The organism is Microbacterium marinilacus (assembly GCF_019753765.1).
GTDB classification, from domain to species: Bacteria; Actinomycetota; Actinomycetes; order Actinomycetales; family Microbacteriaceae; genus Microbacterium; species Microbacterium marinilacus.
Genome location: NZ_JAIJZW010000008.1, coordinates 57,672 through 115,342 on the forward strand (window position 1 = coordinate 57,672; position 57,671 = coordinate 115,342).

Annotated in this window: 50 protein-coding genes and 2 tRNA genes (1 of these 52 only partly in view); 38 read left to right on the top strand and 14 right to left on the bottom strand. The window is 72.2% G+C overall.

Features of this window, described 5'->3' with window-relative positions:
- Window positions 1-104: 104 nt before the first annotated feature.
- Window positions 105-1,601, top strand: a complete 1,497-nt coding sequence (locus tag K5S26_RS13460) for a peptidoglycan DD-metalloendopeptidase family protein (protein WP_308122977.1) — start codon at window positions 105-107, stop codon at window positions 1,599-1,601.
- Between the two features lie 98 nt (window positions 1,602-1,699).
- Here K5S26_RS13460 and K5S26_RS13465 read toward each other — a convergent pair whose 3' ends face one another.
- Window positions 1,700-2,236 (bottom strand): inorganic diphosphatase, encoded by a 537-nt coding sequence (locus K5S26_RS13465; protein WP_221859053.1) that lies wholly within the window; start codon window positions 2,234-2,236, stop codon window positions 1,700-1,702.
- Between the two features lie 143 nt (window positions 2,237-2,379).
- Between K5S26_RS13465 and tilS the strand changes: the two genes are divergently transcribed.
- The 12 genes from tilS to lysS all read left to right on the top strand — a co-directional run bounded on the left by tilS (window position 2,380) and on the right by lysS (window position 13,964).
- Window positions 2,380-3,363 carry a tRNA lysidine(34) synthetase TilS gene (gene tilS / locus K5S26_RS13470; RefSeq protein WP_221859055.1) on the top strand — a complete coding sequence of 328 codons (984 nt, stop codon included), beginning with the start codon at window positions 2,380-2,382 and terminating at the stop codon, window positions 3,361-3,363.
- Between the two features lie 9 nt (window positions 3,364-3,372).
- Entirely contained in the window at window positions 3,373-3,924 is a 552-nt protein-coding gene (hpt, locus tag K5S26_RS13475) for a hypoxanthine phosphoribosyltransferase (protein WP_221859057.1), read from the top strand.
- A 275-nt stretch (window positions 3,925-4,199) separates the two neighbouring features.
- Window positions 4,200-6,203, top strand: a complete 2,004-nt coding sequence (gene ftsH, locus K5S26_RS13480; RefSeq protein ID WP_221859059.1) for an ATP-dependent zinc metalloprotease FtsH — start codon at window positions 4,200-4,202, stop codon at window positions 6,201-6,203.
- Window positions 6,204-6,223: 20 nt separating this feature from the next.
- Window positions 6,224-6,814: a GTP cyclohydrolase I gene (folE, locus tag K5S26_RS13485; protein ID WP_221859061.1), complete on the top strand. Its 591-nt coding sequence runs from the start codon at window positions 6,224-6,226 to the stop codon at window positions 6,812-6,814.
- On the top strand, window positions 6,811-7,641 hold the full coding sequence (gene folP / locus K5S26_RS13490) for a dihydropteroate synthase (RefSeq protein ID WP_221859063.1): 831 nt from the start codon (window positions 6,811-6,813) through the stop codon (window positions 7,639-7,641). Before folE ends, folP begins: the two co-directional genes overlap by 4 nt.
- Window positions 7,638-8,039, top strand: coding sequence for a dihydroneopterin aldolase (gene folB, locus K5S26_RS13495; protein WP_221859064.1), 402 nt, complete (start codon window positions 7,638-7,640; stop codon window positions 8,037-8,039). Before folP ends, folB begins: the two co-directional genes overlap by 4 nt.
- The gene (gene folK, locus K5S26_RS13500) at window positions 8,029-8,571 is read left to right on the top strand and encodes a 2-amino-4-hydroxy-6-hydroxymethyldihydropteridine diphosphokinase (protein ID WP_221859066.1); all 543 of its coding nucleotides are present in this window, start codon (window positions 8,029-8,031) and stop codon (window positions 8,569-8,571) included. Before folB ends, folK begins: the two co-directional genes overlap by 11 nt.
- Complete coding sequence (locus K5S26_RS13505; protein WP_221859068.1) at window positions 8,568-9,071, top strand: DUF3180 domain-containing protein; 504 nt, start codon at window positions 8,568-8,570, stop codon at window positions 9,069-9,071. Before folK ends, K5S26_RS13505 begins: the two co-directional genes overlap by 4 nt.
- A gap of 331 nt (window positions 9,072-9,402) precedes the next feature.
- Entirely contained in the window at window positions 9,403-9,900 is a 498-nt protein-coding gene (locus K5S26_RS19210) for a PH domain-containing protein (protein ID WP_372454411.1), read from the top strand.
- Entirely contained in the window at window positions 9,897-11,681 is a 1,785-nt protein-coding gene (locus K5S26_RS13515; protein WP_308122979.1) for a PH domain-containing protein, read from the top strand. The genes K5S26_RS19210 and K5S26_RS13515 overlap by 4 nt, the downstream gene beginning before the upstream one ends.
- Window positions 11,678-12,379: a DUF2520 domain-containing protein gene (locus K5S26_RS13520; RefSeq protein WP_221859070.1), complete on the top strand. Its 702-nt coding sequence runs from the start codon at window positions 11,678-11,680 to the stop codon at window positions 12,377-12,379. Before K5S26_RS13515 ends, K5S26_RS13520 begins: the two co-directional genes overlap by 4 nt.
- 64 nt (window positions 12,380-12,443) lie before the next feature.
- The gene (gene lysS, locus K5S26_RS13525) at window positions 12,444-13,964 is read left to right on the top strand and encodes a lysine--tRNA ligase (RefSeq protein ID WP_221859072.1); all 1,521 of its coding nucleotides are present in this window, start codon (window positions 12,444-12,446) and stop codon (window positions 13,962-13,964) included.
- Window positions 13,965-13,974: 10 nt separating this feature from the next.
- On the opposite strand, the gene K5S26_RS13530 is transcribed toward lysS, so the two are convergent.
- Window positions 13,975-15,195 (bottom strand): DUF4192 family protein, encoded by a 1,221-nt coding sequence (locus tag K5S26_RS13530; RefSeq protein ID WP_221859074.1) that lies wholly within the window; start codon window positions 15,193-15,195, stop codon window positions 13,975-13,977.
- A gap of 156 nt (window positions 15,196-15,351) precedes the next feature.
- Here K5S26_RS13530 and K5S26_RS13535 point away from each other — a divergent pair, with 156 nt between their 5' ends.
- Window positions 15,352-15,546: an olfactory receptor gene (locus K5S26_RS13535; protein WP_221859076.1), complete on the top strand. Its 195-nt coding sequence runs from the start codon at window positions 15,352-15,354 to the stop codon at window positions 15,544-15,546.
- Window positions 15,547-15,633: 87 nt separating this feature from the next.
- The gene (gene cls / locus K5S26_RS13540) at window positions 15,634-17,094 is read left to right on the top strand and encodes a cardiolipin synthase (protein WP_221859078.1); all 1,461 of its coding nucleotides are present in this window, start codon (window positions 15,634-15,636) and stop codon (window positions 17,092-17,094) included.
- A 15-nt stretch (window positions 17,095-17,109) separates the two neighbouring features.
- Here cls and K5S26_RS13545 read toward each other — a convergent pair whose 3' ends face one another.
- On the bottom strand, window positions 17,110-18,153 hold the full coding sequence (locus K5S26_RS13545; RefSeq protein WP_221859080.1) for a diacylglycerol/lipid kinase family protein: 1,044 nt from the start codon (window positions 18,151-18,153) through the stop codon (window positions 17,110-17,112).
- A gap of 172 nt (window positions 18,154-18,325) precedes the next feature.
- Here K5S26_RS13545 and K5S26_RS13550 point away from each other — a divergent pair, with 172 nt between their 5' ends.
- A complete protein-coding gene (locus tag K5S26_RS13550) occupies window positions 18,326-22,123 on the top strand; it encodes a lamin tail domain-containing protein (RefSeq protein WP_221859082.1) in 3,798 nt (1,265 codons plus the stop codon).
- 73 nt (window positions 22,124-22,196) lie between these two features.
- On the opposite strand, the gene K5S26_RS13555 is transcribed toward K5S26_RS13550, so the two are convergent.
- Window positions 22,197-22,763: a GNAT family N-acetyltransferase gene (locus tag K5S26_RS13555; RefSeq protein ID WP_221859084.1), complete on the bottom strand. Its 567-nt coding sequence runs from the start codon at window positions 22,761-22,763 to the stop codon at window positions 22,197-22,199.
- Between the two features lie 131 nt (window positions 22,764-22,894).
- On the opposite strand from K5S26_RS13555, the gene K5S26_RS13560 reads away from it, so the two are divergent.
- Window positions 22,895-23,461 carry a hypothetical protein gene (locus K5S26_RS13560; protein ID WP_221859086.1) on the top strand — a complete coding sequence of 189 codons (567 nt, stop codon included), beginning with the start codon at window positions 22,895-22,897 and terminating at the stop codon, window positions 23,459-23,461.
- Between the two features lie 28 nt (window positions 23,462-23,489).
- Here the strand turns inward: K5S26_RS13560 and K5S26_RS13565 are convergent, their stop codons facing one another.
- Entirely contained in the window at window positions 23,490-23,915 is a 426-nt protein-coding gene (locus K5S26_RS13565; protein ID WP_221859088.1) for a type II toxin-antitoxin system VapC family toxin, read from the bottom strand.
- Window positions 23,912-24,175 (bottom strand): type II toxin-antitoxin system Phd/YefM family antitoxin, encoded by a 264-nt coding sequence (locus tag K5S26_RS13570; protein ID WP_221859090.1) that lies wholly within the window; start codon window positions 24,173-24,175, stop codon window positions 23,912-23,914. Before K5S26_RS13570 ends, K5S26_RS13565 begins: the two co-directional genes overlap by 4 nt.
- A 61-nt stretch (window positions 24,176-24,236) precedes the next feature.
- On the opposite strand from K5S26_RS13570, the gene serS reads away from it, so the two are divergent.
- The 3 genes from serS (at window position 24,237) to K5S26_RS13585 (ending at window position 28,165) form a co-directional block, all read left to right on the top strand.
- A complete protein-coding gene (gene serS, locus K5S26_RS13575; protein WP_221859092.1) occupies window positions 24,237-25,535 on the top strand; it encodes a serine--tRNA ligase in 1,299 nt (432 codons plus the stop codon).
- Entirely contained in the window at window positions 25,532-26,383 is an 852-nt protein-coding gene (locus K5S26_RS13580; RefSeq protein ID WP_308122981.1) for an HAD family hydrolase, read from the top strand. The genes serS and K5S26_RS13580 overlap by 4 nt, the downstream gene beginning before the upstream one ends.
- Before the next feature lie 69 nt (window positions 26,384-26,452).
- Window positions 26,453-28,165 (top strand): PucR family transcriptional regulator, encoded by a 1,713-nt coding sequence (locus K5S26_RS13585; protein WP_221859094.1) that lies wholly within the window; start codon window positions 26,453-26,455, stop codon window positions 28,163-28,165.
- Here K5S26_RS13585 and K5S26_RS13590 read toward each other — a convergent pair whose 3' ends face one another.
- Window positions 28,166-28,669 (bottom strand): Lrp/AsnC family transcriptional regulator, encoded by a 504-nt coding sequence (locus tag K5S26_RS13590; RefSeq protein WP_221859096.1) that lies wholly within the window; start codon window positions 28,667-28,669, stop codon window positions 28,166-28,168.
- Window positions 28,670-28,878: 209 nt separating this feature from the next.
- Between K5S26_RS13590 and K5S26_RS13595 the strand changes: the two genes are divergently transcribed.
- Together K5S26_RS13595 and K5S26_RS19215 are read left to right on the top strand one after the other, a co-directional pair.
- Complete coding sequence (locus K5S26_RS13595; RefSeq protein ID WP_221859098.1) at window positions 28,879-29,934, top strand: Glu/Leu/Phe/Val dehydrogenase dimerization domain-containing protein; 1,056 nt, start codon at window positions 28,879-28,881, stop codon at window positions 29,932-29,934.
- Window positions 29,927-31,651, top strand: a complete 1,725-nt coding sequence (locus tag K5S26_RS19215) for an alpha-keto acid decarboxylase family protein (RefSeq protein ID WP_221859100.1) — start codon at window positions 29,927-29,929, stop codon at window positions 31,649-31,651. Before K5S26_RS13595 ends, K5S26_RS19215 begins: the two co-directional genes overlap by 8 nt.
- A 132-nt stretch (window positions 31,652-31,783) precedes the next feature.
- On the opposite strand, the gene menC is transcribed toward K5S26_RS19215, so the two are convergent.
- Complete coding sequence (menC, locus tag K5S26_RS13605) at window positions 31,784-32,914, bottom strand: o-succinylbenzoate synthase (protein WP_221859102.1); 1,131 nt, start codon at window positions 32,912-32,914, stop codon at window positions 31,784-31,786.
- A complete protein-coding gene (locus K5S26_RS13610; RefSeq protein ID WP_221859103.1) occupies window positions 32,911-33,783 on the bottom strand; it encodes a hypothetical protein in 873 nt (290 codons plus the stop codon). The genes menC and K5S26_RS13610 overlap by 4 nt, the downstream gene beginning before the upstream one ends.
- Window positions 33,784-33,900: 117 nt before the next feature.
- On the opposite strand from K5S26_RS13610, the gene K5S26_RS13615 reads away from it, so the two are divergent.
- The 12 genes from K5S26_RS13615 (at window position 33,901) to K5S26_RS13670 (ending at window position 47,978) form a co-directional block, all read left to right on the top strand.
- Window positions 33,901-35,343 (top strand): serine hydrolase domain-containing protein, encoded by a 1,443-nt coding sequence (locus K5S26_RS13615; RefSeq protein ID WP_221859105.1) that lies wholly within the window; start codon window positions 33,901-33,903, stop codon window positions 35,341-35,343.
- A gap of 70 nt (window positions 35,344-35,413) precedes the next feature.
- Window positions 35,414-37,006, top strand: a complete 1,593-nt coding sequence (locus K5S26_RS13620; RefSeq protein WP_221859107.1) for an ABC transporter substrate-binding protein — start codon at window positions 35,414-35,416, stop codon at window positions 37,004-37,006.
- 86 nt (window positions 37,007-37,092) lie between these two features.
- Window positions 37,093-38,115 (top strand): ABC transporter permease, encoded by a 1,023-nt coding sequence (locus tag K5S26_RS13625; RefSeq protein WP_221859109.1) that lies wholly within the window; start codon window positions 37,093-37,095, stop codon window positions 38,113-38,115.
- Window positions 38,115-40,100, top strand: coding sequence for a dipeptide/oligopeptide/nickel ABC transporter permease/ATP-binding protein (locus K5S26_RS13630; protein ID WP_221859111.1), 1,986 nt, complete (start codon window positions 38,115-38,117; stop codon window positions 40,098-40,100). The genes K5S26_RS13625 and K5S26_RS13630 overlap by 1 nt, the downstream gene beginning before the upstream one ends.
- Window positions 40,097-40,852 carry an ABC transporter ATP-binding protein gene (locus K5S26_RS13635; RefSeq protein WP_221859113.1) on the top strand — a complete coding sequence of 252 codons (756 nt, stop codon included), beginning with the start codon at window positions 40,097-40,099 and terminating at the stop codon, window positions 40,850-40,852. The genes K5S26_RS13630 and K5S26_RS13635 overlap by 4 nt, the downstream gene beginning before the upstream one ends.
- 58 nt (window positions 40,853-40,910) lie before the next feature.
- Window positions 40,911-42,350, top strand: a complete 1,440-nt coding sequence (locus K5S26_RS13640) for a serine hydrolase domain-containing protein (protein ID WP_221859115.1) — start codon at window positions 40,911-40,913, stop codon at window positions 42,348-42,350.
- Window positions 42,347-43,828, top strand: a complete 1,482-nt coding sequence (locus tag K5S26_RS13645) for an amidohydrolase family protein (RefSeq protein WP_221859117.1) — start codon at window positions 42,347-42,349, stop codon at window positions 43,826-43,828. The genes K5S26_RS13640 and K5S26_RS13645 overlap by 4 nt, the downstream gene beginning before the upstream one ends.
- On the top strand, window positions 43,825-45,000 hold the full coding sequence (locus K5S26_RS13650; RefSeq protein WP_221859119.1) for a M20 family metallopeptidase: 1,176 nt from the start codon (window positions 43,825-43,827) through the stop codon (window positions 44,998-45,000). Before K5S26_RS13645 ends, K5S26_RS13650 begins: the two co-directional genes overlap by 4 nt.
- A gap of 90 nt (window positions 45,001-45,090) precedes the next feature.
- Window positions 45,091-45,175: transfer RNA gene (locus K5S26_RS13655), tRNA-Ser, on the top strand.
- Between the two features lie 48 nt (window positions 45,176-45,223).
- A complete protein-coding gene (locus K5S26_RS13660; protein WP_221859121.1) occupies window positions 45,224-46,501 on the top strand; it encodes an LCP family protein in 1,278 nt (425 codons plus the stop codon).
- A gap of 43 nt (window positions 46,502-46,544) precedes the next feature.
- On the top strand, window positions 46,545-47,807 hold the full coding sequence (locus tag K5S26_RS13665; protein ID WP_221859123.1) for an LCP family protein: 1,263 nt from the start codon (window positions 46,545-46,547) through the stop codon (window positions 47,805-47,807).
- 79 nt (window positions 47,808-47,886) lie between these two features.
- Window positions 47,887-47,978: transfer RNA gene (locus K5S26_RS13670), tRNA-Ser, on the top strand.
- Between the two features lie 119 nt (window positions 47,979-48,097).
- Here the strand turns inward: K5S26_RS13670 and K5S26_RS13675 are convergent.
- Both K5S26_RS13675 and K5S26_RS13680 read right to left on the bottom strand, forming a co-directional pair.
- The gene (locus tag K5S26_RS13675) at window positions 48,098-48,373 is read right to left on the bottom strand and encodes a hypothetical protein (RefSeq protein ID WP_246604021.1); all 276 of its coding nucleotides are present in this window, start codon (window positions 48,371-48,373) and stop codon (window positions 48,098-48,100) included.
- Window positions 48,374-48,465: 92 nt separating this feature from the next.
- A complete protein-coding gene (locus K5S26_RS13680) occupies window positions 48,466-48,924 on the bottom strand; it encodes a hypothetical protein (RefSeq protein ID WP_221859125.1) in 459 nt (152 codons plus the stop codon).
- Between the two features lie 252 nt (window positions 48,925-49,176).
- Between K5S26_RS13680 and K5S26_RS13685 the strand changes: the two genes are divergently transcribed.
- Complete coding sequence (locus K5S26_RS13685; RefSeq protein ID WP_221859126.1) at window positions 49,177-51,201, top strand: DUF6541 family protein; 2,025 nt, start codon at window positions 49,177-49,179, stop codon at window positions 51,199-51,201.
- Between the two features lie 15 nt (window positions 51,202-51,216).
- Here K5S26_RS13685 and K5S26_RS13690 read toward each other — a convergent pair whose 3' ends face one another.
- Window positions 51,217-52,590: a cryptochrome/photolyase family protein gene (locus K5S26_RS13690; protein ID WP_221859128.1), complete on the bottom strand. Its 1,374-nt coding sequence runs from the start codon at window positions 52,588-52,590 to the stop codon at window positions 51,217-51,219.
- Between the two features lie 177 nt (window positions 52,591-52,767).
- On the opposite strand from K5S26_RS13690, the gene K5S26_RS13695 reads away from it, so the two are divergent.
- Complete coding sequence (locus K5S26_RS13695) at window positions 52,768-53,334, top strand: NADPH-dependent FMN reductase (protein ID WP_221859130.1); 567 nt, start codon at window positions 52,768-52,770, stop codon at window positions 53,332-53,334.
- 100 nt (window positions 53,335-53,434) lie between these two features.
- On the opposite strand, the gene K5S26_RS13700 is transcribed toward K5S26_RS13695, so the two are convergent.
- Window positions 53,435-54,448 carry a hypothetical protein gene (locus tag K5S26_RS13700; RefSeq protein WP_221859133.1) on the bottom strand — a complete coding sequence of 338 codons (1,014 nt, stop codon included), beginning with the start codon at window positions 54,446-54,448 and terminating at the stop codon, window positions 53,435-53,437.
- Window positions 54,438-54,938 carry an RNA polymerase sigma factor gene (locus K5S26_RS19220; protein ID WP_221859135.1) on the bottom strand — a complete coding sequence of 167 codons (501 nt, stop codon included), beginning with the start codon at window positions 54,936-54,938 and terminating at the stop codon, window positions 54,438-54,440. Before K5S26_RS19220 ends, K5S26_RS13700 begins: the two co-directional genes overlap by 11 nt.
- A gap of 204 nt (window positions 54,939-55,142) precedes the next feature.
- On the opposite strand from K5S26_RS19220, the gene K5S26_RS13710 reads away from it, so the two are divergent.
- The gene (locus K5S26_RS13710) at window positions 55,143-56,306 is read left to right on the top strand and encodes a zinc-binding dehydrogenase (protein WP_221859136.1); all 1,164 of its coding nucleotides are present in this window, start codon (window positions 55,143-55,145) and stop codon (window positions 56,304-56,306) included.
- Between the two features lie 48 nt (window positions 56,307-56,354).
- Window positions 56,355-57,671: the 5' portion of a CoA-acylating methylmalonate-semialdehyde dehydrogenase gene (locus tag K5S26_RS13715; protein WP_221859139.1), read on the top strand. It continues 177 nt past the right edge of the window; 1,317 of the gene's 1,494 nt are visible here — the first part of the coding sequence; it begins with the start codon at window positions 56,355-56,357; its stop codon lies beyond the right edge, outside the window.

A 57,671-nucleotide genomic window follows, 5' to 3' on the forward strand; every position in this document is an offset into this window, starting at 1 on the left:
AACCTCGGCGGACGTCGGCACGATGCCCACGCACCCCCCGGTCCCGTCCGATCGGGTGCGAACCTGCGCCGACGGATGGTGTAGATGTGGCGAATGTTGTTATTGTGGCCGATGTGAAACAGGCGGTGACCAGCCCGATGGACACCTCGATGTCTGCAGCGGAGGAGTGCGATTGCGCGCCCACCGCTGCTGAGCGACGCCGCCTCTGGAACCCGATCACGCGCCGCAGCGCCCTCGCCATCGCGGGTGCCGGTGCTCTCGCGCTCGGCATCGGCCTCTCCAACGGCAGCCCCGCGTTCGCCCTCACCTACAACCCCGACGACTACCCGACGTGGGAAGACGTCGAGCGGGCGCGCGGCGATGAGGCGAGCAAGCAGTCGGAGATCCAGCGCCTCGAAGACATGATCGCGCAGCTCAAGCGGCGCGTGGAGGAGACCACCGCCGCGGCGCAGCAGGCCGCCGACGAGTACTACGTCGCGCAGCAGGCGTTCTACGAGGCTGCCTATCGCGCGGACGAGCTGCAGTCGCAGGCCGACGCGCAGGCCGAGATCGCCGACACCGCCGCCACGAACGCGGCCCGGGTCGCGTCGCAGCTGTCGCGCACCGGCGGCGAGAACACGTCGCTGGACGTGCTGTTCGCCGGATCCGCCGCCAACGCCGACGAGCTGCTGACCAAGCTCGGGCAGATGGACAAGCTGCTCGCCGGCAGCGAGACGATCTACGCCGAAGCCGTCGCCGCCCGCGACTCGGCCCAGAAGCTGACGGATCAGGCGCAGGTCGCCCGCGAGGAGCGCGACCGTCTGCAGAAGATCGCCGAAGAGAAGATGATCGTCGCGCAGAACGCGCAGATCGCCGCCGAGCAGGCTCTCGCCGACGAGCAGGAGCACATGGTCACGCTCGAGGGCCAGCTCGCCGCCCTGCGCGACACGACCAGCAAGACGGTCGCGGAGTACGAAGAGGGCGTCGCCGCGAAGCAGGCCTACGAGGAAGAGCAGCGCCGGCTCGAAGAGGAGCGTCGCCGCAAGGCCGCCGAAGAGGCGGCACGCAAGGCCAAAGAGGCCGCCGAGAAGGCTGCACAGGAGGCAGCAGAGGCGGCGAAGAACAACAACAGCGGTGGCGGAGGGGGCTCATCGGCCCCGGCACCCGCGGCACCGGCCCCCGACGGCGGCGAGATCAAGAACAGCGGATGGGCCCGCCCGAGCGACGGCTGGCGCACGTCCGGCTACGGCGCCCGACCCAAGATGTGCGGCCCGAGCTACTGCGGCTCGACGTTCCACGCCGGCATCGACCTCGCCGCCGGCTGCGGCGCGCCGATCTACGCCGCCGCGACCGGCACCGTGGTCTACGCCGGGTACAACGGCGGCTACGGCAACTACATCCGCCTCGATCACGGCAACGGCGTGGGCACCGGATACGGTCACATCGTCAACGGCGGCATCCTCGTCGGCTATGGCCAGCACGTGAACGCCGGCGACGTGATCGCGTACGAGGGCAACACCGGCAACTCCTTCGGCTGCCACGTGCACTTCGAGGTCTACCTCGGTGGAGCGACCACCGACCCCGGCCCGTGGATGACGGCCCGCGGCATCAACACGTACTGACCCGACGTGCTCTCTTCGTCGGGACTGCCTCTTCGGTCGCGGACATGCGAAGGGGCCCGGACCGACGATGTCGGATCCGGGCCCCTTCGCTGTGACGGTCAGGCGCGGGTGTTCGGCGCCTCGCCCGCTCCCTGCGTCTTGGTCTGCGCGTCGTGCTCGTCGAAGCGCTCGTAGGCCTCGCTCACCAGGCGCTCGGCCTCGGCCGCATCGCCCCACTGGTCGACCTTGACCCACTTGTTGGGCTCGAGGTCCTTGTAGTGCTCGAAGAAGTGCTCGATCTCCTTCTTCGTGTACTCCTGCAGGTCGCCGATGTCCTGGATGTGGTCCCAACGCGGGTCCTTGGCGAGCACGGCGATGACCTTGTCGTCGCCGCCGGCCTCGTCCTTCATCTTCAGCACGGCGACCGGGCGCACCTTCACGCCGACGCCCGGGTAGACCGTGTGGTCCATGACGACCAGCACGTCGAGCGGGTCGCCGTCCTCACCCAGCGTGTTCTCGAAGAACCCGTAGTCGGTCGGGTAGCCGAAGGTCGTGTACAGCACACGGTCGAGGTACACGCGCCCCGTGCCGTGGTCGACCTCGTACTTCACGCGGCTGCCGCGCGGGATCTCGATGACTGCGTCGTACGCGCCCATTGACGATTGCTCCTTGGAAAGTCGGTGGGATGAACCGGGACAAGCCTAGACGCCACTCCTGCTGACATCCGGCCCGGGCCGCCGTGCCGCTCGGCGGCGGGCCCGATGCCGTCCGGCTCGTCCCGCCCGGATAGGGTCGTGCCGTGCTCGATCCCGCCGTCGCCGCCACCCGTCTCGCCGTCCGTTCGTCGCTCGCCGCCGTGCCCGACGGCTCCGTCGTGCTCGTCGCCCTGTCGGGCGGCGCCGACTCGCTCGCGCTCGCCGCGTCCGCGGCCCACGAGGCGCGCGCCCGGGGCATCCGCCTCGCCAGCGTCACGGTCGACCACGGCCTGCAGGACGGATCGGAGGCGGTCGCCCGGCGAGCCGCAGAGCAGGCCGCGGCGCTCGGGATCGACCCCCTCGTCGTGCGCGTCGAGGTCGGCGACGCGGGCGGGCCGGAGGCCGCCGCCCGCGAGGCGCGCTACGGCGTGCTGCGCGACGCGGCCTCCGACGCCGGCGCAGCGGCGGTGCTGCTCGGGCACACGCTCGACGACCAGGCCGAGACGGTGCTGCTGGGGCTGGCGCGGGGCGCCGGTGCCACCAGCCTGGCGGGCATGGCCCCGGCCCGCGACGACGAGAGCGGGGTGAGGTGGCTGCGTCCGCTGCTCGCGCTCCGCCGCTCCGTCACCCGCGAGGCATGCGCGGCGCAGGCTCTCGACCCGTGGGAGGACCCGCACAACGCCGATGAGCGGTTCTCGCGCGTGCGCGTGCGCGAGCGGGTGCTGCCCGTGCTCGAGGCCGAGCTCGGCCCCGGGATCGCCGAGGCGCTGGCCCGCACCGCCGAGCAGCTGCGGGAGGACGCAGAGGCGTTCGCCGAGATGATCGACGAGACGATCGAGGACATCGTCGAGCACGCCGAGGCGGGCATCGCCGTGTCGGTCCCCGCGCTGGCGGCGAACCCGCCGGCGCTCCGCCACCGGATCATCCGGCACGTCGTCGGCAGCGAGTTCGGCGTGGCGCTCAGCCGCACCCAGACGCTGGAGGTTGCCCGGCTGGTCACCGACTGGAGCGGCCAGGGGCCGATCGACCTGCCCGGCTGCGAGGCCGCGCGCCGCGGCGCACGGGTCGTGTTCACCGCCCGCGCCTAGAATCGCAGGATGCGCGCGGCAGACATCCCGAACGACCTCAGCTCCGTCCTCGTCACCGAGGAGCAGATCGACGAGAAGCTCGCAGAGCTCGCCATCCGGGTCGAGGAGGACTACGCAGGCAAGAAGCTGCTGCTGGTCGGCGTGCTCAAGGGCGCCGTCATGGTGATGGCCGACTTCGCGCGCCATCTGAAGCGCGACATCGCGATGGACTGGATGGCCGTGTCGAGCTACGGCAGCTCCACCAAGTCGAGCGGCGTGGTGCAGATCCGGAAGGACCTCGACACCGACCTCGGCGGATGGCACGTGCTGATCGTCGAGGACATCATCGACTCGGGCCTCACCCTCAGCTGGCTGCTCGACAACTTCGCGTCGCGCGGGGCCGAGTCGATCGAGGTGCTCGCGCTGCTGCGCAAGCCCGACGCGGCGAAGGTCGAGATCGACTGCCGCTACCTGGGCTTCGACATCCCGAACGAGTTCGTCGTCGGCTACGGCCTCGACTACGCGGAGCGCTACCGCAACCTGCGCGACGTCGCGATCCTCGCCCCGCACGTCTACGAGTGACGCCCGCGAGTGCCGTTCGGCACTCGCGCATCTTCGGTGAGTGCCATATCGCACTCGCCGGGAGGCGCCGAGTGCCATATGGCGCTCGCGGTTCGGAGGTACGCCCTGGGCGAAGCCCAGACTGCGCATAGGCGTCGAGGGGTAGCCTGACCGAAAGTCCCTTCCTCGAGAGGGGCCTTCCGGATCGCCGCGATGGATCAGCGGCCCGGGCAGCTGATCCGCAGTCGCTGGGCGACCGCGTGCACGACAGGAGGGGCAGGGGGAGACCCCGGACCATGGACTTCAAGAAGCTCACCCGCAACCCGCTGATCTACGTGCTGCTCATCGGCGTTCTCCTGATCGCCGGCTTCTCGCTGATCTCCAGCCTGACGGGCACCAAGCAGGTCACCACCCAGGAGGGCCTCGAGCTGCTCAAGGGCGGCACCGTCGAGAAGGTGCTGATCACCGACGGCGACCAGCGGGTCGACCTCCAGCTGTCCGAGGCGCACGACGGCGCCGAGGCGGTGCAGTTCTACTACGTGGACGCGCGTGCCGACGAGGTCGTCGCGGCCGTCGAGGACGCCGCGCCCGCCGACGGCTACGACGACGCGGTGCCGCGCGCCACGATCTGGGACAGCATGCTGTCGCTGCTGATCCCGATGCTGCTGCTCGGCCTGCTGTTCTGGTTCCTGCTGTCGAGCGCCCAGGGCGGCGGCGGCAAGGTGATGCAGTTCGGCAAGTCGCGCGCCAAGCTCGCCAACAAGGAGCACCCGGACGTCACGTTCGTCGACGTGGCGGGCGCGGATGAGGCGCTCGAGGAGCTGCAGGAGATCAAGGACTTCCTGAAGGAGCCGGCCAAGTTCCAGGCGCTCGGCGCCCGCATCCCCAAGGGCGTGCTGCTGTACGGCCCTCCCGGAACCGGAAAGACGCTGCTCGCGCGCGCCGTCGCGGGCGAGGCCGGCGTGCCGTTCTACTCGATCTCGGGCTCGGACTTCGTCGAGATGTTCGTCGGCGTCGGCGCGAGCCGCGTCCGCGACCTGTTCAACCAGGCGAAGGAGAACTCGCCGGCGATCATCTTCATCGACGAGATCGACGCCGTCGGCCGCCACCGCGGCGCCGGCATGGGCGGCGGTCACGACGAGCGCGAGCAGACGCTGAACCAGATGCTCGTCGAGATGGACGGCTTCGACCCCAAGGCCAACGTCATCGTCATCGCGGCGACCAACCGCCCCGACATCCTCGACCCGGCGCTGCTGCGCCCCGGTCGCTTCGACCGTCAGATCGGCGTCGACGCTCCCGACCTGCAGGGACGCCGCCGCATCCTCGAGGTGCACGGCCGCGGCAAGCCGCTCGCCGACAGCGTCGACCTCGACGTCGTGGCCCGCAAGACGCCCGGCTTCACGGGCGCCGACCTCGCCAACGTGCTCAACGAGGCGGCCCTCCTGACCGCGCGGTCGAACGCGCAGCTGATCGACAACCGCGCGCTGGACGAGGCGATCGACCGCGTGATCGCCGGCCCGCAGCGCCGCACCCGCGTGATGAACGACAAGGAGAAGCTCATCACCGCGTACCACGAGGGCGGTCACGCGCTCGCGGCGGCGGCGATGAACCACACCGACCCCGTCACGAAGATCACGATCCTTCCCCGCGGCAAGGCGCTCGGCTACACGATGGTGCTGCCCCTCGAGGACAAGTACTCGGTCACGCGCAACGAGCTGCAGGACCAGCTCGCGTACGCGATGGGCGGCCGCGTCGCCGAGGAGATCGTGTTCCACGACCCCACCACGGGGGCGTCGAACGACATCGAGAAGGCCACGGGCATCGCCCGCAAGATGGTCACCGAGTACGGCATGACCACGGAGGTCGGCCCGGTCAAGCTCGCCGCCGGCAGCGGCGAGGTCTTCATGGGCCGCGACATGGGCCACGGCCGCGACTACTCCGAGCGCATCGCCGAGCGCATCGACGGCCAGGTGCGCGCGCTGATCGAGCAGGCCCACAACGAGGCCTACGAGGTCATCAACGCCAACCGCGAGGTGCTCGACCGGCTGGCGCTCGCGCTCCTGGAGCAGGAGACGCTCGACCACACCCAGCTCGAGGACATCTTCCGGGACGTCAAGAAGCTGCCGCCTCGCGCGCAGTGGCTGTCGAGCTCCGAGCGTCCGGTGTCGCCGCTGCCGCCCGTGCAGATCCCGCGTCGCCCCGAGCACACCGGGGTGGCCGCGTCGGCTGCCGCGGAGCAGCCCGGCAAGGCGCCGGTGACCCGCCCCGCCACGGGGCAGGCGCGTCCGGCCACGGCCTGAGCTCCCCCTAGGATGAGCGAATGCCTGTCGACAGGGAGCGCATCGCCGCGCTGACGCGAGAGCTGCTGATCGCGATCGGGGAGGACCCGGATCGCCCCGGCCTCAAGCAGACGCCGCAGCGCGTCGCCGACGCCAGCGCCGAGCTCTTCGCAGGCGTCGGGCTGGACGCCGCCGAGCCCCTCTCGCACACCATCAGCGTCGCCCAGGGCCCCGCCCCCGACACGCTGCCGTCGGGCGCGGTCATCCTGCGCGACATCCGCTTCCGCTCGACCTGCGAGCACCACCTGCTGCCGTTCGCCGGCCACGCGCACATCGCGTACCTGCCGGGCGAGCAGGTCGTCGGACTGGGCGCGCTGCCGAAGGTGGTCGAGATCCTGGCGTCGCGACCGCAGGTGCAGGAGCGGCTCGGCGAGCAGATCGCCGACACGATCGACGACTCGCTCGACGCGCGCGGCGTTCTCGTCGTCCTCGACGCCGCGCACCAGTGCGTGACGATGCGGGGGTCGCGCCAGGTGGACAGCTCCACCGTCACGGTCGCGGCGCGCGGCGAGCTGGCCGATCCGGTGCAGCGCGCCGAGGTGATCGCCCTGATCGGTCAGGGGCACGCGTGACGCGGATCTGGGGCATCGTCAACGTCACGCCCGACTCGTTCAGCGACGGCGGGCGGTACCTGGCGGCGGACGACGCGATCGCCCACGGCAGGCTCCTGCGCGAGCAGGGCGCCCACGTGCTGGATGTGGGCGGTGAGTCGACGCGGCCCGGGTCGGAGCCCGTGGGAGCGGACGAGGAGAAGCGCCGCGTCCTGCCGGTGATCGAGGCGCTCGCCGGCGACGGCGCGACCGTGAGCGTCGACACGTACCGGGCTGAGACCGCCCGCGCCGCGCTGGCCGCAGGCGCCGCCATCGTGAACGACGTGTCCGGCGGCCTCGCCGACCCCGAGATCCTCGCGGTCACCGCCGCGGGCGGCGCGGTCATCGCGCTCGGGCACTGGCGCGGCCCCTCTTCGGACATGTACGCACGGGCCGAGTACGGCTCGATCGGCGCCGACGTCGCCGCGGAGCTGCAGGCTCGGGTGGACGCCGCGCTCGCCGCGGGCATCGGGCGCGACCGGATCGTCCTCGACCCCGGCATCGGCTTCGCCAAGGCGGGCGAGCAGAACTGGGCGCTGCTGCGGCAGCTCGACGAGATCGTGGCGCTGGGCCTGCCGATCCTGATCGGCACGTCGCGCAAGAGGTTCCTCGCATCTGCGCTGGGCGAGGACGCCTCGAACGAGCGGAAGGATCTGGCCACCGCGGTCACGAGCGCACTGGCGGCGCGGCGCGGGCTTCACGCCGTGCGCGTGCACGACGTCGCGGCGACGCGCGATGCCATCGCGGTGGCGGAGGCATGGGAGGGCCGGGGCGCCGGCGCATCGAGCGACCAGGACGGGACGACGTGAACTTCGCGGACATGATCGAGCTGACGGGCCTGCGCGCGTTCGGACGCCACGGGGTCTTCGACTTCGAGCGCGAGAACGGTCAGGAGTTCGTCGTCGACCTCCGGCTGGGCGTGTCGACGACGCGGGCCGCCGAGACCGACGACGTGGCCGACACCGTGCACTACGGAGAGCTCGCCGAGAAGGTGGTCGGCATCGTCGGCGGAGAGCCGGTCAACCTCATCGAGACGCTCGCGCACCGCATCGCCGACGCGGTGATGGGGGACGAGCGCATCGACTTCCTCATCGTCACGGTGCACAAGCCGCAGGCGCCCATCGAGGCGCAGTTCCAGGACGTGTCGGTCACGGTGCACGCCTCCCGGGACGTCGCCTCCGCGAGGGAGCGCGCCGATGTCGCGTGATCTGACGAGGCCGCTCGGGGACCCGCCCGCGCGCGCACCGCGCGCCACCGTCACGGCCGTCGTCGCGCTGGGGGCGAACCTCGGCGACCGGCACGAGACGATCTCCGCCGCCGTCGACGAGCTGCGACGGCTTCCGCTGGTGGACGACGTCGTGGCGTCGACGCCGATCGAGTCGGTCGCGCTCACGCTCGACGGACCCGACGAGTCAGAGCCCGCCTACCTGAACGCCGTGGCGCTCGTGCGGACGCGTCTGGCCCCCTCGGTGCTCCTCGGCATGCTGCACGCGATCGAGGCCCGGCACGGCCGCGTGCGGGCGCCGCAGGACGTGCGCTGGGGCGCGCGCACGCTCGATCTCGACCTGATCGCCTACGGCGATGTGACCTCGGACGAGGCGGGCCTGACCCTGCCGCATCCGCGAGCCGCCGAGCGGGACTTCGTGCTGGCACCCTGGCTGGAGGTCGACGCGGACGCCGTGCTGCCCGGACGAGGGCGCGTCGCGGACCTGCTGCGAGACCTGGGGAGCGGGTCGTGAAGCGCACGTCCGCGCTGTCGCTCGTCGTCGCGGCCCTTCTGGGCGGCGGCTTCGGATTCCTGATCGACCACGCGCTGACGATGTCCGGCCGCGCGACCTTCACCCCCGCGGTGGGCCTGCCGATCCTGCTCGTGCTGCTGGGCGCGCTCTGCGTGGCCCTCGCGTGGCCGGTCCGGCGTTCGCAGCGCAGCGCGACGGCGCCCCGCGTCGATCCGTTCCGTGCGGTGAGGATCGCGATCCTCGCCAAGGCCTCCAGCATCGTCGGCGCGGCGTCGGGAGGCGCGGCCGCGGGCATGCTGCTGTACGTCTCGACGCGGCCCGTGGCCCCGGCGCTAGGCTCGGTGACGACGATCGTCGCGGCCGTCGCCGCGGGAGCCGTCCTGGTGGTGGCGGCCCTGGTCGCCGAGCATTTCTGCAGCCTGCCTCCTGACGACGGTGCAAAGGATCACGATGAGCGACAACCAGACGACGCCGGCCCCGGAGCCGCGACCGGGCACTGAGCACCCGGCCCCGCCCGTTCCGCCGGCGCCGCCCGCACCCGCAGCGCCGCCGGCCCCGGCAGCGCCGCCCGCATCGGCAGCGCCGCCCGCATCGGCAGAGCCCCCTGTGCCCGCGACGACGGAGGGAGCCGCCCCGACGCGCGCCAGCCAGCGTCTCGCGGCCGCAGCGCGGGAGGGCGCTCCGCCCCCGACACCACCGGTCGCCGAGCCCGGCCAGCGCCCCGCGCCGGTGGCGCCCGACGGTACCGGTCAGCGCCCCGCGCCGGCGGCGCTCGACGGTACCGGTCAGCGTCTCGCGCCGGCGGCGCTCGACGAGGGCACTTACACGGCGGTGCGCGAGCCCCGCGCGGCGGGCAGGCTCGCCCTCGACGGCGCCTGGCACCAGATCTCGCCGAAGTACGTCGTGTCCCAGACGGTGCAGAACCTCATCTTCGTCGCCGTGCTCGTCGCGATCGGCGTCTTCGTGACCATGGTGTCGTCGCAGAACTGGCACTGGCTGGGCCTCGGCGTCGCTTTCGTCGCGACCATCGCGGCCCAGATCGTGCTGCCTCGCCAGGCGCGGGCGCTCGGCTACATGCTGCGCGACGACGACATCGTGTTCCGCAAGGGCATCCTGTGGCAGCGGATGATCGCCGTGCCGTACGGCCGTATGCAGCTGATCGACATCACGCACGGGCCGATGGATCGTGCCTTCGGGATCGCCAAGCTGAAGATGGTGACCGCGGCGGCCACGACGGGCGTCGAGATCCCGGGGCTCAGCCGCACGGCCTCCGAGGCGCTGCGCGACACGCTCATCGAGGTCGCCGAGACGCGACGGACCGGACTGTGACCGACGAGCAGCCGGTGGCACCGGCGGCTCCCGGAGCTGTGGAGGCGCCCACGCTGCCGCAGGGCGGCTCGTCGTCGCTCGCCGACGGCGGCTGGCACCGGCTCCACCCGCTGACGCCGCTGTTCCAGGGCGGCCTGGTGCTGATCATCGTCGCCGGCATCATCCTGTCGAACTTCCGCGACCGGGCCGTGGTCTGGCTGGTGTCGATCTTCGCCCCCGGAGAGGTCGAGAGCGAGGCCGTCGAGTACGGCGAGGTCGACTTCGTCGACTTCCTGGCTGCCAACAACCTGATCCTGCAGGGGCTCGGCATCCTGCTCGTCGCGGTGCTGGCGCTGATGGCGATCTTCTGGGTCGTGTGGCGCTTCCACCAGTTCCGCATCACCGGCGACGACGTGGAGGTGCGCAAGGGCATCGTCTTCCGGACGCACCGCCGCGCCCCGCTCGACCGGGTGCAGGGCGTCAACCTGACGCGCCCGTTCCCGGCGCGGCTGATCGGCATGGCGAAGCTCGAGGTGGTGGGGGCGGGCACCGACGCCAATGTCGCCCTCGAATACCTCGGCACGCAGCGGGCCGAGCAGGTGCGCGCCGACATCCTGCGGCTCGCCTCGGGCGCGCGCGCGTCGCGGCAGGCGGCGCGCGACGGCTCCGCGGGCGCACCGGCCACCGCCCGCGGCGGGCTGGTGGGCACTCTGAACGAGGGCGTGACGGAGATGATCGGCGGCGTCGATCGCGCGGACGTCGCCGCCGAGAGCGTCGTCAAGATCCCCGCCGGTCGGCTCATCGCCGCGCACGCCATGCATGGCGTGCTGTGGGTGCTGTTCTTCGGCGTCCTGTGGTTCTGCAGCGTCATGCTGCCGCTCATCCTCACCGGCGAGGCCGGCATCGGGCCCGGCGGCGCGCTCATCGGGGTCGGCATCGGCCTCATCACCGGCATCCCGATGCTCTTCGCCGCGGTGGCGATCGTCTGGACGCAGATCTCCAAGTCGCTCCGGTACGCCATCGCCCCGACGCCCGACGGCGTTCGGATCACGTTCGGTCTCTTCACCACGGTCACCGAGACGCTGCCGCCCGGGCGGATCTTCGGCGTCGAGGTGTCGCAGTCGCTGCTGTGGCGACCGTTCGGGTGGTGGACCGTCAAGATCAACCGGATGACGGGCAAGAGCGCCGCCCAGGCGCAGTCGGGTCAGGCGCAGCAGTTCAACACGGTGCTGCCGGTCGGCACTCGCGCCGACGTCGAGCGGGTGCTCGGCCTGATCCTGCCCGGCCTGCCGGTCTCGGACATGCCGCTGATCTGGGAGCACGGCGTGCTCGGCCCGGTGGCGGACGGGGCAGGGGCGGACCCCTACCGCACGATCCCGCGCCGTGCCTGGTGGCGTCGACCGGTGTCGTGGCGCCGCCACGGCTTCGCCGTCACCGGCTACGGCCTGCTGCTGCGTCGCGGCCGTATCTGGCGGAAGCTGGCGGTGTTCCCGCTCGCTCGCGTGCAGGGCGTCTCGGTCGCGCAGGGCCCGATCGACCGCCTGCAGCGCGTGGCGTGGGGGCAGGTGCACACGGTGCAGGGCCCGATCTCGGGCCAGATCGTCGGTCTCGAGCGCGACGACGCCCTCGACCTGCTGCGCAGCGTCAGCCGGGGCGCGGTCGCCGCTGTGGCGGTGGACCAGAGCCATCGCTGGCTGCAGCATCTGCCCGTGCCGGGGCAGGCCGTGCCAGCGCAGGCGGTCCCGGCGCAGAATGTGCCGGCGGGGATCGCGGAGGGCCGCCCCGGGGGGTCCCCGGTATGAGGCGCGACGGGCGGCTCGGCGTCGGCGTCATCGGCGCCGGTCGCGTCGGTCCGGTGATCGGTGCCGCGCTCGCCGGTGCAGGCCACGCGCTGACGGGGATCACCAGCGGATCGGACGACGAGCGCGTCGAGGCGATCCTCCCCGGTGTGCCCGTCCTCGACGCCCTCGAGGTGGTGCGCCGCAGCGAGCTGGTGGTCATCGCCGTGCCCCGTGATGAGCTGCCGGGGCTGGTGGCGGGGCTCGCCGAGCTCGGGGCGTGGCAGGTGGGCCAGCTGGTGCTGCACACGGATGCCGCGCACGGCATCGATGTGCTGCATCCGGCCGCGGAGCGGGGCGCGATCCCGCTTGCGGTGCACCCTGCCATCGCGTTCACGGGGACGAGCATGGACCTGCGTCAGCTCGCGGCGTCGTACGCGGCCGTGACCGCGCCGACCGCGGTGCTGCCGATCGCTCAGGCCCTGGCGGTCGAGCTCGGCTGCGAGCCCGTCGTGGTCGCCGAGGAGGACCGGGCGGCGTACGCGGAGGCGATCGAGACCGCCTCCGAGTTCTCGCGACAGATCGTGCATCAGGCGACGGGCATTCTGCGGGGCATCGGGATCGACAACCCCGGGGGCTACCTGTCGGCCCTCGTCCGCTCGACGGTGGACCACGCGCTCGCCGAGGCGTCGCCCACCGTCGTGCTGCCGCCCGACGACTGAAGCGTGGCGCCGGGCGACCGCGGGCGCAGAAGAGCGACGGGCGGGGAACCCTAGACTTGTGGTCATGTCTGCCACGCCCGTCGAGCCTGCATCCGAGCCCACCGAAGAGGACATCTTCGAGCAGAAGGCCGTGCGGCTCGCCAAGCGCGAGCGTCTGATCACGGAGCGCGAGAGCGCCGCCGGCGGGGCCTACCCGGTCTCCGTTCCCGTCACGCACACGATCCCCGCGCTGCGCGCGCAGTACGGCGACCTCGAGGCGGGGGCCGAGACCGGCGAGGAAGCGGCGGTCGCGGGCCGGATCGTGTTCAGCCGCAACACCGGCAAGCTCTGCTTCGCCACGCTGCAGGCCGGCGACGGATCCCGCATCCAGGCGATGGTGTCGCTGGCGAACGTCGGCGACGACTCCCTGCAGCGCTGGAAGGAGCTCGTCGACCTCGGGGATCACGTCGCCATCTCCGGCGAGATCATCTCGAGCCGGCGCGGCGAGCTGTCGATCATGGTGTCGGCATGGGAGATCGCGGCCAAGGCGATCCTGCCGCTGCCCAACATGTACACCGAGCTCAACGAGGAGAGCCGGGTGCGCAGCCGGTTCCTCGACCTCATCGTGCGCGACACGGCCCGCACGACCGTCCGCGCCCGGGCCACGGTGAACGCGAGCCTGCGATCGACCTTCACCGCCCATGAGTTCGTCGAGGTCGAGACGCCGATGCTGCAGGTGCAGCCGGGTGGCGCCTCCGCCCGGCCGTTCATCACGCACTCGAACGCGTTCGACACCGACCTGTACATGCGCATCGCGCCGGAGCTCTATCTGAAGCGCGCCGTGGTCGGCGGCATCGACCGGGTGTTCGAGATCAACCGGAACTTCCGCAACGAGGGCGCCGACTCGACCCACAGCCCCGAGTTCGCGATGCTCGAGGCCTATCAGGCGTACAGCGACTACAACGGCATCGCCGACCTGACCCAGGAGCTCATCCAGAACGCAGCGATCGCCGTCGCCGGATCCACGACCGTGACCTGGGCCGACGGCACCGAGTTCGACCTGGGCGGCGACTGGGACCGCGTCTCGATGTACCCGTCGCTGTCGGAGGCCGCGGGCGTCGACGTGACGCCCGACACGGGTCTCGACGAGCTGGTGCGCCTCGCCGAGGCGAACGGCGTGGACATCCCCGCCCACGCGACGCACGGCAAGCTCGTCGAGGAGCTGTGGGAGCACTTCGTCAAGCAGCACCTCACGCGCCCGACGTTCGTCATGGACTTCCCCGTCGACACCAGCCCTCTGGTGCGCGAGCACCGCTCGGTCTCGGGCGTCGTCGAGAAGTGGGACCTGTACGTGCGCGGCTTCGAGCTGGCGACCGGGTACTCCGAGCTGGTCGATCCCGTGATCCAGCGGGAGCGCTTCGTCGAGCAGGCCAAGCTCGCCGACCGCGGCGACGACGAGGCGATGCGCATCGACGAGGAGTTCCTGCGCGCGCTCGAGCACGGGATGCCGCCGACGGGCGGCATGGGAATGGGCATCGACCGTCTGCTCATGGCCATCACGGGTCTCGGGATCCGCGAGACGATCCTCTTCCCGCTGGTGAAGTAGCCGCACCCCCTCACCTGCCCCGCCGCCGAGCCTGCCGCCGGTCGGCCCGACGGCGCTCGGCGCAGCTGCGCGGACCCGGAACCGGTGCCGGGCGGTCGTAGACCCAGGCGGGCAGGTGCACGGCGGAGACCATCGTCGCGACGATGTGCGCCAGCCCGTGATGCGGATCGATCTCGCGCGCGAGGCCGACGAAGTGCGCCGCGTGCGTCGACCTCCCGAGCGCCCACGACAGCCAGGCGGCCGCGGCGAGCGGACCCGCCCGCCGCGCGCGCGGCGCGACCGACGCCGCGCGCATCGCGAGCGCGAGCGCGCGTCGCAGGCGATCGCCGTCGGGCGCAGGTCCCTCGCCCGCCAGACGGAACGGGCCGACGGGGTCGCTCCGCTCGCCGCGGGCCCAGGCGAGCTGCCAGGCGTGGACCGTCCGCCCCTCGTCGATCCCGCCGCACCACTGGGTGAGGGCGATGTCGCGGGTGAGGGGACGATCGAGCAGGCCGACGAGGACCGCCAGATCGTGCGGGGTGAGAGCCGCCGCGTCCTCTCCGAGCCACTCCTCGATCGCCTCGGGGAAGTCGGGCTCGTCCGGGACGATGAGGATCCGCGTGAGCGCCCGCGCGACCTGCTCGCGTTCGGCGAGGTCACTCGGCGGCAGCTCGCAGCCGTCCGACTGATCGGCGAGCAGGCGCTCGTCCGGCGAGTGCGGCCACGGCACGTCGTCCGGCCGGATGCGATCGAGCGACTGCCCGGCGTAGGGCCCGTCGGGCTCGAGGTAGGAGCCCCATCCGTCCCCGGCCACGCACAGCGCCTCCACCGTGGCCAGGGCGCACTCGTCGAGGCGACGCAGCACCTCGCCGACCAGCTCGGCACGGGCGATCCTGCCGCGCTCGCCGCGGTACGGATCGTCGGTGTAGACCACGACGGCCGCGCGGGTGATGTGCTCGACGAGGCACAGCCGGCCGACCGTGGTGGCCGCGAACTCCGACAGCTCGGTGCCCGACATCGCCTCCGGGGGCAGGTCGATGCGCATGGCGCCCAGGGTGCGGCGCTCGGCGAACGGCACGAGCACGATGCTGTCGCGCGGGGTGAACCCGGCGATGTGAGGGAGCATCGAGAGGAACTCGGCGGAGTCGGCCGCGCGGACCACGGTCGGGGCCGGGGGCACGGCAGCCCGGGCGCCGGGCGTCTGCGGCGAGGGCGGCTGCGGAGAGGACGAAGGGGGGGTCTGAACGGTCATGGAGAAGAGCGTCGCCGTCGGCGCGCGCTCACGGACCGGATGCGCCCAGCTGGGGATGGGATTCGCGAGGATCCGGCGCTGTGGACGAGGCCCGAGTGGCCGGAGGGCGCATCCGCCCGGGGCTCGCACACAGGAGCGGGGCCGTACGATGGGCGTGTGGACAGCTACTGGGCAGCCGTGGTCTGGTCGATCCTGCCGACCATCGTGATCTGCGTGGTGTTCTGGTTCATCCTGCGCAGCATCCTGCGCTTCGACCGCACCGAGCGCCGGGCCTACGCGCGCATCGAGGCCGAGGAGCGCGCGAAGCGCGGCCTGCCGCCGCGAGACGCCGCCGCGCCGACCGCCGACTAGCAGGCCACCCGCGATCCGAGCCCCACGCGGCGGTCGCGTCGGAGGCACCGGATACGCTGGTGCGAGGCGGGGGAGAGGCGGTGCACAGTGGAGGTCATCCTCGGCACCTCGTGGTGGCTCATCGGCACCACCGTCGTCGACACGATCATCCGCATCGTCGCGATCGTGATCGTCCCCCGCAACCGCCGCCCCACGGCCGGGATGGCCTGGCTGCTGGCCATCTTCTTCCTGCCCGTGCCGGGGCTGCTCCTGTTCCTGCTGATCGGCAACCCGCGGCTGCCCCGTGACCGCCGGCGCCGCCAGGACGAGATCAACCAGTACATCCGCGAGGCCAGGCAGTACCTCGAGCGCGGCAGCCTGCGGCCCAACGAGCCGGCCTGGTTCACGTCGCTCGTCAACATGAACCGCGAGCTCGGCGCCATGCCCCTCACGGGGGACAACGGCGCGCGCCTCATCCGCGACTACGACGAGGGCCTGGCCGAGATGGCCGCGGCGATCCGCTCGGCGCGCGAGCACGTGCACGTGGAGTTCTACATCCTGAAGTCGGACGACTCGACCGACGACTTCTTCCGCGCCCTCGAGGAGGCGTGCGCGAGGGGCATCGCGGTGCGCGTGCTGCTGGACCACTGGGCGAACCTCGTCAAACCGTTCCACAAGCGCACGCTCAAGCGGCTCGACGCCATGGGGGCCGAGTGGCGCCTCGCCCTGCCGATCCAGCCCCTGCGCGGCAAGTGGCAGCGGCCCGACCTGCGCAACCACCGCAAGATCCTCGTCGTCGACGGCGACGTCGCCTTCCTCGGCTCGCAGAACATCACGGACGCCAGCTACAACCTCAGGGCGAACATCCGGCGCGGGCTGCAGTGGGTCGACCTGATGGTGCGACTCGACGGTCCCATCGTCTCCAGCGTCAACGCGGTCTTCCTGTCCGACTGGGTCAGCGAGGCGAGCGAGGTGCCGCCGGGCATCGACCTCAAGGAGATGGAGGCCGGCAGCGGCGACCTCGACTGCCAGGTCGTGCCCTCCGGGCCCGGGTTCGAGCTCGAGAACAACCTGCGCCTCTTCCTCGGCCTGCTCTACGGCGCGCAGCGGAAGATCATCATGATCAGCCCGTACTTCGTGCCCGATGAGGCGCTGCTGCTGGCCATCACGGCCGCGACGTCCCGGGGGCTGCAGGTCGAGCTGTTCGTGTCGGAGGTCGGCGACCAGGCCATGGTCTACCACGCGCAGCGCAGCTACTACGAGGCGCTGCTGCGGGCCGGCGTGAAGATCTGGCTGTATCCGAAGCCGTACATCCTGCACACCAAGGGCCTCACGATCGACGACGAGGTCGCCGTCATCGGGTCGAGCAACATGGACATGCGCTCGTTCGGTCTCAACATGGAGATCTCGCTGCTCGTGCGCGGCGAGGAGTTCGTGCAGCAGATGCGCGGGCTCGAGGCCGGGTATCGCGAGGTGAGCCGCGAGCTGACGCTCGAGGAGTGGCAGAAGCAGCCGCTGCGCTCGACGGTGCTCGACAACCTCGCGCGGCTCACCAGCGCCCTGCAGTAGCGCACCCCGGACGCGTCACATCGCGCTGATGCGGTGCCCCTTCGGCACGGCGACCTTGAGGTTGCCCTTCTCGACCCGGCAGGACACACGCGTCGCCTCGCCGAACTCGTCGCCGTCGAGCTCGACCGGCTGTGCGATGGGCGTCGCGGCCTCGGCGGCGGCGCCGCGGAGATACCGCACGGACGTATCGCGCCCGCGACGCTCGAGCACCGCGCGCCCGGCCCGGGTGCGTCGCAGCACGGAGTTGTCCCACCACACCTTGCGCCACACGCCGAGCCAGCCGAGCGGACCGGTCGGCTGGATCAGGGCGACGTCGAGATCGCCGTCGACGATGGAGGCGTCGGGGATCAGCGAGATCCGTCCCGGCAGCTCGCCGCAGTTCGCGAACAGGATGCTCTGCACGCGTGCCGAGTGCAGTCGCGTCGAGGTCAGCGTCGGCGGCTCCTCGCCGCCCCCGCGCGCGATCTCGTAGACGACGCGGAACGGCTCGGCGCTCACCAGCGAGCGCGCGGCGCCGTCGACGTACGCGACCCAGCCGACCGACTTCTTCAGCTCGGGGCGGGTGTTCGCGATCATGGCGGCGTCGAGGCCCATCCCGGCCATCACGACGAACGCGTGCTCCTCCGTATGGCCGTCCTGCCGGCGCAGGGTCGCGACACAGATGTCGACGTCGACGGTCTCGCCGTCGAATGCGGCCGCGACCATCGCGTTCTGGCTGTCGAGCGGCAGCAGCAGGTTGCGGGCGAGCAGGTTGCCGGTGCCGCTCGGCACGATCGACAGCGGCACGCCCGATCCGCGCACAGCCTCGGATACGGCGCGGACGGTGCCGTCCCCGCCGGCGACGAGCACGGCCGACACGCCCTCGGCGAGAGCATCGCGGGTGGTGGACTGCCCCGGATCCTCCACCGAGGTCGCGAGCAGCAGCGGCGGCTCCCAGCCGGCCTCGGCGGAGTGCCGTTCGACGAGCGCGCACAGCGTCGGCCCGTCGACCTTGACCGGATTGAACACGAGGGCGGCGCGCTTGCCGGCGGGTGCGTCGGGAGCGGTGTCGTCGGCCATGCGGTCAGCATAGGCCGCGATGCTCGTCGCGCCCCGGCGCGGGACGTTCCGCCGCCGGTAGCCCGGAGGTGAACGACACGTCAGCGACGGTTCACCTGCCGTTTGCCGACCTTCGCCACGGTGGGGCGGATCCGTTCGGATCTGCTCCCCCGAGGTCAGGAAGAGACGCCCCATGCAGACGCGCCATGAGTCCGGTCACCCGCGGTGGAAGCGCGCTCGCGCGCTGACGGCGACGGGCATCGGGCTGGGGATGCTCGTTCCCGGCCTGCTCGCCGCGCCGCCTGCCCTCGCGGCCGACGGCTTCACCGACGAGCAGCTGAACCACGCGTACACCTCGAACACGACCGCGAGCACGGGTTCGTCGTCGAGCCCCGACCCCGACAACTGGTCCATCCGGATGATGGACGTCTTCAACACCCTGCGCGTCGACGGAGACTACGCCGCCACGGGTGACGCTGCGGTGATGCAGCACAACGAGGACATCACGGTCGAGATCAACACGACCTCGAGCGACGAGCAGCACCAGCGGGCGATCGTCGACCAGTACGGCGACATGGCGCTGACGATGGCGGACGGCCTCGGCGAGCGCCTCGGCGCGATCTACGCCGAGGCGTGGGAGGCCGGCGAGCTGCCGAAGACCCGGACGCTGCTGTCGAAGGACGGCGGCCGGATCGGCTACAACTCCTCGACCAACCCGCCGAAGAACTACTTCGACTACGACCGTCCCTACCTCGCGCTGAACGTCGTCGACGGCGCGCTCGTGCACAGCCCGGAGGAGGGCGGCAAGCTCAGGCTCGTGGACCGGGCGGGCGGCGACGCCTGGGCCTCCACCAGTGGCGCGTTCCCCTCGGGACACACGTCCCAGGCCTATTGGCAGGGCACGGCGCTGGCGACGATGCTGCCCGAGCTCGCCCCGCAGATCCTCGCGCGCACGGCCGAGGCGGGCGACAACCGCATCGTCATGGGCGCGCACTGGGCGCTCGACGTCATCGGCGGACGCATGATGGGTCAGGCGATTGTGCAGCTGCGCTGGGCCGACCCGGAGTTCGCCGCGTTGATCGAGGAGGCCGCCGTCGAGCTGCGCGGCGTGCTCGAGGCGGGCTGCGGCGCCGCGCTCGACGACTGCATCGCGTCGGACACCCCCTACCTCGGCACCGACGAGGCGCTCGCGTTCTACGAGGAGAAGCTGAGCTACGACTTCCCGCTGACCGGAGAGACCGGGCAGGACGTGGTCGTCCCCGAGGGCGCCGAGTCGCTGCTCGCCTCGAGCCGTCCCGAGCTGACCGCGGACCAGCGGCGCCAGGTGCTCGCGCTCACCGCGATCGACTCCGGCAATCCGCTCGACGAGGGCGAGGAGGAGAGCTGGCAGCGCCTGAACCTCGCTGCCGCGATGACCGCGGAGATCGTCGTGAACGACGACGGATCGGTCTCGCTCGCCGACGGTGCCGACGGCGACGTCCTGTCCTCCATCCGCATCAACGAGGTCGAGTCGAACGGCGGAGAGCCCGCCGACTGGATCGAGCTGACGAACATCGGCGATGAGCCGGTCGACATCTCCGGTCTCGTGCTGAAGGACGACAACGACAGTCGCACGCTCGCGGTGTCGGTCGGTGTCGTGCTCGACCCGGGCGCGTTCTTCGTGGTGCAGGTCGACGACGTGGAGGGCGGCTTCGGGCTCGGCGGAGCGGACTCCGCGCGGGTGTTCCTCGCCGACGGCGTCACGCTCGTCGACTCCTACTCGTGGACGGCCCACGCGACGGAGACGTACGGCCGCCTGCCCGACGGCACCGGCGAGTTCGTGCAGACCGCCTCGACCAGGGGAGAGGCGAACGTCGCGTACGTCGCGCCGGAGCCGGAGGAGCCCGCGGACTTCGCGGTGGTGGTGAACGAGGTCGAGTCGAACGGCGACGACAACGATTGGGTCGAGCTCTTCAACACCGGGGCAGAGCCGGTCGACATCTCCGGCTACACGTTCATCGACGGGGACGCCTCGCACGAGCCCGGTTACGTTCTTCCGGCCGGCTCGGTCGTGCCGGCCGGAGGCTTCTTCGTGCTCGACGAGAAGACCGCCACCGCCGACGGCTTCGACTTCGGCCTGGGCGGCAACGACTCGGCGACGCTGCGCGATCCCCAGGGGGTCGTCGTGGCGACCTATTCGTGGACCGCGCACGCCGCGGTGACCTATGGTCGCAATCCCGACGGCACCGGAGAGTTCGCCGACACGACCCGGTCGACGAAGGGGGCGCCGAACGACTTCGGCGACCCCGACGCGGAACCGGCCGGCGACCCGTGGCCTGGTGGATCGGAGGTCAGGACGGTCGACCCGGCAGACCTCTTCGCGGGCGACCTGTCGGGCCTCGACTACGAGGCCGGCGAGACCGACGCGCTGTGGGCGGTGAACAACGGCGAGGGCCTCCTCTACCGGCTCGTCGAGGACGGCGACACGTGGGATGCGGCGCAGACCTGGACGCTGCGCTACGCGAACGGCACCGGCACGCCCGACGCGGAGGGCGTGACGATCGTCGGCGACAGCTCGGCGGACGGCGTGTACGTGGCCACCGAGCGCGACAACGCCGTGAGCAGCGTGAGCCGCCCGACGGTGCTGCAGTACGACGTCGCGGGGGCGTCGGGTGACCTCGCGGCCGTCGCCGAGTGGGACCTCACCGCGGACTTCCCCGGGCTGGGGGCCAACGCCGGGCTCGAGGGCATCACCTGGATCCCTGACGACTACCTCGTCGAGAACGGCTTCGAGGACGCGACGACCGGCCGGGCCTACGACCCGGAGGCGTACCCGCTGCACGGCGACGGGCTGTTCTTCGTCGGCGTGGAGGGCACGAAGTCGGTCTACGCCTACGCGCTGAACTCGGACGGCACGTTCCAGCGGCTGGCGGAGATCGGCAGCGGGCTCGGCGTCGTCGCCGAGGTGCAGTTCGACGCCGAGCGCGGCACGCTGTGGGTCGTCGCGGACGAGGCGGACGCCGGCCGCACCGCCGAGTTCACGATCGTCGACGGCGCCTTCGCGTCGCAGACGGTGTACGCACGCCCGGCCGGGATGGCGAACATCGCCAACGAGGGCTTCGCGATCGCGCCGGCCGAGAAGCCGGGCGACGTGCGCGCCGTTTTCTGGGCTGACGATGCCGACACCGATGACCACTCGCTGCGCGCGGGCACCGTGGAAGGCGGTGCCGGCACGGAGGAGCCGGGCGGGGAGGAGCCGGGCACGGCAGAGCCGGGCACGGAGGAGCCCGGGGCTGAGCAGCCCGGCGGGGAAGAGCCGGGCAACGGCCCGGGGACCGATGAGCCGGGTACGGACGAGCCGGGGGCCGGAGAACCGGGCGCGACGGAGCCGGGGACGGAGAAGCCGGGTACGGACAAGCCGGGGACCACGCCGGGGACGGACGAGCCCGGTGCCGGCGAGCCGGGGACGGATGAACCCGGGACGGACGAGCCCGGTGCCAGCGAGCCCGGCGAGCCGGCTAGAACCGACCGGCCGGGCGCGGCCCAGCCGGGCCAGGACGGCGACGACGTTCCGCAGGACGGCGGAGCGAGCGTGGCGCCCTCCGAGGACGACCTGAACGACGGCAACCGCGGTGGACTGCGCGTGCTCGGCTCGACCACCCTCACGGCGGGAGGGCTCGTCACGGTCGTCGTCGACGCCGCCTACGCGGGCCAGACGGTGTTCGGCTGGCTGTTCTCCGAGCCGACGTCGCTCGGCCAGGCCGTCGTGGCCTCCGACGGATCGGTCACCTTCCGGATCCCGGACGACGTGCCGGCGGGCGCCCACCGCCTGGTGGTGACGGACGCCGACGGCACGGTGATCGGGTGGGTCGACGTCACCGTCCGGAGCGGCTCGGCGCTGGTCGCCACGGGCGGCGAGGCGCCCTTCGGCATCGCGCTCGCCGCGGCCCTGCTGCTGGTGACCGCGGGCACCGTCCTGGCCGTGCGGCCGAGGCGGGCCGCGCGGCGCTGACGGACAACGGCCCCGGCCTAAAGCTCGCGGAGCTCTGGGTCGGGGCCGTCGGCCTGCAGCGGACGAGCTCTCGTCAGCCGGTCCACTCGTCGGCGAGCAGCGCGTAGTCCATGCCGTCCATCCACTCGCCGGAGCGGTGCAGACCGGTCTTGCGGCTGAACTCCTCACGCCGCATCCCGAGGCGCTCCATCACGCGCCATGACGGCTCGTTCGCCGCGAAGCATCCGGCGTGCACGCGGCGCAGGCCCAGCTGCTCGAAGCACATCCCGATCGCCGCTCGCACGGCCTCGGTCGCGTATCCCCGGCCCTGGTGTGCCGGGTCCAGTGTCCAGCCGAGCTCGGCCTGCACGCCCACTCCCTGCTCGACCACCTCCGCCTGCGTCCAGCCGTCCTCGACCCGCACCATCAGGTCGCCGATCGGCTCGCCCTTGAGCTCGACGACCAGGGTCACGCGCAGCCGGCCGGCGTCCGCGAACTGCTCTGCGTAGGAGGCGTGGTCCGTCGGGGCTCGCGTGATCCACTCGCCCACCTCCGGCAGCCGCCGCCATCGCCAGGTCGCGTCGGCATCCTCGGCGACGGCGCGCCGGATCGTCAGCCGCTCGGTGCGAAGGGGCCAGGTCACGGCGTCGAGCGGATCCATGTGCTCCAGGCTAGGCGAGCTCGCTCGGCCGGTCTTGTAGCGATACCGCTCGTCCAGGCCGTCCCGCCGTGTCGATACGCTGACGCGTGTATCGCATCGTGTTGCCGGATGGGCACCGAGGAGGGGAGCGGGTGGGGGAGATGCCGGAGTGGCTGAACGCATTCGGAGCCATCGGAGACGGCGTCGCGGGGGTGACCGCGGCGTTCGCGCTGCTCGCCGCCTTCGCCGCCGCGATCTACACGGCCCGCACCTTTCGCATGGAGCGCTCGCGCGAGGACCGGTCGGTCGCGCGCGAACGGCGCGAGCAGGCCGCGCTCGTATCGGCATGGTGCGCGTCGAGGACCGACGTCAAGCACGCGAGCGGCAGGAGCCTGCGCGGGATCATGCTGCGGAACGCGTCGCACGCGCCGGCCTACGACGTCGTGATCGAGAGCACCTACGCGCAGCGGAAGGCCGACGACCCCGAGCCCGTGAAGCCCGTGTCGATCGCCGTCGTCCCGCCTGGCGAGTACTTCCTGCAGGAGGGCGACAAGTACCCCTGGGACCTGCCGACGGATGCGCAGTCCCTGGAGGGCCTCCTCCAGCCGATCATGAACAATCCGAAGTGGATCGTCACCTCCCTCGTCTTCACGGATGCGCACGGCGAGACCTGGCAGCGCGACGAGCGAGGGAGGCTCGAGCCGCGGGGCCGCGCCTGATCCCACGGTGTCCGCGGCGTCGGCGGTGTCAGCCCGCCGTGTCGACCGTCGCGATGTCGAGCGCATCCCACGCGCGCAACAGGTCCTGGTCGCCGCTGACCGCGACGAGCTCGGACGACGCGATCGCGAACGCGGTGGCGCAGTGCACGGCGTCGTAGCCGCGCAGGGCGTGCGCCGTGCCGAGCCGCGCGGCATCGCGGATGATCGCCTCTACGGGCGCGATCGGCGTGATCTGCGCCCAGAGCGCCTCGAACGCACGTGTCGCCATCCCGTGCTCGGTGTCGGTCATCCGCGACATCCGGTTGGCCTGCGCGAGCGCCGTGTGAACCTCCACGTACGCCAGCGAGCTCGAGGCGACGGATTCGGTCTCGTACCAGGCGCGCCGGGACACCGCCGTGGACGGCTCGGCGAGCACGAGCGGGACGAGCGCGGAGGTGTCGAAGTAAGCGGTCACCGGCGCTGTTCGGCGATCAGGTCGCTCACGGTGCCGTCGATCTCGATCGGATCCGGCAGCGCCTGGCGCGGTCCGCTCGGGCGACGGGCGATGCCCTCGCGGATCAGGCGCTCGAGACCGGACTCGTGATCGATCGGAACGATCTTCGCGATCGGGCGGCCGTGGTCCGTCACCGTGATCTCCGCACCTTCGCGAACCTCGGCGAGGTGGCGGCTGAGTCCGTTGCGCAGTTCGCGGATGCCGATTGTGTCCACATTCATTCACTGATTGTAGCCACAATGCGAGCGAGAGCGGCCACGTGCCGCCGCCTAGACTGATGCCGTGATCGATCCGGTGCTGCTGCGTGAGAACCCCGACCTCGTGATTCGCTCGCAGGAGGCGCGCGGGCACTCGCCCGAGACGGTGACCGCGGCGGTCGAGGCCGAGACGGCCCGCCGCGCCGCGATCGGCTCGTTCGAGCAGCTTCGCGCCGAGCAGAACGCCTTCGGCAAGCGCGTCGCCGCAGCCCCGAAGGACGAGAAGGCCGCGCTGGTCGCCCAGGCGAAGGACCTCGCGGGGCGGGTCAAGGACGCCCAGCAGGCGGTGACCGCCGCCGAGGAGGCGTTCGCCGCCGCGATGTCGAGCATCGAGAACGTCGTGCTCGACGGGGTGCCCGCCGGCGGCGAGGACGACTACGTCGTGCTCAAGGAGGTCGGCGAGATCCGCACCTTCGACCCGGCCGAGTTCCCCGACGGTCCGCTCGACCACCTCGCTCTCGGCGAGCGGCTCGGCGCGATCGACATGGAGCGCGGCGCGAAGGTGTCAGGCGCCCGGTTCTACTTCCTCAAGGGCGTCGGGGCGCGGCTCGAGATCGCGCTGATGAACTACGCGCTGAACGTCGCTCTCGAGGCCGGCTTCACCCCGATGATCACGCCGACGCTCGTGCGCCCCGACATCATGCAGGGCACCGGCTTCCTCGGCGCGCACGCCGACGAGATCTACCGCCTGGAGGCCGACGACCTCTACCTGGTCGGCACGAGCGAGGTCGCCCTCGCCGGCTACCACAAGGATGAGATCGTCGACCTCACCGGAGGCGCCCTGCGCTACGCCGGCTGGTCCACCTGCTACCGCCGTGAGGCCGGCTCGTACGGCAAGGACACCCGCGGCATCATCCGGGTGCACCAGTTCAACAAGCTCGAGATGTTCGTCTACACGACCCCCGAGGACGCCGCCGCCGAGCACGAGCGCCTGCTCGCCCTCGAGGAGCGCATGCTGCAGTCGCTCGGCCTCGCCTACCGGGTCATCGACACCGCCGCGGGCGACCTCGGCTCGAGCGCGGCGCGCAAGTTCGACACCGAGGCGTGGGTGCCGACCCAGGGCGCGTACCGCGAGCTGACGTCGACCTCGAACTGCACGACGTACCAGGCCCGCCGCCTCGACATCCGCCACCGTCCCGTCTCGAAGGACGGCGGGGTGGAGGCGCGCACGCAGCACGTCGCGACGCTCAACGGCACGCTCGCCACGACGCGCTGGATCGTCGCCATCCTCGAGACGCACCAGCGGCCCGACGGATCGGTGGTGGTGCCCGAGCCGCTGCGCCCCTACCTGGGCGGGCTCGAGGTGCTGGAGCCGATCGCGTGACCGGCCAGGCAGTGACGGATCAGGGCAGCGACCGCCGGCTGCTGGTGGCCCTCGACCTCGACGGCACGGTCGTGCTGGAGGACGAGTCGTTCAGCCCGAACGTGCGCGAGGCCGTGCGCCGCACGGTCGACGCCGGCAACATCGTGACGATCGCCACGGGCCGCAGCTGGGAGGCGACCTCGTACATCCTGCACGCGCTCGGGATCCTGCCCGAGTACGTCGTGTGCTCGAACGGCGCCGCGATCCTGTCGCGCGACACGACCCAGCAGACCGGCTACGCGCGCCACACCACCGAGACGTTCGACCCGACCGAGGTGCTCACGCTGCTGCAGGAGCACCTGCCCGAGGCGAACTACCTCGTCGAGCTCGCCGACGGCAGCCGGCTCTACACGCACTACGTGGACGACTGGGGCCTGGATCGCGAGACGGCCCGCAACGTCGGGCTGGAAGACATGAAGGGCCTGCAGGTCGCTCGTGTCGTGGTGGTGTCGCCCGAGCACAGCGAGGCCGAGTTCACCGAGCTCGTCGACCAGATCGGCCTGCAGCACGTGTCGTACGCGGTGGGGTGGACGGCGTGGCTCGACATCGCGCCGAAGGGCGTCGACAAGTCGACCGCCCTCGAGCAGGTGCGCGAGTGGCTCGAGATCGATCCCGCGGACGTGGTCGTGATCGGCGACGGCCGCAACGACATCGGCATGTTCGAGTGGGCGGCTGCCGGCGGCGGCCGTGCGTTCGTGATGGGTCAGGCTCCGGTCGAGGTGATCGCGGCCTCGACCGACCGCACCGGCACGGTCGAGGAGGGCGGCGTCGCGCAGGCCCTCGACGTGATGCTCGCGCCCGCGTCCTGACAGCCCTCCCACGCCCCTGCCGGGCGCGCCCGTAACACGCCCGTGACGGCCGCGGGCTAGCGTTGTCCCATGCTCGGCTCGTTCCCCGGACCTCCGCGAGCGTCGGGGCGCGCGCGCAGGCCGGAGCAGCACGCGCGGGCGCTGCCGACCCTGGCGCGCGTGCTCGAGGAGCTCGGCTCGACCTTCCTGTCGGACCTCGCGCCCGTCCCCGACCCCGAGCGCCGCGTCGGCGGAGTGGTCGTCTACGACCCGCTCGACGATCAGGCGGTGGCCGACGGCGCCGTCGTGCTGGGCGTGGGCCTCGCCGGCGGCTCGGCGCTCCGAGCGGTGCTCGCCGACGCCGGCGACCGCAACGCGAGTGCCATCGTGCTGCGCGAGCCCGTCGAGCTGGACGAGGCGAGCATCGCCGCCGCGGGGCAGCACGGCATCGCCCTTCTGGGGCTGACGCGGGGCGCCTCGTGGATGCAGCTGAGCGCGATGGTGCAGGCGCTCCTGGCCGAGCGGGACGACGACCAGCCGCAGGACGCCATCGGCGGCCTGCCCGGCGGCGACCTGTTCACGCTCGCCAATGCGATCGCGGCGCTGCTGGACGCGCCCATCACCATCGAGGACCGCAACTCTCGCGTGCTCGCGTTCTCGGCGCGGCAGGACGAGGCCGATCCGCAGCGCATCGAGACCATCCTCGAGCGGCAGGTTCCGGAACGCTACGCCCGGATGCTCACCGAGACCGGCTTCTTCAAGCGCCTCTACTCCAGCGACGTGCCCGAGTACGTGCAGCTGCGACTCGACGGCACCGACCTCAAGGCCCGGTGCGCGATCGCCGTCCGAGCGGGCGGGGAGATCCTCGGGTCGATCTGGGCGGCGGTCCCCGGCGAGCTGACCGCCGAGCGCACGGCCGCGATGCGCGACGCCGCGAGGGTCGTCGCGCTGCACCTGCTGAGCCTGCGCGCCGGCGCCGATGTCGAGCGACGGCTGCGCGCCGACCTCCTGAGCACCGCCCTCGAGGGCGGGGACGGCGCGGTGTACGCGCTTGAGAGGCTCGGCATGGACGCGCAGCCCGTGGTCGTCCTGGCCGCCGAGGTGATCGACGGGCAGGACGACGGGCTCGACGGAGCGGGCGACCGGCAGGCGCAGCGGCAGCGGCTCGCGGACGCCATCGCAATGCATCTCGCGGCCGTACACCCGCAGGCGAGCGCCGCCCTGCTCGGTCGGACGATCTACGGTCTGCTGCCGGTCAGGGCGGCCGATGCCGGCGAGGCGCAGGCGGCGCGCCTCGCGACCGACTTCCTCGCGCGCATCGGCTCACGCACCCCCGTGCTGATCGGCATCGGTCGCGTCGCCACGGGGCCCCGGGGCGTGGTGCGCTCGCGGGAAGGAGCGGAGCGCGCCCTGCGCGTGCAGGTCGAGCACGCCCAGACCGAGCGCGGCGAGGCGACCTCCCGTGTCGCGCTGTTCAGCGACGTGCACGTCGAGTCGCTGCTGCTGGAGCTGCGGGACCGGGTCAGCGCGGGCGGCGAGCAGGCCACGGGAGCGGTCGCGCGACTGCTCGAGCACGACCGCGCCAACGACACGCGTTTCGTCGAGACGCTGCGCGCCTGGCTCGACCACCTGGGCGACGTGTCGTCGGCCGCGGAGGCCCTGCACATCCACCCGAACACCTTCCGCTACCGGCTCCGCCGCCTCGCCGAGGTCGGGGAGATGGACCTCGCCGACCCGGAGGCCCGGTTCTCCGCGCAGCTGCAGCTGCGCATCATCCCCGACCTCGTCCAACGTCGGTCCTGATCAGCGGGGCGTGGGCGTCGAGCGCCCCCAGCCGCGCCCCGCGGCCAGCTTGCCCAGCAGCGGCAGCACCCGGTGCGCCACGGGCGTCGACACGGTGAACATCGAGGTCGTCCGTCGCACACCGGCGATCTCGACGATGCGCGACGTGAGCACCTGCAGCTCTTCGAGCGATCCGATCGCGACGTGCGCGAGCAGATCCTCGCGTCCGGCCCGGATGCTGACCTCCAGCACCTCCGGGATGCCCGCCAGCTGCTGGACGATCTGCGGCATCCGTCGCTGGTCGATCTCGATCGACAGCGACGCGCGCACGCCGGCGCCGATCTGAGCGAGGTCTATGACGGGACGGAAGCCGAGCAGCACGCCGTCGTCCTCGAGACGCTTCAGCCGCAGGTTGACCGTCGTGCGGCTGACGCCCAGGTCGGACGCGAGCTCGGCGATTCCGAGACGTGCGTTGTCGGTGAGACGAGAGAGGATCTCGACATCGAGCTGGTCGATGGTTGCCATCGTGCACACCTCCGCGGGGCCGCGACGCCCCATACGCTGCAGGATGCCATGTTGTCATGGAATCGATTGACGCTGCGGCGTGGTGATCCGGATACTCCTATACATCCCGTCGATGCGATCCACCGGCGGGGTGCGGATCCGCCCCGGCCGGGGCGCGAACGCGACGCCGTGACCGGCCGCCCACAGGCGGACCGGGTGAGGAGCAGAACATGCGAGCCGAGAGCCACCCCGCAGCTGCCGAGGTCGACGTCGACGCGTCGGGGCACGAGGAGGTGCTGCACTGCCATGACGAGGCGACGGGCCTGCACGCCATCATCGCGATCCACGACACGACGCTCGGCCCGGGGCTCGGCGGCACGCGCTTCCGCCCCTATGCGAGCGAGCAGGACGCGCTCCGCGACGCGCTGCGGCTGTCGCGGGGCATGACGTCGAAGAACGCCGCCGCGGGCCTCCCGTTCGGCGGCGCGAAGGCCGTCATCATCGGCGACCCGCGCTCGACGAAGACCCCCGAGCTGCTGCGCGCCTATGGCCGCTTCGTCGACGGGCTCGGCGGGCGCTACGTGACGGCGGCGGACCTCGGAACGAACTCCGACGACCTCGACATCGTGGGCGAGGAGACGACCCACATCACGGGACGCACCGCCGCGGCCGGCGGGGCGGGCGACAGCGGCCCGGCGACGGCGCTCGGGGTGTTCTCCGCGCTGAGCGCCGCGGCCGATCGGCTCTGGGGCGGCCTCTCGGGGCGCACCGTCGGGATCGAGGGCGCCGGCAAGGTCGGCGGCGTGCTCGCTCGCCTGCTGGTCGAGGCCGGGGCCACGGTCGTCGTCGCGGACCCCGACCCGGCGGCGCGGGAGCGCGTGCGGGCGACGGGGGCGCGGGCGGCGGAGGAGACGCTCGCAGGCCTGCTGGACGTCTACGCGCCCTGCGCGCTCGGGGCGACCGTCACCGTCGAGCGCGTCACGGAGCTCGGCGCGCGCCTCGTCTGCGGAGCCGCGAACAACCAGCTGCCGGCAGCGGAGGAGGACGCCGCGCTGCACGCCGCGGGCATCCTGTGGGTGCCCGACTACGTCGCCAATGCGGGAGGGGTCATCCACCTCGCGGGTTACGAGCGGCTCGGCCGCACGCCTGCGCAGGTCGACGACGACGTGCGCCACATCGCCGAGACGACCCGCGAGATCCTCGCGCACGCCGCGGAGGCCGGGATCCCCACCGGCGCCGCGGCCGACGAGGTCGTCGCCGCTCGCCTGGCGGCCGCGCGTGGCTGAGTCGCTCGAGCCGACGCCGGTCGTCACGACCACGGTCGGCCGGTATCTCGCGACGCGCCTCGTGCAGCTGGGCTGCCGGCACCTGTTCGGCCTGCCGGGCGACTTCAACCTGAACCTGCTCGACGAGATGCTCGCCGCCGGTGACGGGGCGGGTGGCGACATCGTGTGGATGGGCTCGGCGAACGAGCTGAACGCCGCCTACGCCGCCGACGGCTACGCCCGTGTCGGCCGCACGGTCGGCGCCCTCGTCACCACGTACGGCGTGGGGGAGCTCTCGGCCGTCAACGGCATCGCGGGGGCGTACGCCGAGGACGTGCCGATCGTGCACATCGCCGGCCTGCCGAGCCGGGCGTCCATCCGCAGCGGCGCGCGACTGCATCACACGCTGCTCGACGGAGACTTCCTGCACTTCGTGCGCATGTTCGCCGAGGTCACGGCCGCGCAGGCGGTGCTCGACGGCGAGGACGCCGCCGCCGAGATCGACCGGGTGCTCGAGACCATGCTGGCGACGAGCAAGCCGGTGTACCTCGGCGTGCCCCTGGACGTGGCGCGCGCCGGGGTGGACGCCTCGCGTCTCGCGACGCCGCTCGCGAGGCCGGCGAGCGACCCCGACGCCGTGGCGGCGTTCGCGGAGGCGCTGCGCGCGCGGGTGGAGCGCATGGACCGCCTCACCGTGCTGGCCGGCCCCGGTGTGCACCGCCGCGGTCTCGAGGAGGGCGTCGCCCGCCTCGCCGAGACCGCGGGCGTGCGCATCGCGTCGCAGGTGGGGTCCAAGGCGATCCTCGACGAGACCCACCCGGCGAGCCTCGGCACGTACCTCGGGCGCAACACGCTCGATCCGCGCTCGCAGGCGGTCGTGGACGATGCCGGCGTGCTCGTCATGATCGGCACCGTGTTCAGCGACTTCACGACGGGGTTCTTCAGCCACCGCTACGAGCCCGCGCATGCGATCGAGCTGGCGCTCGACCACGCGCGCATCGGGCCGGCGGTCTATCCGGCGGTGCGGCTGCAGGACGGACTGGCCGCGCTGCAGGACGCCGTCGCCGACCTCGCCTTCGCGCTGACGGCCGACGTGCCCCCGGCCGAACCGCTCGAGACGCCGCGCGACGACTCGGCGCCGCTCGACCATGCGGCGCTGTGGGCGGTGCTGCAGGAGTGGATCGACGGGCCCGCGGGCGCGGGCGGCACGACGCTGATCGCCGAAGCGGGCACGGCGTTCTACGGCGCGCTCGACCTGACCCTGCCCGCCCGCAGCGACCTGCTCGGTCAGCCCGTGTGGTCGTCGATCGGCTACACGCTGCCGGCCGCCTGGGGCGCCGCGCTCGCCCGCCGTGACCGGCGCCCCGTGCTGGTGATCGGCGACGGCTCGGCCCAGCTCACCGTGCAGGAGCTCGGCCGGCTGCTCGACCAGCCGAACGCGCCGGTGGTGCTGCTGCTCGACAACGACGGATACACGGTGGAGCGCAAGATCCAGAGCCCCGACGCGGTCTATCAGGACATCCCGCGCTGGGACTGGAACGCGCTGCCCGCCGCGCTCGGAGCGCGGGCGGCGCGCGTGCACGAGGCCGCCACCCCGGGCGAGCTGCGTGGCGCGCTCGCGGAGGCGGGCGACCGGTCGACGTCGCACTTCGTGCGCGTCCGTCTGGGCCGCGACGACGCCCCGCGCCTGCTCGTGGCACTCGCCGCGGGCATCGCCGAGGCCAACGCCCGCGCCTGAGCCCCTGCACCGCACGCGGAGATCTGCACGGATTCGGAGGGATCCGGCCGATCCGCTCCGAATCCGTGCAGATCTCCGGATCCGTGCAGCTCTCCGTGCCCCGTGCGGGCGGGGCAGCGGGGCGGAGCCGGGTCAGCGGGTGGGAGCTACGTCCACGAGGCGGGTGCGGAAGCGCTCGAGGCGCTCCGGGTCGACGTCGACGCCGAAGCCCGGGCCGGTGGGCACGTCGACGACGCCGTCGTGCATCCGGATCGGCTCGGTCGTGATGTCCTCGCTGTAGAAGCGGTCGGATCCGGAGATGTCGCCCGGCAGCGTGAAGCCCGGCAGGGCCGCGAGCGCCGCGTTCGCCGCGCGGCCGATGCCGGTCTCGAGCATGCCGCCGCACCACACCGCGATGCCGTGGGCGCGGGCGAGGTCGTGGATGCGGCGCGCCTCCAGGTACCCGCCGACGCGACCCGGCTTGATGTTGATCACCGCCGCGGCGCCCAGCGAGATCGCATCGGCGGCCGCCTCCGCTGAGACGACCGACTCGTCGAGGCAGATCGGCGTGCGCATGAGCTTCGCCAGCTCGGCGTGCTGGCGGATGTCCGCCTCGCCCAGGGGCTGCTCGATCAGCAGCAGGCCGTGTTCGTCGAGCCGGTGCAGGTGCGGGGCGTCGACCAGCGTGTAGGCGGCGTTGGCGTCGACCTGGAAAGGCAGGTCGTCGCCGAACTCGCGCCGCACCGCGGCGACGTGCGCGACGTCCGCCCCGGGCTGGATCTTCAGCTTGATACGCGCGTAGCCCTGGTCGATGTAGCCGCCGACGGTGCCGACCGTGGCCTCGATCGACTCCTGGATGCCGACCGAGACGCCCGACGGCACCGTGGTCGACACGGCGCCGAGATACGAGGCGAACGAACGTCCCTCGGCGCGCAGCTGCGCGTCGATGACCGCCATCTCGACCGAGGCCTTGGCCATCTGGTGCCCGACGATGTGGCGCAGGAGGTGCCCGACCGTCTCGGCCGTGACGTCGTCGGCCGCGTAGAGCAGGGGTGCGAGCCAGCGCTCGATCACGAACGCCGCGCCCTCGACGTGCTCGGGCGAGTACACCGGGTCGGGGAGGGCGACGTTCTCGCCCCATCCGGTCACGAGCTCGCCCGCCGCGGTCTCGAGCTGCGCCTCGACCAGGAAGCAGCGCTTCGCGGTCTGGGTGCCGAAAGACGTGGTGAACGGCGCCACGAGCGGCAGCTCGACGTGGTGGAGGCGCAGGCTGCGGAGCTTCATCGGGGGTCCTTCTCGGGAGCGGTGTTCGTGAGCACGTACATGCCGCCGGCCGCGGCGGGCCGGGCGAAGTCGACGACGCGCCAGCCAGATCCCAGCAGGTCGGTCAGCGCGGTGCGGGTCTGCTGCCGCCATCGCCGGGCGGTCTCCGGGTCGGTGCGGCGCAGGCCCTCGATGTCGCCGGGCACGGCGACCAGCGCGGTGGCCGCCGTGCCCGGGCGCGCATACGTCGAGGGCGCGCCGTCGAGGTCGGCGACCGCGGGATGGGCGCCGTCGAGCCGTGGCTCCGGTCGCGTCGCGGCCGGCGGGCGGGTGCGGAGGTCCCACCGCATCAGCACCCGGTCGGTGTGCTGGCCGGCGTTGACCCGGTCGGTCATCGACCCGTAGAAGTCGGGCAGGTACTCCGCGGCCGTCGCACCGAGGCGCCGCAGGTTGAAGAACGCGTTGCGCGCGACGAGCGGGTCGAACGTCCAGGTCATCGTGTCGATGCCGCGCTCGAGGCACCAGGCGCGCTGGGCGAGCTTGACGGCGCGGCCGATGCCGCGGCCCACCGCGCTCGGCAGCAGCCCGAGGATGTGCGAGTGGAACGCGCGCCCGGGCGGGCCGCAGAAGCCCATTGCCGCCCCGACGACCGTGCCGTCGGGCTGCTCGACGGTCGCGACGTAGCCGCCGGAGTGGGCGAGGGCGACCGCGAGCGGCGTGTCGAACTGCGGCTGCTTCCAGCCCCAGATCTCGCCCATCGCGTCGGAGACGCGCCGAGCGGCGTCCGCGTCGTGTGCGGCGACGATCCGGATCCCGGCCGCCTCGCACGCGGCGTCGGCGAGCCGCCATGCCGCCGAGGCGCCCGCGGGCGCATCCAGGATCGTGTCCATGCCGTCAAGCATCGGTGGATGCGCGAAGGCGCGGTGTGTGCGATCGGACGAACGCCCGGGGGCAACGTCGTCCGATCCGACGAACGCACGCACGCTCGCCGCTCATACCGTCGTGCCATGGCGAACACTCCCACTCCGCAGGCTGACGCGGCCGAGCTGCGCGACTGGCTCGCAGCCGAGCTGCCGGCGCTGATCGAGAAGCACGGCGTCCCCGGTGCGCAGGCGGGCGTGCTCGTCGGCGGCGAGATCGTCGACACCGCCGCGGGCATCCTGCACCTCGGCACGGGCGTCGAGGCGACGACCGACGCGCTGTTCCAGATCGGATCGATCACCAAGGTGTGGACGGCGACGCTGGTGATGCAGCTCGTCGACGAGGGGCTCCTCGACCTCGACGAGCCGGTCCGCACCTACCTGCCGGAGTTCGCGATCGCCGACGACGCGGCCGCCTCGGCCATCACGGCCCGGCACCTGCTGTCGCACCAGGCGGGGTTCGAGGGCGACCTCTTCACCGACACCGGGCGCGGGGACGACTGCGTGGAGAAGTACGTCGCGACGCTCGCCGACACCCCGCAGCTGTTCACGCCCGGCACGAGGTTCTCCTACAACAACGCGGGATACGTGGTGCTGGGGCGCCTCGTCGAGGTGCTGCGCGATGCGCCGTACGAGCGGGTGCTCACGGAGCGCCTCATCCAGCCGCTCGGGCTCACGCATGCGGCCCCCGGGCCGTACGAGGCCATCATGCACCGCGTCGCGCAGGGTCATGTCCCGGCGGGGGAGGGCGCCGACGGCGCGGCCGGAGGCACGCCCACGCTGGTGCCGGCGCCGCTGTGGGCTCTCGTGCGCTCGAACGGCCCTGCGGGGTCGACGCTCGCGATGCGCGTCGCCGACCTGCTCGCCTTCGCGAAGCTGCACGTCGACCGCGGCGTCGCAGCCGACGGCTCGCGCGTGCTCTCCGCCGACTCGGTGTCGGCGATGCAGCAGAAGCAGGTGGACGTGCCCTTCATGGGTCTGCTGGGGGAGGCATGGGGCCTCGGCTGGGAGCTCGACGAGACTCCCGCCGGCCCGATGGTGTCGCACGACGGATCGACCGTGGGCCAGAACGCGTTCCTGCGCGTGATCCCCGAGCTCGGCATCGCGGTGAGCGTGCTCACGAACGGCGGTGACGTCTACGCGTTCTCCCGAGAGATCTTCGACACGGTGTTCGAGAAGCTGACGGGCGCGGCGGTCCTCGCGGCGCTGCCCACCCCCGCCGACCCGGCGGCCGTCGTCGACGAGGCCACCGCGGCTCCCTTCCTCGGCACGTACTCGGCATCCGTCATGGACGTGATCGTCACCCGCGACGACGACGGGGCCCTCTGGGTCGAGTCGAAGCTCAAGGGCGACTTCGCCGATCTGCAGCCGCCCGAGCCGCCCGAGCGCGTCGTGCCGTACAGCGAGCGCGGCCTCATCCAGGCGGAGGGGCAGGGCGGCATCCACATCGTCTACGCGTTCGTCGACGAGGGCGACGACGGCCGGCACTCCTTCATCTTCACCAGCCGCGCCCTTCCGCGCTCTCGATGACGTCCTGCTCCACCTGACCCGCTGCGCGCACCCCCCACCCGCGCACCACCTCACCCCGGAGGACACCGCCATGAAGATCCGCGACCTCTCGACCGGCGCGCGCCTCGCGCTCGTCGGCATCCCGTTGGCGAGTGCGCTCGCCCTGACGTCCTGCGCGGGTGGCGACGCCCCCGCCGGCGAGTACGCCGAGGATGGATCCTTCGTCTTCGCGATCAGCACGGACATCGGCTCGCTCGACCCGCACCTGGGTGCGACGAGCGCCGGGTTCGCGGCGGCGAAGTTCGCCTACGACCCGCTCGTCAACATCGGCGGGGACGGCTCGCTGACGTCGGGGCTGGCCGAGGAGTGGGAGGTCGACGGCACGACGGTCACCTTCACGCTGCGCGACGACGTGACCTGCGATGACGGCTCGGAGATCACCGCGTCCACTGTCAAGGGCAACCTCGACTACATCGGCGACCCCGCCAACGCCAGTCCGCTGCTCGGCGCCTTCGTTCCCGCGGGCGCGACGGTCGAGGCCGACGACGAGGCCGGCACGGTCACGCTCACCCTGGCGAGCCCGTCGCCGTTCGTGGTGGAGGGGTTGGCACAGGTCGGGATGATCTGCGACGCGGGACTGGCGGACCGTTCGACCCTCGTCGAGGGCACGAACGGCTCGGGTCCGTTCGTGATCTCCGATGTCGCGTCCAACGACCACTACACGTACGCGATCCGCGAGGGGTACGCGTGGGGCCCGGACGGTGCCACGACGGCGGAGGAGGGCATGCCCGCGATCGTCGAGTTCCGTGTGGTGCCGAACGAGACCACCGCCGCCAACCTGCTGCTGTCGGGCGACATCAACGCTGCCCGCATCATCGGCCCCGATGCCGCGCGACTGGAGGGCAAGGAGCAGTTCTCGAGCGAGGCGATCACCGGCGAGACCTGGTTCAACCAGGCCGGTGGCCGGGTGACGGCCGATCTCGCGGTGCGCACGGCGCTGACGCAGGCGCTCGACCTGGACGAGCTGGCGAACGTCATCACGTCCGGCACCGGGAAGCGCGCCACCCAGCTCGCGGTCGCCGCGCCGGCGCCCTGCGTGGGCGGCGACTTCACGTCGGCGCTGCCGGAGGCGGGCGCCGAGAACGCCGCCGCCACCCTCGAGGACGCGGGATGGACCCGCGCCGGCGACGGCTGGGAGAAGGACGGCCAGGCGCTGTCGGTGACCTTCATCCACGACTCGGCGCTCGCCGCGGGCGGCTCGGCGGCCGCCGAGCTGGTGGTCGCCGCCTGGACCGAGCTGGGCGTGCAGGTCGACGCCAGTACCATGCCCACCGACGAGCTGTCGGGCGTGATGTTCGGCGGCGGCGAATGGGACGTCATCTGGGAGCCGCTGAACGTGAACACCCCCGACCAGCTCATGGGCTTCCTGACGGGGGCGGGACCGGCCGACGGCGGCGTGAACTTCGCGTCGATCGCGAACGCCGACTACGAGGCGAAGGCGGCGGAGGCGATGCAGCTCGTCGGCACCGACAGCTGCGACACCTGGTTCGAGGCGGAGGCGGCGCTGACGGAGAACCTCGACGTGCTGGCCTTCGCCAACAACGTGCTGCCGATCTACGCCGAGGGCGCCGAGTTCTCGGGCACCGACGCGGTCGACCCGACCACCATCCGCGTGCTCCCGTAGTCAGCGGGCCGGGCGCACCGACCCGAACGGCTCGCCCGGCTCGCCCCTCCACCTCCGACAGCCCACGACGGAAGCGGATCCGCACCGTGACGATCACCGAGAACGCCGAGCAGGCCCCGGCCGACGCCGCGGCGCCCGCGAGGACCGGTCTGCTGCAGCGCCGGTGGATGCGCTTCGCGCTGCAGCGGGGCGGACGCCTGCTGCTGTCGCTCTGGGTGCTCGTCACGGCCGCCTTCCTGATGATCCATCTCGTGCCGGGCGATCCGATCCGCGCCTCCCTCGGCCCGACCGCCACCCCCGAGCTGATCGAGCAGACCCGGCGCAACCTCGGGTTCGACGCCCCGCTGTGGGAGCAGTACCTGCGCTTCCTCACAGGCATCTTCACGGGCGAGCTGGGCACGTCCATCCAGTTCCGGCTGCCGGTCGCCGACGTGATCGGCGACCGTCTTCCCGCGACGCTGGCGCTCGGCGTCGCGGGCTTCGTCGTCGCGGTGCTGATCGCGATCCCGGTCGGAGCGCTGGTGGCGGTCGCGACGCGGCGCGGGCGCAACCGCGGCGTTGAGCTGGGCTTCGCGTCGTCGAGCGTCGTGATCGGCACGATCCCCGACTTCCTGCTCGGCGTCGCGCTCGTGTGGATCTTCGGCGTGACGCTGAGATGGCTGCCGGTCGCGGGAGAGGACGGGCTGGCGTCGTACGTGATGCCCGTCGTCGCGCTCGCCGCCGGGCCCGCCGCGATCCTCGCCCGCATCGTCCGCGTCGAGCTGCTGGCGGCTCTGGAGGCCGACTACGTGCGGACGGCCCGGTCCAAGCGCCTCGAGCCGACGAGGGTGGTGCTGCGGCACGCGCTGCCCAACGCCGTCACGGCGTCGCTCACCCTCGGCGGGCTGCTGCTGGGGTCGATGGTCGCCGGCACCGTGCTTGTCGAGAACGTCTTCGCGTGGCCCGGCATCGGGTCGACGGTCACCGGCGCGATCCTCGGCAAGGACTACCAGCTGGTGCAGGGCATCGTGCTGGTCTACGGCGTCGGGGTGCTGCTGGCCAACACCGTCGTCGACGTGATCCTGGCGGTCCTCGATCCGCGTTCGACGATCCTCGAGGGGGCCCGCTGATGCGCGCGCTGCGGATCCTGCGCAGCCCGCTCGGGCTCGGCGCCGCGCTCATGCTCGTGGTGGTGCTGGCCGTCGCGATCGTCGCCCCGCTGCTGTGGGGGCAGGCGGCCGAGCTGCGCGACACCACGAACATCAACGCCGCGCCGTCGCTCGATCATCCGATCGGCACCGACGCCCTCGGCCGTGACCTGCTTCTGCGCACGCTGGTGGCGACGAGGCTCACGGTCGTGCTCGCGCTCGGCGCCACGGCGATCGCCCTCGTCATCGGCGTGGTGCTCGGGGCGGCTCCGCTGCTGCTCGGACGCGCGCTGGGCCGGATCGTCGTCACCGGCGTCAACATCGCCGTCGCGTTCCCGGGAATCCTGCTCGCCCTGTTCCTCGCGACGATCCTCGGCGTGGGCGAGTATGCGGCGATGTGGGCGATCGGCGTGGCCGGGGCGCCGGCCTTCGCCCGGCTGTGCCAGACGCTGGTGGCGGGGGTGATGGACCGCGACTACATCGGTGCCGCGCGCGTCGCCGGCCGCGGCCGGTTCCACATCCTGCTGCGGCACGTGCTGCCGAACATCGCCGAGCCCCTCATCGTGAACGCGACCATCGCGGCGGGCGGCGCGCTGCTGGCGTTCGCAGGGCTGTCCTTCCTGGGCCTCGGGGTGCAGGCGCCCGCGTACGACTGGGGTCGGCTGATGATGGAGGGCCTCAGCCGCATCTATCTCAACCCGCTCGCGGCGCTCGCCCCCGGCGTGGCGGTCGTAGTCGCCGGCCTGGCCTTCAACCTGACCGGCGAGGCGCTCGCGAAGGTGTACTCGGTGTCGGCGATGCCCGTCACGATACTCGGCATGCGGGCGCGGCGGGCCCGTGTCTCGGGGCCCGCGGCCGCATCCGGCGGCGAGGCGGACGGAGTGGTGGACGACGCCGTGCTGGACGTCCGCGGTCTGCGGGTGACGCTGCCCGGGCCTCGCGGAGACGTCGCCCCGGTGCGCGGAGTCGATCTGCGGATCGCGGCACGGGAGGCCGTGGGGATCGTGGGCGAGTCCGGATCGGGCAAGTCGCTGACCGCGCTCGCCATCGCCCAGCTCGTGGAGGCGCCCCTCCGCGTCGAGGCCGAGACGCTGCGGTTCGCGGGCGACGACCTCGCCGTCGCGCCGCGCGGCCCCTCTGCCGTCGCCGCCCGTCGTCGCCTGCTGGGCACCTCGCTCGCGATGGTGTTCCAGGATCCGATGACCTCGTTCAACCCCACGATGCGGATGGGCGTCCAGCTGGCCGAGGTGTCCCGCTTCCACGGGGGACTGCCGTGGAAGCAGGCGCTCGCGCGGGCCGTCGAGCGCCTGGGCGCGGTGAGCATTCCTGATCCGCGCCGGCGCGCCAGGCAGTATCCGCACGAGTTCTCGGGAGGGATGCGTCAGCGCGCGATGATCGCGATGGGCATCATGGCCGAGCCCCGGCTCGTGATCGCCGACGAGCCCACCACGGCGCTCGACGTGACCGTGCAGAAGCATGTGCTCGGCCTGCTCGGACGGGTGCGCCGGGAGAACGGCGCGGCCATCCTGCTGATCAGTCACGACGTGGCGGTGGTGCGCGAGGTGTGCGACAGGATCGTGGTGATGTACGCCGGGCGCATCGTCGAGGAGATCGCGTCGCACCGTCTGGCGGAGGACGCGCAGCATCCGTACACCCGCGCGCTGATCGCCGCGGTGCCCGACATGGCGACGCCGCTCGACCGTCCGCTCGAGACCATCCCCGGTCGCCCCGTCGACCCGGCCCGCGTGCCCGAGGGGTGCGCGTTCGCGGCGCGCTGCCCGTTCGCGACGGAGCGCTGCATCGTCGAGGACCCCGCGCTGCAGGAGGTCGAACCGGCCGAGAGCGACCGCCCGGGAGCGCCCCAGCGCGTCGCCTGCTGGAACCCCGTCACCACGCCGGCCGCGCGCCGGCGGGCCGAGGCCCCCGCGACCACCTCCGCGCTCTCCGTCGTGGAGGCGGAGCGATGACCGAGCTCGTGATCGAGGACCTCGTCGTGCGCTACGGCCACGGCGCGAGCGCCCACGTCGCGGTGGACGGCGTCAGCCTGACCGTGCCCCACGGTGAGATCGTGGGGCTGGTGGGGGAGTCGGGGTCGGGCAAGTCGACCATCGCCCGTGCGATCGTGGGCCTCGCGCCGGTGACGAGCGGCCGCATCCTCGTCGGCGGCGCGGACGGGGCACGACGAGGCCGCGGGCGGCGTCCGGTGCAGATGGTGTTCCAGGACCCGCAGTCGTCGCTCGATCCCCGGATGAGCATCGGCGAGTCGATCGCCGAGTCGTTGCCGCGGGGCCTCCGAGGGGCGCGCCGTCGCGCCGAGATCGCCCGGCTGCTCGAGCTCGTGCACCTCGACCCCGCGCGGGCGGACGCCCGGCCGGCCGAGCTCTCGGGCGGGCAACGCCAGCGCGTCGCGATCGCCCGAGCCCTGGCGTCCCGTCCCGAGGTCATCGTCGCCGACGAGATCACCTCGGCGCTCGACGTCTCGGTGCAGGGCGCCGTGCTGAACCTGGTGCGCGAGCTGCAGGCCGAGCTCGGCCTGTCGATGCTGTTCATCTCCCACAACCTTGCCGTGGTGCGGTACGTCGCCACCTCCGTCGCGGTCATGCGCGAGGGTCGCATCGTCGAGCACGGCCCCGCCTCGCAGGTCCTCGAGACCCCCGAGCATCCCTACACCCGCGAGCTGCTCGCCGCAGTTCCGGAGCCGGTCCACCCGGCCACCTGAGACAGATCCCGACCCCCTGAAATCGAAGCCCCGCTTCCCTGACCCCGAGGAGTGCACGATGTCCACGACCGAAGCCCCTGCCGTCCCCGCGTCCGACGGCGCACGGTTCGACGCCGAGCACTGGCGGCAGCGCCTCGCCGAGCTCGCCGCCAAGCACGGCGTGCCGGGCGCCCAGCTCGGCATCTTCCGCCTCGGCGCCGACGGCGCGCCCGACGAGCAGCTCGTCGTGTCGCACGGCCACCTGCACGTGCCCGCGCAGATCCCCGTCTCCGACGACGCCGTCTTCCAGATCGGATCGATCTCGAAGGTCTGGACCGCGACCGTCGCGATGCAGCTGGTCGACGAGGGCCTGATCTCGCTCGACACGCCGATCGTCGAGGCGCTGCCCGACTTCGAGCTGGCCGACATGGACGTCGCCCGCACGGTGACGCTGCGCCACCTGCTCACCCACACGAGCGGCATCGACGGCGACGTGTTCACCGACACGGGGCGCGGCGACGACAACCTCGAGAAGTACGTGGCCCTGCTCAAGGAGCAGACGCAGAACCACCCGATCGGCGCCACCTGGTCGTACTGCAACGCGGGGTTCTCGCTGGTCGGGCGCGTGATCGAGAAGCTCACGGGCAAGGCCTGGGACACCGCGATGCGCGAGCGTCTCTACGCGCCCCTCGGGCTGAAGGCCACGGGCACCCTGCCGGAGGAGGCCATCCTGCACCCCGCCGCGGTGGGCCACAACGTCGCCGAGGACGGCACCGCGACCGTCGTGCCGGTGTGGAGCCTGCCGCGCCCGCTCGGCCCTGCGGGGCTCATCACCTGCCCGGTGGGCGACCTGCTGTCCTTCGCGAGGATGCACCTCGCGGGCGGTCTGGCTGCCGACGGCACGCGCGTGCTGTCGGAGGCCGCCGTGGCCGAGATGGCCTCCAAGCAGGCGGAGCTGCCCGACCCCTACACGCTCGGCGACTCGTGGGGCGTCGGCTGGATCCGGTTCGACTGGAGCGGCCATCGTCTGATCGGGCACGACGGCAACACGATCGGCCAGGCGGCCTTCCTGCGCCTGCTGCCCGAGGCCGGGCTCGCGGTCGGCCTGCTCACCAACGGCGGCCACACCCGCGATCTGTACATGGACCTGTACCGCGAGATCTTCTCCGAGCTCGCCGGGGTCGAGATGGCGCAGCCGCTGCAGCCCGTCGAGGGCGCCGTCGGAGACATCACCTCGCACGTCGGCACCTACGAGCGGGCGTCCGTGCGCATCGAGATCGAGGCGCCGGCGGAGGAGGGCGGACGGCCCGTCCTGCGGATGACGCCGCTCGGCCTGCTGGCAGAGCTGGAGGACGACCCGGGCACCGACTTCGAGCTGCACCCCGTCGAGGGCGACGACCTGTGGGTCACGCGCGAGCCGGGCACGGAGACGTGGATGGCCGTGACGTTCTATGAGCTGCCGGGCGGAGAGCAGTACGTGCACCTGGGGGCTCGGGCGACGCCGAAGAAGGCCGCGTGACCGCTGTGCTCCTCGCCGGTGGCCGGGTCGTCGACCCGGCCACCGGCACCGATCGCGTCGCCGACATCCTCATCCGCGGCGGGACGGTCGCGGAGATCCTCGACCCGGGAACCACGCCTCCCGCGGACGCGACCGTGGTCGACGTCGCGGGGAAGATCGTCGGACCGGGCTTCATCGACCTGCACAGCCACGTGCACTCGATCGCGGGGCAGCGGCTGCAGGCGATGGACGGCGTCACGACGGCCCTCGACCTCGAGATGGGCCTGTCGCCCGTCGAGAAGGCGTACGCGGACGCCGCCGCGCAGGGAAGGCCGCTCCACTACGGCTTCTCGGCGTCGTGGCTGCTCGCGCGCGCCGTGGTGCTGTCGGGGCGGACCGCCGACGCCGATCCCTTCGGCGGGCTCGACATCCTGAGCGACCGGGCCTGGCTGGGAGACTCCTCGCCCGCGCAGCTGGCGCGCTGGCTCGGCATCCTCGAGAGCGAGCTGGCCGACGGCGCGCTCGGCATCGGCGTGCTGATGGGCTACGCGCCGGAGACCGATCCGGCGGAGTTCCGCGCCGTCGCACGCCTGGCCGCGTCCGCGGGGGCGCCAACGTTCACGCACGTGCGCGAGATCGTCGAGTCGAACCCCGCCACGCCCGTCGACGGCACACTCGAGGTCGCCCGCTCGGCCATGGAGTTCGGCGGCGCCGCGCACCACTGCCACGTCAACTCGACGTCGCGCCGGCACATCGACCGCACGCTGTCGACCATCGAGACCGCGCGGGCCGGGGGAGCGGGCATCACGGTCGAGGCGTATCCGTACGGGGCCGGGTCCACCGGGATCGGGGCGGCGTTCCTCGCGCCCGAGGCGCTGCCCGCCTGGCAGCTCACGCCGCAGAGCCTCGTGCTCGTCGCGACGGGCGAGCGCATCCGCGACGAGGCGCACCTGCGCCACGTGCGCGCGACGGATCCCGGGGCGCTGTGCATCGTCGAGTTCCTCGACGAGCGGGACGAGCGGGACGCCGCCCGGCTCCGTGCCTCCCTCGCCTTCCCCGACAGCATCGTCGCGTCCGACTCCATGCACGTCATCTGGCCTGACGGCTCGACCGACAGCCGCGAGTGGCCGCTGCCGCCCGGCGGGCAGACGCATCCGCGCACCGCGGGCACGTTCGCGAAGTCGCTGCGGCTGATGGTGCGCGAGCGCGGGCTGTGGACGTGGCTCGAGGCCTTCCGGCGGTGCAGCTATCTGCCCGCGCGGCTGCTCGACGGCGTCGCGCCCGCGGCGACGCGGAAGGGGCGCCTGACGGCCGGCGCCGACGCCGACATCGTGGTGATCGATCCCGACACGATCACCGACCGCGCCACCTACCTCGACCCCACCCGACCGTCCCTCGGCGTCGCCCACCTGCTGGTCGCCGGTGAGTTCGTCGTGCGAGACGGGGATATCGTCGAGAACGCGTACCCCGGACGCGGACTGCGAGGAGAGCCGAGATGAGTCATCCGCTTGTGACGTGGGCCGAGACGAGCCTGCCCGACATGCTCGCCGACCTCGAGCAGGTGATCCGGTGCGAATCGCCGTCGTCGGACCACGTCGCCGTGGCGCGGTCGGCCGACCTGATCTCGGGCATCGGCGCCCGCCGGCTCGGCTTCGCGCCGGAGCGCCTCGTGATCGACGGCGTCACCCACCTGCGCTGGCAGCTGGGCTCTCCCGACCCCGACGCCCCGCGCGTGCTGCTGCTCGCTCACCACGACACGGTCTGGCCGGTCGGCTCGATCGAGACGCACCCGTTCTCGATCCAGGACGGAGTGATCCGCGGCCCCGGATCGTTCGACATGCTCACCGGCCTGGTGATGGCGATCCACGCCGCGGGCACCTTCGCCGACGGCCCCGGCGGCCAGCTCGCCGAGTCGGCGATCACGCTGCTGGTGACGGGCGACGAGGAGGTGGGCTCGAACGCCTCGCGTGCCCTGATCGAGCAGGAGGCGCGCGGCTGCGTCGCCGCGCTCGTGCTCGAAGCGGCCGGGGACGACGCCGCGGGCCGCCCCGGCGCGCTGAAGATCGGGCGCAAGGGCACCTCGATGTACCGGATCAACATCGCCGGCCGCGCGGCTCACGCCGGCACCGAGCCCGAGAAGGGCATCAACTCGCTCGTCGAGCTCGCGCACCAGGTGGTGGCGGTGCAACGGCTCGCCGATGCGTCGGTCGGCACCACCGTCGTCCCCACGGTCGCGCGCTCCGGAACGACGACCAACACGGTGCCCGGGCGGGCGTGGTTCGACGTGGACGTGCGAGCGCTGACCATCGCCGAGCAGCATCGCGTCGACGAGGGGATCCGCGAGCTCGCCTCGCACACGGGTGCCACGCTGACCGTGACCGGCGGCATCAACCGCCCGCCGCTCGAGACGGCGGCGGCGCAGGCGACGTGGGAGCGCGCGCAGGCGGTGGCGGAGAGCATCGGCATCGAGCTGCCGGAGGCGATCGTCGTCGGCGGCGCCTCGGACGGGAATATCACCGCCGGGGTCGGGGTGCCGACGCTCGACGGGCTCGGCGCCGTCGGCGGCGGTGCGCACGCCGACCACGAGCACGCCATGGTCGCAGACATCCCGATCCGCACCGCCCTGCTGGTGGGGCTGATCCGCGATCTGCTCGGCGGCGAGGCGCCGTGACGTCCAGCCGTCGTACAGAGGCGGCTTGGACAATGGCCGGAACATCGGTCGACTAGACTCGCGCCTTATCGGCAGGGGAGACCCCGTCGAGGAGGGTTGTCCGAGCGGCCGAAGGATCTGGTCTTGAAAACCAGCGGGCAGCGATGTCCCGTGGGTTCGAATCCCACACCCTCCGCTTGCTGGGAGCCCCCGCTCCCTGTGCACCTACCCCCGAAAGGCACGGATGAGCGAGACGTCCCAGCGCCGAGGCCGCCGCACGGTCGCCCGCCATGGCGAGCTGTCGGCTCCGTCCCCGCTCTCGCGTCTGCTGCGCGTCGTCGGCATCGCCATGGCATGCGTCATGGTCGCGGGCCTCGGCGTCGGCGTGTACGCGTACTGGGACCTCTCGTCGGCGTTCGCCGCCAACTCGGTCGAGCTGGAGGGCCAGGAGAGCACCCCGCCCGACATCGGCGAGCTGGTCGGTGAGAAGGGCGTCGACCTGCTGCTGACCGGCATCGACATCTGCGAGTGGGACACCCACGAGCGCTACGGCGACCGCTGCCCGAGCAACCCCGCCGCCTATGGTGAGGACGGCCGGCAGCTGCAGGCCGGCCTGAACGACGTGAACCTGCTCGTGCACATCTCGCCCGAGCCGCGCAAGATCACCGCCATCGCTTTCCCGCGCGACCTGATGGTGGCGACGCCGGAGTGCACGGACCCCAACACCGGGAACGTCACGTACGAGTCGAGCTACAACATGATCAACAACACGTACGCGGCCGGCGGGCTCGCGTGCGTGGCGAAGACGATCGACACGCTCACGACGAAGTACGACCCGGAGCTCGCGATCGACTACGCGGCGACCATCACCTGGGACGGCGTGATCGAGATCACCAACGCGATCGGCGGCGTCGAGGTCTGCGTGGCGCAGACGATTGACGACGTCGAGGCCGGCAACCTCTACCTCGAGGGCGGGCAGACGCACAACCTGCAGGGCGAGCAGGCGCTCGCGTTCCTGCGCGCACGCAAGGCGATCGCCGACGGCAGCGACCTCGGCCGCATCAGCAACCAGCAGGTGTACATGTCGGGTCTCGCGCGCAAGCTGATGAGCGACGAGGTGCTCACGAACCCCAGCACGCTGCTGTCGCTGGCGCGCACGACGGTCACGAACGTCGACCCGAGCGCGCAGCTGACCCCGGTGACGCTCGTGCAGATCGCGATGGCGGCGAAGGACGTGCCGCTGTCGGACATCGTGTTCCTGCAGTACCCGATCGGCGCCGACCCGAACAACTCCAACCGCGTCGTCCCGAACGAGACCGCGGCGGCCGAGATGTTCGAGGCGATCGCCGCGAACCGGTCGCTGGCGCCGCAGTCGACGGATGGCACGATCGACGACTCGATCGACGCCTCGGGCGAGACCGAGACCCCCGCCCCGGACGCGACTGAGACGCCCGAGGCCGGCACCGAGGTGCTCGCCCCCGGCCGCACCGCGCTGGACGAGAGCTGCGCCAACCCCGAGTGAGCCCCGCGAGGGCGCAGCGGGCGTCCTGAACCGAAAGGCACGGATGAACGACACGCCCCAGCGCCTCGGTCGCCGCACGGCGGCTCGTCACGGCCGCTTGTCGGCGCCGTCCCCGCTCGCGCGGCTGCTGCGCGTGGTGGGCATCGCCATGGCGTGCGTGCTCGTAGCCGGTGTCGGCGTGGGCGCGTACATGTACTGGGACCTGTCCTCGACGTTCGCGGCGAACGCGCAGCAGCTCGACGGGCAGGAGGAGGAACCGCCGGACATCGGCGAGCTGGTCGGTGAGAAGGGGGTCGATCTTCTGCTCACCGGTCTCGACATCTGCGTCTGGGAGACACGCGACCGCTACGGAAACCGGTGCTCGAGTGACCCCGCCGACTACGGGGAGGACGGCCGGGAACTGCAGGCAGGGCGCAACGATGTGAACCTGCTCGTGCACATCTCGCCCGAGCCGCGCAAGATCACCGCGATCGCCTTCCCGCGCGACCTGATGATCCCGACGCCCGAGTGCACGGACCCCGTCAACGGAAACGTCACGTACGCATCGGACAAGAAGATGATCAACGCGATGTACTCGGCCGGCGGGCTGGCGTGCGTCGCGTCGACGATCGACGCGCTGACGACCCCGTACGATCCCGAGCTCAAGATCGACTACGCAGCCACAATCACCTGGGACGGCGTGATCGAGATCACCGACGCGATCGGCGGCGTCGAAGTCTGCGTCGAGGGCACCATCAACGACCCCGACGCGGGAATGCTCTACCTCGAGGAAGGCGAGTACACGCTCCAGGGCGACCGCGCGCTCGCGTTCCTGCGGTCGCGTCACGGCGTCGGCGACGGCGGCGACCAGGGGCGCATCAGCAACCAGCAGGTCTACATGGCGTCGCTCGCCCGCAAGCTGACCAGCTCCGATGTGCTGGGCAACCCCGGCACGATGCTGAGCCTCGCTCGCACCGTGGTGACCAACGTCGACCCGAGCTCTCAGTTGACGCCGGTCACTCTCGTGCAGATCGCCCTCGCCGCCAAGGACGTGGAGACCCAGGACATCGTGTTCCTGCAGTACCCGACCTTCCCCGATCCCGCCGACGCGAATCGTCTCGTGCCCGACAGCGATTCGGCGGCGGCGCTGTTCGCCGCGCTGGCGGCGAACGACTCGGTCGACCCCACGGGCAAGTACCTCGAGACGCCTGAGACCGAGACGCCCGACCCCGGCGCGACGGTCGAGCCGACGGATCCCGCCGCGCCGGCCCCCGACCTTCTCGGCCGCACCGCCGACGACACCAGCTGCTCGCAGGCCAACAACTGACCTCGGTTTCCGGCTCGTTCTGCGACCCGTTACTATGGGGGAAGTGCGTCCTCGCGGGCGCCGGGATCCCTCGGGATCTGGAGACGTCGCATAGTCAGGCCTAGTGCACCACCCTGCTAAGGTGGAGTCCCCTTAAGGGGACCGAGGGTTCAAATCCCTCCGTCTCCGCCACGAAGAAGGCCCCCGGACCGCCAGCCAGAGCGGAACGAGGGCCTTTTCTCATGCGCGCGGCAACCAGGTCGCCGCGCGCACTCACCGACCGCGGCTGAAGCCGCGGCGCGGGGCGGTGGTCAGGAGTCTTCCTCGAGCTTCAGGCCCACGCCGATCGCGAAGAGGGTCGGCGCCCACTGGCCGACGAAGATGCCCCAGCGGTCCGACTGGGCCTTGGCGTCGTCCTTGCCGCGGGACACGAGCCACGACAGGAACGACAGTCCCACCGACGCCAGTCCGGCGATGTAGAGGTGGTTGCTGCGCACACCGAGGGCCCCGAGCTGCTTCATCGGGTTCCACCCGGCTGCCTCTTCGACCTTGCGTGCGGCCTTCTTGATGTCCTTGCTGGTGCTCATGCGATCGACTCCCGTTCTGTGCTGCGTGAGCATCGATCGTCCGCCCGCCGCCGTGCCGCCGGCAAGGGGGTTGTCTGCTCGTCGGGCGAGGGCTAGTCGGTGCCGGTGGACACCACCGCCGACCATCGGGCATCCGACGGCTCCGCCGTGACGGTGACCGTCGCGTCCTGGTCGACCGTGACCTCCATCGTCGCGGTGTTGCCGCCGGTGTGCGACCCGACGATGTCGGGGGAGTGGAAGCATGTCGAGCCGCCGGCCATCAGACCGTCGATGTCGATGGTGACGGTCGCGTCCGCGGTGTCGCAGGCGACCAGCACCGTGATGGACAGCGAGGAGCCCGTGAGGCGCACGGTCTCGGGCGGCACGGCGCCGACCTGATCGGTCCAGGTGAGCACGGGCTCGGAGCCTTCGGGAAGCGTCGCCGCAGCGACCGGTCGCTCCTCGGTCTCGGGCGCCGAGGACGTGGCGGCAGGGGCGGGCGTCTCGGCGGCATCCGGCTGAGCGGTGCAGCCTGACAGGCCGCAACCCGCCAGGATCAGGGTCGCGAGCACAGACGTCGCCGCGGTTCTCGTTCTCCTCGTAGGCATGCGCTCCAGGATCACGCGGTCCGTTCGCCGTCGCAAGGCGGTCGCGCCGCACGGACAGCGCTGTTACGGCGCGACCCCGGGGCCGATAGGCGGGGCGTAGCTCGGGCACTGAATCGCGGCCGTGCCCGCGCGGGGCGCCCGCTAGAGTCGTGTGGGTCCGCCGCGCGGCAGAGTCGAGGCGTCGGATCCTCCTTCCACCGTCGAGCCCCGGGAAACATGGCTGAGTCGATACCCGCCTGGCTGCCGGCCCTCGCGCCCCTCGCCGTCTTCACCGCGCTGCTCTACCTGCCGGGCGGTGCGGCCCTCTGGCTGATGGGGCTGCGGCCCGCCGTCGCGCTGGGCTACGCCCCGCTGCTCACCACGGCGTACGTCGGCGTCGTCACGGCTGTGTGCGCGGCGCTGGGCCTGCCGTTCGGGGCGATCCCGTTCGCCGCGGGCGCCGCTGCGCTCGTGGCCGTCGTGGCGGGCATCCGGCTGGTGCGCGGTCGCGGGCGACTGCGCCTGGCACGTCCGCGGCGGGTGCGATGGCCCTGGGTCCTGGGCGCCCTGGCGCTCAACGCCCTCGTCGTCGGCGTCGCCTACGTGCGTCACATCCCGAGCGCTGAGGCCCCGGTCTACCAGTACGACACGATCTGGCACCTGACGGTGATCCGCTGGTTCCTCGAGTCGGGCGACTACTCCTCGCTGGATGCGGGGCTGGTGGACGGGACGGCGGGCGGCCACTTCTATCCCGCGGCATGGCACGCCCTGGTCGCGCTGACGTCCGAGCTGAGCGGCGCGTCGATCCCGGCCGCCGTGCACGGCTCGCTGCTGGCGCTGGTCCTCATCGCCTGGCCCACGGCGATCGCCTGGCTCACCCGGACGCTGTTCGGCCCGTCGCGGGTGCAGTGGGCGGCCGCGGCGGGGCTCAGCTTCCTGCCGGCTGTCTTCCCGATCGGCTTCCTCGGCTACGGGGTGCTGTACTCGAACCTCTTCGGATACGTCCTGCTGCCCGCCGCTCTCATCGCCGTCGTCGCGATGCTCCGCGCCGTCAGCGGCAAGGCCTCGCGCATGCCGCTCCCGGCGCTCACGGCGGTGGTGGTCGCGGTGCCGATCGCGTTCGTGTTCGCCCAGCCCAACACCGCCTTCACGCTGATCGTGCTCGCGCTGCCGTTCGCCGTGCTCACCCTCGACCGGCTGCTGTGCAGGGCGGTCGCCCGCCGAGGCAGGGGGTGGCTGCGCCCCGCCGGCCACGCCGCCTTCGCCGCGGTGTTCGCCACGGCGTGGGTCGTCATCCACGACTCGCCCTTCCTCGACCGCACGACCGCGGTGAACTGGGCCGGCGGCGCCCCGAGCACCGACGCGGCAGGGGAGTGGTTCGCCTTCGCCGACCTCACGAAGCCGCAGTGGCTGCTCCTGGCCTTCGTGCTCGCGGGCATCGTCATCGCCGTGCGGTACGGGCCCTCGCGGTGGTGGCTCGTCAGCGCGGCTATCGGCTGCCTGCTCTACGTCGTGGCGGCGGCCGGCACCGCCACCTCCTCGCAGTCGCTGCGCAACTACCTCGTGGGCTTCTGGTACACCGACCCGCGCCGGCTGGCCGCGACGGCGGCGATCCTGCTCGTGCCCTACCTGGCGCTGGCCGTCGCGACCGGAGTCTGGGCCCTCGTACGCGCGTGGCGACGGCGCTCCGGACCGAGCCGGTCCCCTCGCACGGTCGCGGCATACCGGCGCTGGGGGACGGCGGCAGCGGCGTCCGTGATGATGGCCACGTTGGCGTTCGACGCGACGATCGGCGGCCTCGCGCTCGGCACCAGGGCGGCGCACATCGCCGAGGCCGCCGCGGCGACCGACGCGCAGTGGTACTCGCCGGCCGAGGCCGCGTTCGTCTCGAAGGCCGAGGGCATCGTCGGGCACCACCGGGTGGCCAACGACCCCTTCGACGGCAGCGCCATGGCGTACTCGCTCGGAGACCTCGACGTGTACTTCACCGCGCTGCCCGGCAACTGGATGGGCACGCAGACCGCCGACCAGCGGCTCATCCGCGAGCGGCTGAAGGACGTCGCGACGGCCCCCGAGGTGTGCGAGGCCGCCGAGCGCGCCGGCATCCGCTACGCGCTGGTACTGCACGACGGCGATCGGGGAGTGTTCCAGAACGGCCCGCATCAGTTCCCCGGCCTCGCGATCGCCGACGACACCCCCGGCTTCGAGCTGGCCGCGGCAGACGGACCCCTCCGGCTCTACGCGGTCACCGCCTGCGCCTGATCCGAGGGCGGCGCGTCAGCTCGCGGCGCGCTTCACGGAGTCGTACGCGTCGAGCGCCTGCCTGCGGGTGTCGGCCAGGTCGACGATCGGCTCGGGCGGCTCGTCGCCGGCATGCTCGGGGGCCCACCGCCGCACGTACTCGAGGTGCGGGTCGAACCGCTCGAGCTGCCGCTGGGGATTGAAGACGCGGAAGTAGGGGGCCGCGTCGGCGCCGGAGCCGGCGATCCACTGCCAGTTGAACGGATTGCTCGCCCCGTCCGCGTCGACGAGGGTGTCCCAGAACCACTGCTCGCCCCGCCGCCAGTCGATGAGCAGGTTCTTCGAGAGGAACGACGCCGTCACCATGCGCACGCGATTGTGCATATAGCCGGTGTGCCACAGCTCCCGCATTCCGGCGTCGACGAGCGCGACGCCCGTGCGTCCCTGCTGCCAGGCCCGCAGATGCGACGGGCGCAACCTGGGCCACGGGAAGGTGTCGAACTCGCCGCGCCAGTTCTTCGTCGCGAGCTCGGGGAAGTGGAAGAGCGTGTGCCACGAGAACTCGCGCCAGCCGAGCTCCGAGAGGAACCGCGACGCGCTCTCGGCGTGCGCGCCGCTGCCGCGGTGCTCGACGGCCTCGTGCCACACCTGGAACGGGCTGACCTCGCCCCATCGCAGCCGCGGCGAGAGCCGGGAGGTCGCCTCGCCGGACGGCTCGTCGCGCGAGCGGTCGTAGTCGCCGAGGTCGTCCCGCAGGAACTCCCGCAGCCGTGCGCGGGCCGCCGGCTCGCCGGGCTCCCAGGTGTCGCGAAGTCCGCCGGCCCAGTCGGGGCGGGTGGGCAGCAGCCGCCAGTCGTCGAGGTCGTCCGACCGAGGATGCCGACCTGGCCCGGGCACCTCGCGGGGCTCCGGCAGCGGCGCGCGCGGTGCCGGCAGTTTCTGCACCGCCCGCCAGAACGGCGTGAAGACGGCGTAGGGGGTGTCGCCGCCCGTGCGCACGGTCCATGGCTCGTGCAGCAGCGAGCCGCCGAAGGACTCGGCCGTGATGCCGTCGTCGCGCAGCCGCGACTTCACGGCCGTGTCGATGTCGCGCTCGGCGCCCCCGTAGCGGCGGTTCCAGAAGACGGCGCCGGCGCCGACCTCGTCGACCAGCGCCGGGACGATCTCGGCCGCGCGCCCGCGGCGCAGCACGAGGACCGAGCCGCGCTCGCGCAGCCGCTCGCCGAGCGAGGCGAGGGAGCCGTGCAGCCACCACCGCGCGGCGCCGCCGAGCGGCCGCACCCCGTCGGACTCGTCGTCGAGGACGTACAGGCCGATCACCGGCTCGTCCCGGTCGAGAGCCGCGCGCAGGGCGGGGTTGTCCGCCAGACGCAGGTCGTCGCGGAACCACACGATGCTGGGCTTGACCATGCCGCCACCGTATGCCGCCGCGGCGTCGACCGGTCAAGGCTTGACAGGTGAGCCCGGGGATGGTGAGACGAAGACCGCCGCGTCGCGCGAATTCGGTAACCTCGGCGCCCCACCCCCTGCGGGCTGAATATTCTGACGTCGCTGGACGCTCCAGCTCAGAACGAAAGGAACGACATCGTGACCACCTACAACGTCGGAGTGCTCGTCGGCAGCCTGTCGCAGAAGTCGATCAACCGGAACCTGTTCCGCGCGCTGTCGCGGCTGGCGCCTGCCGCCGATCTGACGCTCACGGAGATCCCGATCGCCGACCTTCCCCTGTACAACCACGACTACGACGACGACTATCCCGAGGTCGGCACCGCGTTGAAGACGGCCATCGAGGGGTCCGACGCGATCCTGCTGGTGACGCCGGAGTACAACCGCTCGGTTCCCGGTGCGCTGAAGAACGCGCTCGACTGGTCGAGTCGGCCGTGGGGCACGAACTCGTTCCAGGGGAAGCCCTCCGCCGTGATCGGCACGTCGCCGGGGGCGGTCGGCACGGCGGTCGCGCAGCAGCATCTGCGCAGCATCCTGTCGTTCCTCGCCTCGCCCGAGCTGGCGCAGCCCGAGGGCTACATCCAGACGACGCCCGGCCTGATCTCGGAGGACGGCGACGTCTCCGACGACTCCACCGTCGAGTTCCTGACGACGTGGCTGAAGGCGTTCCACCGTCACATCGCCAAGACGCTCACCGCCGTCGACTGAGCCCGGGGCCCGCCCTCGGAGACGACCGCGGAGGGGTTCGGCCCCGAGCAGCGCGTCGCGCGGGAGCGCACTCCTCAGTCGGTGCGCTCCCACGCGAAGCTCAGTCGGTGCGCTCCCACGCGAAGTACTGGCTCACCGAGGGAGAGGCGATGTCGGTGCGGTCGTCGCCCACCCAGATGGTCTCGGCGGCGAGGATCTGCCCGGTGTCGGGGGAGACGATCAGCAGCTCCTCCCACAGCCCCGGCTGCCAGTCCGTCGCTCGGAACACCAGCGCCGGCCTGCCGAGACGATCCGTCGTCCGCCCGTCGACCTGCAGCGCGGGGTGCCGGCTGAGGAAGGTCAGGATCGCCGCCTCCTGCTCCGCGGTCACGATGCGGTTGTTGAGGATGTTCACGACCTCGTTGAAGTACTCGCCGAGCGTCGGCTCGCTCTCGTAGGCCCACAGCGAGGCGAGGTACGCGCCGACCTCGTCGGGGTCGGTGGGCGGCTCCGGCGGCAGGTAGGACTGCTCGTACTCGTCGGTGCCCGGCTCGAGCACAGTCTCGTCGATCAGCGTGCCCGGCTCGGCCAGCTCCTCGGTCTTGTCGCCGGGGAACGGCTCGGCGACGGTGAGCCGTTTGTGGATGCTGCCGTCGTCCTGGAAGGCGGTCTCCCAGAGGGTCGGCTCGACCTGGGACGACTCGATCTCGCCGTCCTCGCCGATGTTCGTCGCCAGCGCCCACTGCGTGAACCGGATCACCGCCTGTCCACGCACGGCGGTGCTGGTGGCCCCGCTCGCCTCGCGGCGCTTGTCGCCGAGCTGCGCGAGCAGCTGGGACGCGCTGCCCGACACCGGGGTCACCTGCAGCAGAGGCGGGGTTGCGGCGACGGCGGGAGCGTGGTTGAACAGCGACAGCGCGACGACTGTGACCGCCACCATGAGAACCGCGAAGCCGCTGCCGATCAGGGGCACGAGGCGTCGGCGGCGGGAGCCGCGCCGCGCGGCGCGGTGGGGACGTTCGTCGGCCATGATCTCCTCCAGCACCCTCAACGCGTGCGGGGGGACGGGGTCGTGGCGGCTGGTCGTGCCGGGCCTGGCCGCACGGATCAGATCGCCGAGCTCGTCATCGGACATTCGTGGGCACCTCCTCGGTCGTGACGTTCTCCAACAGGGACTTCAGGGCCCGCCGGGCCCGATAGAGGCGTACACGGACCGTCGCCGGCGAGAGACCCAGCACCTCGCCGATCTCCTGGGCCGACAGGTCCTCCCAGTAGGCCATCCGCAGCACCTCGCGGTGCTGCGCGGGGAGGCGCGCCACCAGCGCGCGCACGTCGCGCGCCGCATCCTCAGTCTCCGGATCGGGCTGCTCGAGGTGGTCTCCCGCTCTCGCGGTGAGCTCGTGCTGTCGCTTCCGGCGGCGGTACTCCGCCCCGACGAGGTTGCGCACCACGCCGTACAGCCACGGCATGGTCACCTCCTCGCCCTTCGAGCGGCGCTCCCACGCGATCCGGAACGCGGCCGCGGCGATCTCCTCGCCGTCGGCGCGGGAGCCCAGCCGCTGCTCCGCCACCGCGACGACCAGGCTCCAGTTCTCGGAGAAGAGCGCCCTGAATTCCTCCGCCACCGTCACCGCCCGCCCGTCTCTGTCGCCGGCTCCGCGCGAAGCCCCCTCACCCACTATGTTTCCGCGGGCGCGCGGAACGTTACATCCCGGCCGAGATTTCTTCGGACAGGTCGCCCATTCGCCCTGTGGAAACGGCGCTTGATCGGGCCGGATCGCCCCCACAGGATGACTCGAGGCGCGTGATCGACGGAGAGGACGCAGCCGATGACCCACATCCCTCTTGAGACGACGAAGGCCGAGACGACGAAGGCGCCGACGATGAAGGCCGCGGTGCTGCGCGGCGACGAGGCCGAGCTGGAGCTCCTGCAGATCCCGGTGCCCACGCCGAAGGCGGGCGAGGCGCTCGTGAGGGTGCGGGCCTGCGGCGTCTGCCACACCGACCTGCACATCATCAAGAGCGAGGTCGGCTTCCCCCGCCCGGCGGTCCTCGGACACGAGATCAGCGGCACCATCGTGGCGATCGGCGAGGGCACCTCCGACGCGCGAGGCCTCACCGAGGGCGACGAGGTGGTCGGGGCGTTCATCATGCCGTGCGGGGAATGCGAGTTCTGCGCGCGCGGCCGCGACGACATGTGCGCGAACTTCTTCGGCCAGAACAGACTGAACGGCACGCTGTACGACGGCGAGAGCCGACTCCGGATGCCCGACGGCTCGTTCCTCGCGATGTACTCGATGGGCGGGCTCGCCGAGTACTGCGTGGTGCCGCTGACGGCTCTCACGGAGCTGCCGGACGGACTGGACCCCGTCGCCGCCGCGGTGCTCGGCTGCGCGGCCTTCACCGCCTACGGCGCGGTCCATCACGCCGGCCGCGTCGAGCCCGGCGAGTCCGTCGCGGTCGTCGCGGTGGGCGGCGTCGGCAGCGGAGTGATCCAGGTCGCGCGCGCGGCCCGGGCCGACCCGGTGATCGCGATCGACGTCGCCGCCGACAAGCTCGACGCGGCGCGCGCGCTCGGCGCCACGCACACGGTCGACTCGCTCGCCGAGGACGCCGTCGCGCGGGTGCGCGAGCTGACCGGCGGGCGCGGCGTCGACGTCGCCTTCGAGGCGCTCGGGCGCCCCGCGACCTTCGAGCAGGCGGTGGCGACCCTCGCCGACGGGGGCCGCATGGTCGCGATCGGCATCGCCGCCGGACGGGCGACCGCCGCGATCGAGATCACGCCCCTCGTGCGCCGCGGCTACACGCTCACCGGCTCGTTCGGCGCCCGCACGCGCGAAGACCTTCCCGCCACCGTCGCGCTGGCGGCCGCCGGAGGGTTCGACGTCGACGGCCTCGTCACCCGCCGCTATCGCCTCGACGACGCCGACGCGGCGTACCGCGCCCTCGCGGCCGGTCAGATCACCGGCCGCGCCGTCGTCGTCATGGACTGACCCGGCTGGTCCACGCCCGCCCGCCCGCCTCAGCGAGGGAGAACCCGCATGACCATCCGCATCGCCCACTGGATCGCCGACGAGACCGTCGACGTCCCCGACGCGCGCGTCGCCCCCGTCTACGACCCCGCCACCGGCGAGCAGGCGAAGGAGGTGCTGCTGGCCGAGCCGGACGTCGTCGACGCCGCGGTCGCCGCCGCCCGGGCCGCGTTCCCCGCGTGGCGGGCCCTCTCCATCGCGCGTCGGCAGGCGATCCTCTTCCGCTTCCGTGAACTGCTCGAGGCGCGCAAGCCCGAACTCGCCGAGATCATCACGTCGGAGCACGGCAAGGTGCTCTCGGACGCCGCCGGGGAGATCGCGCGGGGCCAGGAGGTGCTCGAGTTCGCGATCGGCTTCGCGGAGGCCCTCAAGGGCGACTACTCGGTGAACGCGTCGACCGGCGTCGACGTCTTCTCGTTCCGTCAGCCGATCGGCGTCGCGGCCATCATCTCGCCCTTCAACTTCCCGGCGATGGTGCCGATGTGGTTCTTCCCGATCGCCCTCGCATCGGGCGACACGGTCGTGCTCAAGCCGTCGGAGAAGGATCCGTCGGCGGCGCTCTGGCTCGCTGCGCTGCTGAAGGAGGCCGGCCTGCCCTCGGGCGTCTTCAACGTGGTCCACGGAGACAAGGTCGCGGTGGACGCACTGCTGGCGCACCCGGAGGTCGACTCGATCTCGTTCGTCGGCTCGACGCCGATCGCGCGCTACGTCTACGAGACGGCCGCGCATCACGGCAAGCGGGTGCAGGCCCTCGGCGGAGCGAAGAACCACATGCTGGTGCTGCCGGACGCCGACCTCGACCTGGTGGCCGACAGCGCCGTCAACGCCGGCTTCGGCTCGGCGGGCGAGCGCTGCATGGCGATCTCCGTGATCGTCGCGGTCGAGCCCGTCGCCGACGAGCTGATCGCGAAGGTCACGGAGCGGATGCGGGGCCTGCGGATCGGCGACGGCCGCCGCGGCTGCGACATGGGGCCGCTCGTCACCCGCGAGCATCGCGACAAGGTGGCCTCGTACATCGACGTCGCCCTCGCAGACGGCGCCGAGGTGGTCGTCGACGGGCGGGGAGTGGTACCGGACGGGGAGCCGGGCGGCTTCTGGCTCGGCCCGACCCTCATCGACCGCGTCGCGACGACCTCGCGCGTGTACACGGAGGAGATCTTCGGCCCCGTGCTGTCGGTCGTTCGCGTGGCGAGCTACGACGAGGGCGTGGCGCTGATCAACGCCGGCGCCTTCGGCAACGGCACCGCGATCTTCACGAATGACGGTGGTGCTGCCCGGCGGTTCCAGGTCGACGTGGAGGTGGGGATGATCGGCATCAACGTGCCG

Bases quoted from the DNA above. Each gene is read 5' to 3' on its own strand.
- K5S26_RS13585 (WP_221859094.1), top strand. From the start codon at position 26,453: ATGCTCGGCTCGTTCCCCGGACCTCCGCGAGCGTCGGGGCGCGCGCGC.
- folE (WP_221859061.1), top strand. From the start codon at position 6,224: ATGCCTGTCGACAGGGAGCGCATCGCCGCGCTGACGCGAGAGCTGCTG.
- K5S26_RS13640 (WP_221859115.1), top strand. From the start codon at position 40,911: ATGTCCACGACCGAAGCCCCTGCCGTCCCCGCGTCCGACGGCGCACGG.
- K5S26_RS13555 (WP_221859084.1), bottom strand. From the start codon at position 22,763: ATGGATCCGCTCGACGCCGTGACCTGGCCCCTTCGCACCGAGCGGCTG.
- K5S26_RS13650 (WP_221859119.1), top strand. From the start codon at position 43,825: ATGAGTCATCCGCTTGTGACGTGGGCCGAGACGAGCCTGCCCGACATG.
- K5S26_RS13550 (WP_221859082.1), top strand. From the start codon at position 18,326: ATGCAGACGCGCCATGAGTCCGGTCACCCGCGGTGGAAGCGCGCTCGC.
- K5S26_RS13710 (WP_221859136.1), top strand. From the start codon at position 55,143: ATGACCCACATCCCTCTTGAGACGACGAAGGCCGAGACGACGAAGGCG.
- lysS (WP_221859072.1), top strand. From the start codon at position 12,444: ATGTCTGCCACGCCCGTCGAGCCTGCATCCGAGCCCACCGAAGAGGAC.
- K5S26_RS13635 (WP_221859113.1), top strand. From the start codon at position 40,097: ATGACCGAGCTCGTGATCGAGGACCTCGTCGTGCGCTACGGCCACGGC.
- folK (WP_221859066.1), top strand. From the start codon at position 8,029: ATGTCGCGTGATCTGACGAGGCCGCTCGGGGACCCGCCCGCGCGCGCA.
- K5S26_RS13595 (WP_221859098.1), top strand. From the start codon at position 28,879: ATGCGAGCCGAGAGCCACCCCGCAGCTGCCGAGGTCGACGTCGACGCG.
- K5S26_RS13620 (WP_221859107.1), top strand. From the start codon at position 35,414: ATGAAGATCCGCGACCTCTCGACCGGCGCGCGCCTCGCGCTCGTCGGC.
- menC (WP_221859102.1), bottom strand. From the start codon at position 32,914: ATGAAGCTCCGCAGCCTGCGCCTCCACCACGTCGAGCTGCCGCTCGTG.
- K5S26_RS13700 (WP_221859133.1), bottom strand. From the start codon at position 54,448: ATGTCCGATGACGAGCTCGGCGATCTGATCCGTGCGGCCAGGCCCGGC.
- K5S26_RS13610 (WP_221859103.1), bottom strand. From the start codon at position 33,783: ATGGACACGATCCTGGATGCGCCCGCGGGCGCCTCGGCGGCATGGCGG.
- K5S26_RS13530 (WP_221859074.1), bottom strand. From the start codon at position 15,195: ATGACCGTTCAGACCCCCCCTTCGTCCTCTCCGCAGCCGCCCTCGCCG.
- K5S26_RS13520 (WP_221859070.1), top strand. From the start codon at position 11,678: ATGAGGCGCGACGGGCGGCTCGGCGTCGGCGTCATCGGCGCCGGTCGC.
- K5S26_RS13590 (WP_221859096.1), bottom strand. From the start codon at position 28,669: ATGGCAACCATCGACCAGCTCGATGTCGAGATCCTCTCTCGTCTCACC.
- K5S26_RS13465 (WP_221859053.1), bottom strand. From the start codon at position 2,236: ATGGGCGCGTACGACGCAGTCATCGAGATCCCGCGCGGCAGCCGCGTG.
- K5S26_RS13660 (WP_221859121.1), top strand. From the start codon at position 45,224: ATGAGCGAGACGTCCCAGCGCCGAGGCCGCCGCACGGTCGCCCGCCAT.
- K5S26_RS13690 (WP_221859128.1), bottom strand. From the start codon at position 52,590: ATGGTCAAGCCCAGCATCGTGTGGTTCCGCGACGACCTGCGTCTGGCG.
- K5S26_RS13545 (WP_221859080.1), bottom strand. From the start codon at position 18,153: ATGGCCGACGACACCGCTCCCGACGCACCCGCCGGCAAGCGCGCCGCC.
- K5S26_RS13665 (WP_221859123.1), top strand. From the start codon at position 46,545: ATGAACGACACGCCCCAGCGCCTCGGTCGCCGCACGGCGGCTCGTCAC.
- K5S26_RS13570 (WP_221859090.1), bottom strand. From the start codon at position 24,175: ATGAATGTGGACACAATCGGCATCCGCGAACTGCGCAACGGACTCAGC.
- K5S26_RS13685 (WP_221859126.1), top strand. From the start codon at position 49,177: ATGGCTGAGTCGATACCCGCCTGGCTGCCGGCCCTCGCGCCCCTCGCC.
- K5S26_RS13630 (WP_221859111.1), top strand. From the start codon at position 38,115: ATGCGCGCGCTGCGGATCCTGCGCAGCCCGCTCGGGCTCGGCGCCGCG.
- K5S26_RS13615 (WP_221859105.1), top strand. From the start codon at position 33,901: ATGGCGAACACTCCCACTCCGCAGGCTGACGCGGCCGAGCTGCGCGAC.
- hpt (WP_221859057.1), top strand. From the start codon at position 3,373: ATGCGCGCGGCAGACATCCCGAACGACCTCAGCTCCGTCCTCGTCACC.
- ftsH (WP_221859059.1), top strand. From the start codon at position 4,200: ATGGACTTCAAGAAGCTCACCCGCAACCCGCTGATCTACGTGCTGCTC.
- K5S26_RS13675 (WP_246604021.1), bottom strand. From the start codon at position 48,373: ATGAGCACCAGCAAGGACATCAAGAAGGCCGCACGCAAGGTCGAAGAG.